We start from the raw sequence: 56999 nt of genomic DNA, 5'->3' as shown, positions 1-56999 counted from the left end.
TGCCCGCGCCCGTCCTGGGCCCCCAGCACGGGGACCCCGACCGGGCCGCGCTGGCGGGCCGCACCGTGGACGTGTGCCGCGCCCTGTTCGGCGACACCGACACCTTCCCGGGCGAGGCGGGCGCCTCCAAGGGGCGGGTGTCGTTCGGCAGCGCGCTGAGCACCGACCCCGGCCCCGACTACCCCGACGGCGCGGTCCTGCGCGTCCAACTGCTCTCGCCCCAGCGGGGCTGCTTCGCCAACTACCTGGTGCAGGGCCCCGACGCGGCCTCGGGGGAGCGGCCCGACATCATCACGTGGTCGCACGAGGGCCGGGTGCGCCTGGGCGGGTACAAGGCGTACCTGCACCGGCACCGCGCCGAACTGGGCAGCCCGGTCCGCTACGACGAGCGCGCCCGGGAGGAACTGGGCCTGGCGGTGCTGCCGCCCGGTGCGCGGGCCGAACCGCCCCGCGACACCCAGCGCGACATCGTCCCCCTCCGCGACGGCCTCACCTTCCGCTCACGCGTCACCTTCACCAACCTGACCGACGGTGAACTCGGCGTGCTGCTGCGCGCCCTGCTGCTCGACAACCCGGTGGACGGGGGAGACCCCGCCGACCCCGAGTACGCCCACAAGGTCGGTATGGGCAAGTCGCTGGGCATGGGCAGCGTGCACCTGAGGCCGGAGCTGTACCTGGTGGACCGGCGTGCCCGCGCCCTGGACCCGGGTCCGGACGCCGGGGTCGTACGCGCCGACGGCCACCGGGTCCAGGGGTTCCTGGACGCGTTCGGCGCCGCGCTGGTGGGCAGGCGGCTGCCGGGTGGGTCCGACCCCCGGCGGTGGCGGCGGGTGGAGCAGGCGGTGGACGTGTGCCTGGCCGGCCGGTGGCGCGGCCGCCTGCCCTGGGAGGAGACCGCGGTGATGTCGCTGCGCGAGTTCGCCGAGTACCCGGTGCTGCCCCCGCTGACCCGGCGGTTCCACGACGCCGGGTGGTCCGGACGGGCGTGAGGGGACCCCCGGGCACGGCTCGGGGCCCGCGGGCGCGGCCGGGGCCTCGGAGGCGGCGGGGAACCCCGGACACGACCGGGCCGACGGGTGGTCCGCCCGGTCGGGGAAGCCGCCGCGCCCCCGGTCAGCCGTCGATGGTCTCGGCCAGCGCCTCCAGCAGGTCCGCACGCGTGTCGGGGTCGTCCTGGGCGCGGGACCACAGGGCGGGAACGGATCCCCCCTCCAGCAGTGCGCACAGCAGGGTGTCCAGCGCGCCCTGCGGGTCGGCCTCGAAGTCCGCACGCGACCCCTGGGCCCGCGCCGTCAGTTCCAGGGCGGCCCGCTCCAGCCACGCGCGCTCCCGCGCGCCCAGCACCTCGCGCCGCCCGGAGTCCTCCTCCACCGGTTCGGGGGCGTCGGGAACGGGGGAGTAGGGGGCGCTGCGGGCCCGGCCGCGCGCCTGCTGGACGAGCCGGAAGTGGTCGGGCATGCTCACCGCCATCCGCCCCAGGACACCGGTGAGCCTGCGGGCGACGTCCTCGCCGCTCATGCCGGGCAGCAGCCCGCGCAGCAGCAGACGGCGCCGCTGGTCGAAGGTGCGGCCCGGGTCGGCGTCGCGCCCCGAGGCCAGTTCCGCCAGCTTGCGCAGCAGGTAGTCGCCGGTGGCGGTGGAGACCATGGGCGGTTCCCTGACGGCGGCCACGGCGCGTCCGCGCAGGTCGGCGACGGGTACGGCGCTGCCGTCCTCGGTGAAGGAGACCGTCTCGCCCGGGTGGATGTCCTCGGGCAGGTCGGCCGCGGGATTGCCCCAGCCCGCGGTGAGCACCAGCATGGCCAGCGCCTCCTGGTCGACCAGGTCCGTGGCGACCCGGGCCACGTCGCGGCGCTGCGCCCAGCGGCGCGGGCGCTCGGAGAAGGCGCAGCGCACCCGTCCGCCGGCGGCGGCCTGGGGGTAGACGCGGCGCAGGTTCTTGTAGGAGCGGTCACGGCGCACGTCGTCCAGGGCGTCGCGCAGCCGGTGGGCGGCGGTGCGGTCGACGCCGGTGTCGCCGGGTGCGGCACGGCGCATGCGCACGGCGACGACGCCGTCGGGATCGCCTCCGTGGACCGGGCACGGGCAGTACTCGGCGCACAGGTCGACGTAGTCGCAGAACTGCTCGGAATGGCCCGAGCAGCCCTGCGCGGTTCCGTCCGCGGAACAGGGCCCGCACCCCAGCACGCGTGTGAAGGCGCGCAGGAAGGAGGCGGAACCGAACAGCTCCCAGGCGGAGCAGTGGTGCGTGCTCACGAACTCTTCTCCCCGGTGGTCCGGGGCCGGGTCGCTTCCCCAGCCCTCCGGGAAAGCGCGTACGAAAGAGACGTGAGACCTCAGGTGGCACCCCCGCGTCAACGGGAGGCCGCGTCCCAAAATAGGTCTGCTGCGGTGGGAATGTCAATGATTGGACTCTCGTACCGAGTTACATAAATGCCCAGAGATGCTAAGGAAATGGACATTGGTAACAACGGCCTCAGTTTTTCTCGGATTCTCGGCGCGGCACGGTGTTCCGACGGGGGCGGCTGTGTCCGAGAGACTGCGGTGAGGATCCGGAACGGGGCACGTCACGGACGGGCGGGGGCGTCCGTCCGGCCGTTCGGAGCGAGAGGAACGGAGGTCGCCGGATGCGGGTGGTCAACCTGACGCCGCATGTGGTGACGGTCGTGGACGAGAGGTCGCGCGTCATCCGGCGCTGGCCGGGAGCCTCCCGCCCCGCCCGGGTGGAGGCCGTGCGCGTTCCCGTGGGGCTGGAGGTGGCCGGGGTGCCGCTGATGGCGGAGAAGCGCACCAGGGCCGACCTCCCCGAGCCGCAGGAGGGGGTGTGGTTCATCGTCTCCTCCGTGGTCGTCTGCGCCCATCCCGAGCGCCGGGACCTGCTCGTGCCCTCCGACCTCGTGCGCGACGGCAGCGGAGTGGTCACCGCCTGCCGCTCCTTCGTGGTCGGCGGCGCCCCGGTACGGGTCGGCGGCCGGCCCCCGGAGGACACGCCGGTGCCTGGAGGGGAGAAGGTGAACGCCTGAGACGGGTGTGAAAGGAGGTGCGGTCACCAGGATCCGGAACCGCCGGGAACAGGGCGTTTCCATGGAAGAACGCCGCGCGGGCACAGTAGCGTGGTCGCCGACCACATCCCCTTTCCGGGAGGGACGCCGTGGACGGTCCCCGTGCCGCCGTCGTGCTCGTCGGGCGCAACCCCACCCCCGCGCTGCTGTCCTCCCTCACCCTCCCCGCCGACCACCTGGTCCTGGTGGCCAGCGACGGGACCCGCCCCCTCGCCCGACGGGTCGCCGCCGCCGTGGAGCGGCTGGCCTCGCCCGAGTCCGTGCGGGTGGTGAGCGTGGGCCCCGACCCCCACGACTTCGGGCCGGTCACCGACACCATGGCCGCCCTGCACCGTGCGGGCGGCGGCGAACCCTGGTTCCTGGACTACACCGGCGGCACCAAGGTGATGAGCGTGGCCGCGGCCCTGCTGCACGAGCGGGTCCTGCCCCCCGAGCGCCACCCCCACGCCCGCCGCTGGCGCCACTACCTCGACGCCGCCCGCGACACCCTGCGCACCGCGGACGGCTCCCACCCCGGGCGTCCCGTGGTCGGCGACGGCGTCGACCTGCGCGTCCTCGCCGGGATCCACGGGGCCCACTGGCTGTGGGACCGCGACCCCGAACCCGTCCGCCTCTTCGTGCAGGGAGGACGGCAGGCCCTCCAGGCGCGCTTTCCCGACCTGTCCCCGGCCGTGCGGCGCGGCGTCGTCGCCGAGGGCCGCGTCCTGTCCCACCTGCTGCGCCACACGCGCCGCCACCCCGAAACCGAGGTCGTCGGAGCCCGCCAGGTCGTCGACCCCCGGCACCCCGACGGCTCCATCGCCGACTTCGACGCCATCGTGCGCTACCGGCACCGGGTGCTGTGCGTGGAGGCCAAGACCCGCCCCGACGACGTCGTGGCCCGCGCCGGGTGGACCGTGGCCAAGGCCCGCAGGGTCTTCGGCGCCGCCGCCCAGGTGCTGTTCGTCCACACCGGCCCCGCCGTTCCCGGGCTGCGCGAGCGCGTCACCGCCTACAACCCCGCCCTGAGCGCCCGCAGCGTGCACGTGTGGAGCCTGGACGACCTGCTGTCGCGGCTGACCTCCTTCGAGGAGATCCGCAGGGCCTTCTTCCCCGGACCGGGCGCTCCGGCCCCGGGGGCCTACACCGGGTCCGACACCGGTCCCGACACCGCTCCCGCACCGTCGGAGCCCCCCGCGCCCGCGCCGCCCGAACACCACCCCGGCCCCGCGGACGGACCCGTCCTGGTCACCTCCCTGGGCGGCAGCCGCCTGGGCACCCTCACCGCCGTCCACGCCCACCGGCCCGCAGGCACGCTGGTCCTGCCCTCACGGCAGAGCGTGCGCGACGGGATGCGCGAGGCCGCCGCCCGCACCCTGCACGCCGCCGAGCACCCCGGCGCGCCGCCCGCCGACGCCGCCCGCCTGAGGGAGGGCGGGTACCGCGACCGGGTCCGCTTCACCCCCGACCCCGTGGACGGCTTCGACGCCGACGCGGTCGCCGCCGTCGCCCGGGACTGGATCACCCGGGAACAGGACACCGACCCACCGCCCCCGGTCATAGCCGACATCACCACCGGGACCAAGGCGATGAGCCTGGGCCTGGCCCTGGCCGCCCGCCGCTCGGGCGCCTGCGCCACCTACCAGCTGGCACGCAGGCGCACCGTGGTCTGCCTGACCCACGGCGCTCTGCCCCTGCGGGGCCGCGCCCGCGTGGACTGGCCGCTGGTCCTGCCCGGGTACACGCCGCTGGCCGGCGACCGGCCGGGGGAGGGCGCCGGGGCCTCGGCCGTGTCCCTGGCCGGGCGGGTGTGCCGCGAGGCCCGCTCCCAGGTGGACACGGGCCTGCTCGACGCCGCCCGCGCCGCCCTGGTACGGGCGGCCAGCGGGCCGGTAGATGTGTGGATGGACGCCTCCCTCACCGACCTCGAGGAGTGCCTGACCGCCCAGGAGCGCCCCAGCCTGGTGCTCACCTTCGACGACCGCGCGGTGGGCCTGACCGCGCCGGGACGGTACCGGCGCCGCACCCCCGGCGGCCGGGCGCACGAGGTCGGCCGGGGCGCGTGGGCGCAGAGCGTGTTCGCCGCCACCGTGCACCTCGGCACGCGCTGCGACGTGGCCGGAACGGTGGTCGCCCTGGCCCGGCCCGGAGGCGACGTCAGCCGCGCGGTCGAGCTGGTGGACTGGATCGCCCACGCCGACCCGGAGCGGGAGCCGGGGCGGATCTCCTTCGGCGAGCCCCTGCGCCCCCTGGTGGCGGTGGCCTCCCCCGACGCGCTGCCCCCGCTGCTGGACACCGACGTCAGCAGGCTCTAGCGCGGCCCTCACCGGATGATCTTGCTCCCAGCGGCACTCTCGACCGTCGACAGTGCCGCTGGGAGCAAGATCACCGCCGTTGGGGAGCCGCCGCCTCGACAAGACCGACTTTTTGCCTGCTCAGCCGCTCGCACCACGGTCCTCGCGGCTCTTTTCCGGTGAGGATGGAAAGGGCAGGCGAAGCGTCGTGGGAACGGAGCCGGAGGTGCGACACGGGGTGCGAGCCCTCGGGCTCGGCGGGCTCATCGCGGTGGTGCTGGCCACGGGATGCCCTCCCGAGGACGCCCCCTTCCACGGGCAGGAGGTCTCCTGGCGGCCCTGCCACGACGGGGAGGAGGACGCGGCCGGCGGGGGAGCCGACACGGAGTGGCTGGAGAGCCTGGAGTGCGGCACGGTCACCGTTCCCCTGGACCACGGCGAGCCCCGCGGAAGGACCCTCGACATCGCGTTGGTCCGCGCGCCCGCCGACGGGCCGAAGGAGGAGCACCTGGGATCCCTGGTCGTCAATCCGGGCGGTCCCGGCGTCTCGGGCGTGCGGGCGCTGGAGTCCCCCCTGTTCGGTGACGGGATCCGCGCCGCCTTCGACCTGGTCTCCTTCGACCCGCGCGGCGTCGGGAAGAGCGGGGGCTTCGCCTGCGGGGACCGGTACGCCCTGGTCGACGCCCGCCAGAGCGTGGCCGGCACCGACCCCGGCGACCTGGGCGCCGCCGAGCTCCGGCCCCTGGCGGACGCGGCCCGCGGGTACGCCCGCGCGTGCGAGGAGAGGGTGGGGGAGGAGTTCCTGGCCCGCGTCGGCACCGTCAACGTCGCCCGCGACCTCGACGTCATCCGCGACGCCCTGGGCGAGGAGCGGCTGAACTTCGTCGGCTACTCCTACGGCGCGTGGATCGGCGCCCTGTACGCCCACATGTACCCGGAGAACATCCGGGCGCTGGTCCTGGACGGCGCCGTGGCGACCCGGATGTCCAACGCCGAGGCGGCCGTCGACCAGGTCGCCGCGTTCCAGCACACCTGGGAGATGTTCCTGGCCGACTGCGTCGCCGAGGTCGACGCGTGCCCGTTCACCGGCGCGGACCGCGGCTCCGGGGGGCCGGGGGCCGCCAGCGAGGCCGACGCCCGGATGGCCGGACTCCTGGAGCGGCTCGACCGGGACCCGGCCCGGGTCGAGGGGATCCCGGTGGACGGCCGGACGCTGCTCACCATGGTCGGCATGGCGCTGTACCAGGAGGGCGCCTGGGACCACCTCGCCGGCGTGCTCACCGCCCTCGCCGAGGGTGACGACCGCGGGGTCGAGCGCCACCTCGGGCGGCTGTACGACGACACCTTCGGCCAGTACGCGAAGGCGGAGTCCGGCGAGAGCGAGCCCGGGACGGGGCACCAGGACGCGGGCGCCGCGTACACGGCCGTGAGGTGCGCCGACCGCGCCGACCCGGAGGACGTGACGGCCTACCGCGACGCCGCCGACGAGGCCGCCGACATCTCCCCGCTGTTCGGCCCGGGCCCGGTGTGGGACCAGTTGCCGTGCGCCTACTGGCCCGGGACCGAGAAGGCGCCCACCGCCCTCACCGCTCCCGAGGCGCCCCCGATCGTGGTCGTCGGCACCGTCGGCGACCCCGCCACCCCCTACCACTGGGTCCGGGAGGCGGCCGAGCGGCTGGAGACCGCCACCCTGGTCACCTACGAGGGCGCGGGGCACACCGTCTACGGATGGGGGCGCAGCCCGTGCGTGGACGGCGCGGTGGACGCCTACCTGCTCACCGGCGAGGTGCCCCGGCCGGGGCTCACCTGCCCTCCGGCCGTCACCTGAACCCGTGCGGCCGGCCCGTGACACCGGGTGGAGGAAAGCCGGAGGCCCCGCGCCCTCCTCTCCGGCTGTCCGGGGTGTCCGTGAGCGAAGCCCTCGGGGCACGGGGGACGACGACCGTGGCCGACCGCCGCGGCCGTGCGTGAACCGGGGAGGTCCGGCGGGTATCCGGTCGGTGTCGGGAAGTCGGAGGCGCCGGAGCCCTCCCAGGGCGTGTACGCGGTACCGCACGGCCGGTCGCCGCCAGGCCCGAGGGCGTCCCCGCGCGACCGGGGAGGTCCCTCCCGGCCCCTTCCGGCACCTCGCGGTCCCTCCCGGCACCTTCCGACCCTCCACGGCCCTCTCCGGACCGCGGCCGTGCGCGTACACTCCAGTCATGGCAGATACGCGCGCGGTGGAGCAGGGTCCGTTCCGGACCGCCCACATCCCGGGCTCGACCACCGCGGGCCCCCCGGCCGTCAGCCGGTCGACCTCCGTCCTCCCGGAGGCACCCCGCACCGGCCTCACGGCCCTGCACGGCCACGGTTAGCGACCTCTCCGCGTGTTCCGGCCGCCCCCCGCGGGCGCCGTCTCCGTGGCCCCGCGACCCGCGGCCCGTCACTCCCCGCGCACGACGCGCGCCTCTCCGCCTTCGGCCGGGCCCCCGCGCGGAGCCCGGACCGGGCCCTCCCATCCAGTCCCGCACCACCCTCCCCGCCAGCCGGCTCCGCCGGCTGCGCCCACGGGTGCGGCCGTGCCCACGAGGCCGGCCGCGCCACTCTCGAAGGGACCCCTCGTGAAGTTGAGCGAGCTGCTGCACGGCCACGACCACCAGGTACTGCACGGAGACCAGGACATCCCGATCACCTCGGGGCCGTGCCTGGACGCCGACCGTGTGACCCCCGGTTCGCTCTACGTCGCCCTGCCAGGACACCCCGAGGGCGGCCCCGAGGCCGTCGGGGAGGCGGTCGCCCGCGGGGCCGTCGCCGTCCTCGTCGAGGGACCGGACCCGTCCGGCCGGCCGGCGGACCCCGGTGTGTGCGTGGTCCGGGTGCCGGACGCGCGGGTCACGACGGCACTCGTCTCGTCGCGCTACCACGGTGAGCCGGGGCGCGCCATGGACGTGGTCGCCGTCACCGGCACCAACGGCAAGACGTCGGTGTCGTCCATATACGAGTCGCTGCTGAGGATCTCCGAGGGCGCCCGGGTGGGGGTCATCGGGACCTCCGGCGCCCGGACCGGCGGCGACCCGATCCTCATGCCGAGGTCGGTGCTGAGCACGCCGGAGGCGCCGGACCTCCAGTACCTGCTGGCGTGCATGCGCGACCGGGGCAGCGCCAGCGTCGTGCTGGAGGCGACGTCGATGGGGCTGCTGAACCACAGGGTGGAGGGCTCCTTCGTCGACGTCGGGGTCTTCACCAACCTGACCCAGGACCACCTGGACGACCACGGCACGATGGAGCGCTACCAGGAGGCGAAGATGCTCCTGTTCCAGGGCATGTGCCGGCGCGCCGTGGTCAACGCCGACGACCCCGTGGGCGCCACGATCCCGGCCATGATGCCCGGCGCCGTGACCACCTACGCCATCGAGGCGGACGCGGACTACCGGGCGACCGACCTGGTCGTGGACGCCTCGGGGACCCGGTTCGTCCTGCACCACGGCGAGCGCAAGTACCCGGCGGCGATCCCCATCCCCGGCCGCTTCTCGGTGTCCAACGCGCTGGCCGCGGTGGCGGCCTGCCACCTCCTGGGGCACGACCTGGAGGGCCTGGTGGACGCCCTCGACCGGATGCCGCAGATCCCGGGGAGGTTCGAGCACTTCGCAACCCCGGACGGGGTCTCCGTCATCGTGGACTACGCCCACTCGCCCGACTCGCTGGACAAGGTCCTGTACACGATCCGCGGGTTCGCCCCGCACCGGGTGCTCACCGTCTTCGGCTGCGGCGGCGACCGGGACACCACCAAGCGCGTCCGGATGGGCGAGATCGCGGGCACCTACTCCGACCTGTGCGTGCTCACCTCGGACAACCCCCGCTACGAGGACCCGGAGGCGATCATGGACCAGGTCGTCCCGGGCATCGAGGCGACCGGCACGCCCTTCGAGCGGGTCGGCGACCGACACGGGGCCATCGCCCTCGCACTGTCCTCGGCCCGTCCCGGGGACGTCGTCCTGGTCGCGGGCAAGGGCAGCGAGTCGTACCAGAGCGTCGGCGACGACCTCCTCCCCTTCGACGACATGACGGCCGTACGCGAGATCTCCCGCGCCTGACGCCGTGCCCCTCCCCTCCACGGGGGAACACCGTTCGGCGGGAGACGGCCGCCGCACACACGACCGCCCCGGCCCCGCGCGGGGCCGGGGCGGTCACCCGCGTCGGGGCCTGCCACGGTGTCGGGGCCGTCTACAGCTTCGAGGCGGCCGCCTCGTCCAGCCAGAACACGGTCCGCTCCGCGCCGCGCGCACCGGCCACGGGGGCCTCGTCCACGCTTCCTCCGGCGAGGCCCAGGCGCACGGCCTCGGCCTTGCCCTCACCCGAGGCCAGCACCCACACCTCGCGGGCGGCCCGGATCGAGGGCATGGTCAGGGAGATCCGCTGCGGCGGCGGCTTGGGCGAGTCGTGCACCGCGGTCACCGACGCCTCCTCCTCGCGCACACCGGGCAGGCCCGGGAACAGCGAGGCCACGTGCGCGTCCGGGCCCACGCCCAGCAGGCACACGTCGAAGGCGGGCACGGGCCCCCGGCCGCGCGCGGCCACCGCCATCTCCCGGCCGTACCGGGTGGCCGCGTGCTCGACGTGGTCGCCGTCCATCCCGTCGGAGGCGGGTATCGGGTGCACGTTGTGCGGCGGGACGGAGACCGCGTCGATCAGCGCCTCGCACGCCTGGGTCTCGTTGCGCTCGGGGTCCTTGTCCGGCAGGAACCGCTCGTCGCCCCACCACAGGTGCACGTGGGACCAACTGATCCCGGCCTCCTTGGCGTGGTCGCGCACCGCCTCCAGGGTGCGGATACCGATCCCGCCCCCGGTCAGCACCAGGTGGAAGTCGCGCTTGTCCGACTCGGCCTGGACGATCATGTTCACCAGCTTCAACGCGACGCTGTCGGCCAGCGCCCCCGCGTCGGAGTGGCGGACGATCTCCGGTTCGCTCATCCTCTTGCTCCGCTTCCGGAGAGCAGCGATCCCAGGTGGTGGGCCGCGCTCTCGTAGATCTCGTCGGGGTCCAGACGGCGCAGCTCCTCGGCCAGGGCCCCCGAGGCGTTGCGCCGTGCCAGCGCCACCGTCTGGTCCGGCTGCCCGAACCGCGACAGTGTGGCCACCTGGCCGTCCACCCGGGAGATCACGATGTCCCCCTGGTCGGTGGTCAGGCGCACCTCGGTCAGGCCGGGGCCGTTGGAGACGTCGCGCTCCACCGGCACCTCCAGCCGGTCCGTCAGCCACGCCGCCATCAGCTCGGCGCTCGGGTAGTGCGACTCGGCGGTCACCCTGGCCGAGGTCACCCACCCGCTCGGCTGGTCCATGGCGCTGGCCAGCAGCGAACGCCACGGCGTCAGCCGGGTCCAGGTCAGGTCCGTGTCGCCCGGACTGTAGTGGGACACCCGCTCCACCAGGTCCCCCAGGGGGTTCCGGGCGCGCAGGGCGTCGGTGATCCGCCGCTGGGCCAGGCGCCCCACCGGGTCGGCGGCCGGATCGGCCGGACCCACGCCCGGCCACCACGTCACCACCGGCGCGTCGGGTACCAGCAGCGGGGTGAGCACCGAGTCGGCGTGCTCGCCCAGCTGCCCGTACAGCCGCAGCAGCACGGCCTCACCGGGGCCGGAGGTGCCCGGACGGCGGATCTCGGCGTCGATGGCCGGCTCGGCCTCGGGGTCGCGCCGGATCAGCGCCACCACGCGTGAGGGGTGCTCGCGGCCCGCCTCGGTGGCGGCGCGCACGGCGTCGTAGTGGTCGGCCTCGTCGGTGACGATGACCAGGGTCAGCACCATGTTCATGGCACCGCCGCCCACGCTGAGCCGCTCGGACATGAGCGCCTCGGTGATCTGCGAGGTGGTGGTGTGCGGCAGGTAGAGCGTCACGGGTTCCTCCCGGCGGTCTGGTGGCTGTTCACGGGCGCCGCCACTGGCGTCCGTCCCTGGAGAGCAGTCGATGGGCCGACTCCGGGCCCCAGGTGCCCGCGCCGTACTGCTCGGGGCGCCCCGCCTTGGCCCAGTACTCCTCGACCGGGTCCAGGATCTGCCAGGACAGCTCGACCTCCTCCTGGCGCGGGAACAGCGGCGGGTCGCCGATGAGCACGTCCAGGATGAGCCGCTCGTAGGCCTCGGGGCTGGCCTCGGTGAAGGACTGCCCGTAGGCGAAGTCCATGCTCACCTCGCGGACCTCCATGCTGGCCCCCGGCACCTTGGAGCCGAACCGCAGCGTCACTCCCTCGTCCGGCTGGATACGCAGGACCAGGGCGTTCTGCCCCAGCTCGCTGACGTCGGAGCGCGGGAACAGCTGCTGGGGCGCGGCCTGGAACACCAGCGCCACCTCCGTCACACGGCGGCCCAGCCGCTTGCCGGTGCGCAGGTAGAACGGCACGCCCGACCAGCGCCGGGTGTCCACCGCCAGCTTCAGCGCCGCGTAGGTCTCGGTCACCGAGTCGGAGGGGATGCCCTCCTCCTCCAGGTAGCCGCGCACCGACGCGCCGCCCTGCCAGCCCGCCGCGTACTGGCCGCGCGCGGTGCCCGTCTCCAGGTCCTCGGGCAGCGACACCGACGCCAGCACCTTCTCCTTCTCCGCGCGGATCGCGTCCGCGTTGTAGGAGATGGGCTCCTCCATGGCCACGAGCGCCAGCAGTTGCAGCAGGTGGTTCTGAATGACGTCGCGGGCCGCGCCGATGCCGTCGTAGTAGCCCGCGCGGCCGCCCACACCGATGTCCTCGGCCATGGTGATCTGCACGTGGTCCACGTAGCTGCGGTTCCACAGGGGCTCGAACAGGGTGTTGGCGAAGCGCAGCGCCAGGATGTTCTGGACCGTCTCCTTGCCCAGGTAGTGGTCGATGCGGAACACCGACGTCGGCGGGAACACGTGGTCCACCACCGAGTTGAGCTCCTGCGCGCTCTCCAGGTCGTGTCCGAACGGCTTCTCGATCACGACCCGCCGCCACGGCCTGACACCGTTCGTCGCCTCCTCCTCACTGGCCTCGGCGAGGCCGCAGCGGTCGAGCTGCCTGACCACGGTCGGGAACAGCTTGGGCGGAAGCGACAGGTAGAACGCGTAGTTGCCGCCGGTGCCGCGCGCGGAGTCCATCTCGTGCACGCAGTGGGCCAGGCGGTCGAAGGCGTCGTCGTCGTCCAGATCGCCCTGGACGAACCGGATCCCCTCGCTCAGCTGGCGCCACACGTCCTCGCGGAAGGGGGTGCGCGCGTGCTCGCGCACCGCCTGGTAGGCCTGCTCGGCGAAGTCCTGGTCCTCCCACTCGCGGCGGGCGAACCCCACCAGGCCGAAGCCCGGAGGCAGCATGCCCCGGTTGGCGAGGTCGTAGACGGCCGGTAGGAGCTTCTTGCGCGCCAGGTCGCCCGTGACGCCGAAGAGCACCAGCACGCTGGGTCCGGCGATGCGGGGCAGTCTGCGGTCCAGGGCGTTGCGGAGCGGGTTGGGTACCGCTCCGGGCATCACCGGTTCTTTCACGGATCCCGTCTTCCTGTCGAGAGTGGCCGGTGGATGGCCGGGTCCGCGCCCGCCCGTCCCGGCGGAGACGGGCGGGCGCGGACCGACCGGGGGAGGGGCCGCGGCTCAGACGGACTCGTCGAGCTTGGCCGACAGCTCGTTCAGCAGGCTCTCCCAGGACTTGACGAACTTGTCCACGCCCTCCTGCTCCAGTACGGCGAACACGTCGGTCAGGTCCACCCCGGCGTTCTCCAGGGCGGCGAAGTCGGCCCGGGCCCGCTCGTAGGTGCCGAGCACGGTGTCGCCGGTGATCTCGCCGTGGTCGGCGGTGGCGTCCAGGGTGGCCTGCGGCATCGTGTTCACGGTGTTGCGGGCCACCAGCTGGCTGACGTAGAGGGTGTCCTCGTAGGAGGGGTCCTTCACGCCGGTGGACGCCCACAGCGGCCGCTGCGGCTTGGCGCCGTGCGCCTCCAGGGCCTTCCACTCGGGGGAGGAGAACACCTCCTCGTAGGCCTGGTAGGCCAGGCGGGCGTTGGCCAGTGCGGCCCGGCCCTTCAGGGACAGCGCCTCGTCGGTGCCGATCGCCTCCAGGCGCTTGTCCACCTCGGTGTCCACGCGGCTGACGAAGAACGAGGCCACCGACTGGATCCGGGACAGGTCGTGGCCGTTGGTGCGGGCGAGCTCCATGCCCTCCAGGAACGCGTTCATCACCTGGCGGTAGCGCTCCAGGGAGAAGATCAGCGTGACGTTGACGCTGATGCCGTGTCCCAGCGCCTGGGTGACCGCGGGCAGGCCCGCGGCCGTCGCCGGGATCTTGACCATCATGTTGGGCCGGTCCACCAGCCACCACAGCGCCTTGGCCTCGGCGACCGTGCGCTCGGTCTCACCGGCCAGACGCGGGTCCACCTCCAGGGAGACCCGTCCGTCCACGCGGTCGGTGGAGTCGTAGACCGGGCGCAGGGTGTCCGCGGCCCAGCGGATGTCGTAGGCGGTGATCATGCGGACCGCCTCCTCCACCGAGACGCCCCGCACGGCCAGTTCGCGGACCTGCTGGTCATAGGCGTCGCCCTCGGCGAGCGCCTTGTCGAAGATGGTGGGGTTGGAGGTGACGCCGACCAGGTGGTGGGTCGACATCAGCTCGGCCAGGTTGCCGCTGCGCAGCCGCTCCCGGCTGAGGTCGTCCAGCCAGACGGACACGCCCGCCTCGGACAGGTCTCGGAGTGCGTTGCTCATGGGTTCTCACGCCTTCCTAGGGGCGGAAGGTGCCGCCCCCGGTCGCACACGTCAAAAGTGGGACGGGCCCCGCCGGGGTGTCCGGCGGGGCCCGCCGGGCTCAGCTTCCGGTCTTGGCGAGGCTCCTGCGGGCGGCCTCGACGACGGCCTCGGAGGTGAATCCGAACTTCTCGTACAGGACCTGGTACGAGGCGGAGGCGCCGTAGTGCTCCAGGCTGACCGACTCGCCGGCGTCACCGACGTACTCGCGCCAGCCCATGGCGATTCCGGCCTCCACCGACACGCGGGCGCGCACCGAGGACGGCAGCACCTGCTCGCGGTACTCCTCGCTCTGGCGCTCGAACCACTCCACGCACGTCATGGACACCACGCGGGTGGGCGTGCCGGCCTCCTGCAGGGCCTTGCGGGCCTCCAGGGCGATCTGCACCTCGCTGCCGGTGGCGATGACGATCACCTCGGGAGCGTCCCCGTCGGCCTCGGCCAGCACGTAGCCGCCCTTGACCGCGCCCTCGGCCGAGGCGTACTCCTCGCGGTCCAGGGTGGGCACGTTCTGCCGGGTCAGCGCCAGCGCGGACGGGCGGTCGCCCCTCTCGATGACCGACCGCCACACCACGGCGGTCTCGTTGGCGTCGGCCGGACGGATCACGTCCAGGCCGTGGATGGCCCGCAGCGCCCACAGGTGCTCGACCGGCTGGTGGGTGGGGCCGTCCTCACCCAGGCCGATGGAGTCGTGCGTCCACACGTAGGTGACCGGCAGCTGCATGATCGCGGCCAGCCGGACGGCGGGTCGCATGTAGTCGCTGAAGACCAGGAACGTGCCGCCGTAGGGGCGGGTGGGGCCGTGCAGGGCCATGCCGTTGAGGATCGTGCCCATGCCGTGCTCGCGCACGCCGAAGTGCAGCACGCGCCCGTAGGGGCTGCCCGGGAACATCTCACTGGCGCGGTCGAAGGGCAGGAAGGAGGGCTCGCCCTTGGGCGTGGTGTTGTTGGACCCGGCCAGGTCGGCCGACCCGCCCCACAGCTCGGGCAGCAGCGGCGCGACGGCCGAGAGGAACTCGCCGCTGGCCTTGCGGGTGGCGATGCCCTTCTCGTCGGGCTCGAAGGAGGGAACCGCCTTCTCCCAGCCCTCGGGGAGCCTGCCCTCGACCAGGCGGTCGAACAGCTCGGCGCGCTCCCCGGCGCTCTCGTGCCAGGCCTTGAACTCGACCTCCCAGGCGGCGCGGGCCTCCCGGCCCCGGTCCACGACGCGGCGGGCGTGCTCGATGACCTCGTCCTCGACCGCGAAGGGCTCGTCGGGCAGGCCCAGGATCTGCTTGGTGGCGGAGACCTCCGCCTCGCCCATGGCCGCGCCGTGGATGGCGCCGCTGTTCTGCTTGTTGGGCGCGGGCCAGCCGATGATGGTGCTCAGGCGGATGAAGGTCGGACGCTCGGTCTCGGCCTTGCCGCGCCGGATCGCCTGGTACAGGGCGTCGACGTCCTCGACGTACTCGCCGCCGGCGGTCCAGTCGACCTCCTCGACGTGCCAGCCGTAGGCGCGGTAGCGCGCTGCGACGTCCTCGGAGTGGGCGATGCGGGTGTCGTCCTCGATGGAGATCCGGTTGTCGTCCCAGATCATGATGAGGTTGCCCAGCTTCTGGGTCCCCGCCAGGGCGCTGGCCTCGTGGCTCACACCCTCCTGGACGTCGCCGTCGGAGCAGAACGCGTAGATGTGGTGGTCGAAGGGGCTGGCGCCCGGACCGGCGTCGGGGTTGAACAGGCCGCGCTCGCGGCGGGCGGCCATGGCCATGCCGACCGCGTTGCCGACGCCCTGGCCGAGCGGTCCGGTGGTGGTCTCCACACCGGGGGTGTGGCTGAACTCGGGGTGGCCGGGAGTACGGCTCTCCCACTGGCGCAGGTTCTTGAGGTCCTCCAGCTCCAGCCCGTATCCGGCGAGGTAGAGCTGGATGTACAGGGTGAGGCTGGAGTGACCGATCGACAGCACGAAGCGGTCCCGGCCCGTCCACTCGGGGTCCGAGGGGTCGTGCCGCATGATCTTCTGGAAGAGCATGTAGGCGGCCGGGGCCAGGCTCATAGCGGTACCGGGGTGTCCGCTACCCGTCTTCTCGACCGCGTCCATCGCCAGCGCCCGAACCGTGTCGACGGCGCGGAGGTCGAGGTCCGACCACTCCAGGGTTTGCGGGGTGTGGGCGTTCACGGACTTTCGTTCTCCTTCTCGGGCCACCCCCTCGCGTCCGGTGGCCGGGGCGCGGGGGTGTGTCGGTTGCGTTGGTCTTCGAACCGCCGCCGGGCGCCCCGCAGCGGCCCGCCGCGTGGCGGAGCCGTGGGGAGCGTGGGGGGTGTGCCCGCACCATGGCGCGGAGCGCGGACGCGTCCCCCTTGTCGTCCCCCGAACGACGGCCGTCGCGGCCTGAGAACCACGACGGGTTCGGCCGGTATCGAGCCTATCGTCCGGCCCCGGGGATGTCGCTGCCCGACACCTCTCATTACCGGCAGGTAGGGAAGTGATGTACGCCCTTTCCAGTTCGTACCGTGATCAACCAGTCGCCGAGGGTGAAGGACGGGGGGTCGTGACCGCTCCCGGGCGGTGCGTGGCAGGCTGGAAGCGTGTCGGGGCGTGTGCGAGCCTGCTGTACACCCGGTGGCCCCGTCGGCACCCGCCTCCCCCCGGGGGATCAGGGAGTCCTTCCGCCGAGGGGGCTGGTCCTCGGTCCCCGCGAGGAAGTACTACAGTATGTCGTTGACGGGGTTTCGGCCGATCCTGACGCTTTGTCGGTCTGCTCGACCCCGCGTGGCGAGCAGTGTCGAAACCCCTAGAGTTGTCGAGGTATCCGCGTGTCTGAAACCGAGCCGGTGCACCCCGTGGGGACGCGAGCGAGCCGTCCGGCCGTGGGGACGCGGCACTGATGGCCCTGACCAACCGCGCTCCGCGAACGAACCCGGACGGTGCCGAGCCCCGGGCCCCCCGCGGTGCCGCCTCACTGGGCGCCCACGTCCGCGCCTACGTCGCGCTCTCCAAGCCCCGTGTCATCGAACTGCTGCTCATCACCACCATCCCGGTGATGTTCGTCGCCGCCGGGGGAGTGCCGCCGCTGTGGACCGCGGTGGCCACCCTGCTCTTCGGCACCATGTCGGCGGCCAGCGCGAACGCGATGAACTGCTACATCGACCGCGACATCGACCGCGAGATGCGCCGCACCCGCCAGCGCCCCGGCGCGATGGACCTGGTGACCCCGCGCGGCGCGCTCGTCTACGGCCTGGTGCTGGCCGTGGGCTCAACCGCCGGGTTCGCCCTGCTGGTGAACCTGCTCTCGGCCGTGCTGTCGGTCTTCGCGATCCTGTTCTACATCTTCGTCTACACGATGCTGCTCAAGCGGCGCACCGCCCAGAACGTGGTGTGGGGCGGTATCGCCGGGTGCATGCCGGTGCTCATCGGCTGGGCGGCCGTGACCAACAGCCTGGACTGGGCGCCGTTCGTGCTGTTCCTGGTGGTGTTCTTCTGGACGCCGCCGCACACCTGGACGCTGGCCATGCGCTACAGGGAGGACTACGCGCAGGCCAAGGTGCCGATGCTGCCCGTGGTCGCCAGCGACCGCCGGGTCCTGCTGGAGTGCGTGCTCTACAGCTGGGCCACCGCGATCGTGTCGGTCGCCTTCTGGCCGGTTGCGGGCACCACCTGGTTCTACGGCGCGGTCGCCGTCGCCCTGGGCGCGCTGCTGGTCTTCCAGGCGCACCGCCTGCTCCACCGCTCCCGCGCCGGTGTGACCGGGGCCCGCCTCAAGACGATGGGCTTCTTCCACCTGTCCAACGCCTACCTGGCGCTGCTGTTCGTGGCGGTCACCGTGGACCCGCTGATCGCGGGCGTCCTGGGCTGACAGGTCCCCGAACCTTTCCGTGGCGGCGCCCCGGTCCCGGGGCGCCGCCACAGTCGTCTCCGGCCGTCGTGTCGCGGGCCGCCGGTACGGCCCCGTCCACGCCGCCGGCCTCCCCGCCCCGACCGCTCCGGGGCGTCAGCGTCCGCGCCAGGCCAGCACGGCCGACCACGCCGCGATCCCCGTCAGGACCAGCGCCAGGGGGACGTGCGCCTGGAGCGGCCCGTAGGTGCCCAGCGCCGCCTGCGCGAAGCCCAGCGCGAAAGCCGCCAGGCTGACCAGCAGGACCGTCCGCGGGATCCCCCCGCCGCGTCCGGACCTTTGCCAGTACAGGGCCGCGGCCAGTGCCTGCGACCCGGCCAGCGCGTGTACTCCGAAGGCGCCGTAGTAGTGCAGCGGCAGCGCGTCCATGTTCAGCGTCACCAACTGTCCGGCGGTCGCGCCCTCCCAGAGGATCGCGGCCAGGTGCAGGAGCACGGCCGCGCGCAGAAGCCGCAGCGGGCCCGCGGTGGCTGGATTCGTGGTCGCCCGGTCCATGCGCGGCTCTTTCCGTTCGGAGATCGGTGGTTTCGCCCGGTTCTGATCCTGCCCCATCCCGTGCCCGGTCCGCACCGCCGGAGCCGGGCGGGAAGGCCCCGTGCCGGTCACGCGGGGGCGGGATCCGCCGCCGTCCCACCTCCCGCTACGATCGGTGCCCATGCCCCGTCTCGACAGCAAGGCCATCCTGCAGGGCCGACGCTCCCGTTACTCGCTGACCCTCATCCTGGGCACCACCGTCAGCGTGCTCTGCATGATCGGAATGCTGGTCTACCTCTGGCTGCTCGCCCTGGCCGGGGGAGCGGCCGCCGGGATCGACGGGGGGCTCGGCTTCGCCGTCAGCCTGGTCACCGCGGTCATCCCGGTGTGCATCCTCGTGCCGCTCATCCTCATGCTCGACCGGATCGAGCCCGAGCCCGGGTGGGTGCTGTTCTTCGCCTTCGCCTGGGGCGCGGGCGTGGCGGTGGTGGCCTCCCTGCTGCTCAACAGCTGGGGCCTGGCCCACGTCACCGTGCCGCTGTTCGGCCGGGACCTGGGCGACTTCCTGGGCACGTCGGCGGTGGCGCCCCTGGTGGAGGAGAGCGCCAAGGGCATGGTGCTGCTCATCCTGCTCTGGCGCCGCCGCAACGAGCTCGACACCTTCACCGACGGGGTCATCTACGCCGGGATGGTCGCCACCGGCTTCGCCTTCACCGAGAACATCCTGTACTTCCTCAGCGCGTTCTTCGACGGCACCCTGGTGGCCACCTTCGCCATCCGCGGCCTGGTCGCCCCGTTCGGACACCCCGTCTACACCGCGATGGTCGGCATCGGCGTGGCCTACGCCGCCATGCACACCGGCCCCGCGCGCCTCCTGGCCCCCGTCGCCGGGTGGGCGGCGGCGGTGCTCCTGCACGGCATGTGGAACGGGTCCACCTACTTCGGCTGGTACGGCCTGGCCGTCGCCTACATGGTGCTGTTCGCCGCGCTCGTGGGCATCCTGGCGCTGGCCGCCCGCGACCGCCACCGGCAGATCGGCGCGATCGCCCGCCACCTGCCGCCCTACGTCTCCACCGGGCTGGTCACCCCGGCCGACATCGCCATGCTCGGCTCCCTGCAGGGGCGCCGCCAGGCACGCGAGTGGGCGGCGCGCAACGCCGGGCGCAAGGGCCGCGAGGCGATGAGGGAGTACCAGCTCGCCGCGACCGAACTGGCGCTGCTGCACCAGAAGCTGGAGGCGGGGCGGCCCCGCGGGGACTGGAAGACGCGCCGGGACTCCTTCCTGGCCCTGATGCACGTGGCCCGGGACACCTTCCTGGGGCGGCTACCCCAGCCGGTCAACCCGGGCTGGGCGGAGAGCCCCACCGACTCGGGCTTCCTGCGCCGTGCCGACTTCGCGCACGTCATCGCCCAGGCGCGGGCCCAACAGGACTACGTCCCGCGTCACGGTCCAGGAGGTCAGCGGGGTCCTCGCTGACCTCCCGGCCCGGAGGCGTCAGGCGCGTGGTGGAGAAGTACAGGCGGCAGACGGCGACCCAGGTCAGGGTCGATCCCAAGACGTGCAGGACCACCAGGGTCTCGGGCAGGCCCAGCGCGTACTGGGTGTAGCCGAGCACGCCCTGGAGGACCACCACGGCCAGGAGGAACGCGCTGCTCCTGCGGACCGGTCGGCGGGCGCCGCCGCGGAAGGCGATCACGGTGGCCAGAAGGGCGCCCGCCAGGGTGAGCCAGGCCAGCGCGGAGTGCAAACGCGTGACCGCGGGCAGGTCGAAGGCCCAGCGGGGGGCGGCCGCGTCACCGCCGTGCGGGCCGGTGCCGGTCACCACGGTCCCGGCGACCAGCAGCATGAAGCCGACCACGACCAGGCCGACGCTGACCGCGTGCAGCATGGGTCCGACGGACACGCGCGGCCTGCCCTCGGGCTCCCGGCAGCGCACGTACAGGGCGACCGTGACGAAGACCACCACCATGGACAGCAGGAAGTGCGCGGCCACCGAGGCGGGGTGCAGGTCGCTCCACACGGTGATGCCGCCGACCACGCCCTGGCCCAGGACGCCGAAGGGCACGACGGCGGCCATCCGGACCAGGTCGCGGCGGCGCGGACTCATCCGCATGACGGCGACGAACGTGATGACGGCGACCGCCAGCACGACGAAGGTGAGCGTCCGGTTGCCGAACTCGATGGCGGCGTTGAGGGCGGCGTGCTCGGTGCCGACGGGCACGAAGCTCTCGGGGGTGCACCTGGGCCACTCCGAGCAGCCCAGCCCGGAGGAGGTGACGCGCACGGTGGCGCCGGTGACGGCGATCCCGGCGTTGACCACGATGTTGCCCAGCGCCCAGGCGCGCAGCGACCTCCGCGTGGGGTGCCAGATGGTGCGCGCCAGGAGTACCAGCGCGAGTACTCCGGCGGTCACGACCGCGATCTGCCAGACCCACAGGGGGGCTCCGAGAAGGGCGATGTCCTCCGCCGCGAGGGGAGGGACCGTGTTCGCGGCCAGCACCGCGGAGGCCGGGGAAACAGACATACGACAGACTGTAGTACATCGCTCCGGAAGCCGTTACCCGGACCCGGCGCGGCCTCCACCTGTGTCGACGCCTCCCCGGGGAGGCGGAAGGGGGCGCCCACGGATGGGCGCCCCCGGACCGACTAGTTGTCGCCGGTCGCGATGCACTGGGCGAGCAGGTTCAGGTCCAGGTTGATCAACCCGAGGGCGTTCTGCTGATCCACGCACGCCTCGTAGTCGCCGCCACCACTGGCGGAGGCGGTGCCGACCCCCATACCGAGCAGGCCGGCGGTGAACAGAGCGGTCATCATCAGTTTGGCGGTGGTGCGCATGGCTCCCCCTTCGAATGCGGTGGTCGAACCGTTTGGCCGACCCACCAGGACAGATAACCATTTGTGCCTGTTCGGAAACACAGAGTGCCCATCCGGGTTTCATCCGTGGTTTCCGGACAGAGCATCCCAGGTCGCCACCGGTGTCGCCGCTCTTCGTGCCGTATGTGGCGGGATGTCCCGCGGGCGCCCGCCTCAGCGGTCGCGGGGGTCCTCGGACGGGGACCGCGCGGAGGCCTCGTCGGCCTCCCGCCCGTCGTCGCCGTGCCCGGCCGAGGTGCGCGTGGAGCCCGCGCTGGCAGCGATCACGCACGCCACCGCGAACCACTGCCACACGGTCAGCAGCTCACCCAGCAGCACCAGGCCCACGAGCGCCGCGGCGGCGGGCTGCAGGCTCATCAACACACCGAACACACGCGGCGGCATGCGGCGCAGGGCGTTCAGCTCCAGCGTGTACGGCACCACCGAGGACAGTACGCCGACCACCAGGCCGAACAGCAGCAGGCGCCAGTCCAGCAGGGCCGCGCCGCCCTGGGCGACGCCCATCGGGGCCATGACCACCACGCCGACCACACTGGCGATCGCCAGTCCGGACGTGCCGCTGAACCGCTGGCCCGTCGCCGCGCTGAGCAGGATGTACCCCGCCCACGCGGCCGCGGCCAGCACAGCGAACACGATGCCGAGCGGGTCCATCGACCCCGACTCCAGCCCCAGCGCGACCACGCCCAGCCCGGCCATGCCCGCCCACAGCAGGTCGATCCGGCGCCGCGAACCCAGGATCGCGATGGCCAGCGGCCCCAGGTACTCGATGGTGACGGCGATCCCCAGCGGAATCCTCGCGAAGGCCTGGTAGATGAGGAAGTTCATCATCGCCAGAGCGGTGCCGTAGCCGATCACCACCAGCCAGTCGGCGCGTGAGCGCGCGCGGAGCACCGGCCGCGCCACCAGGAGCAGGAGCACCGCGGAGGTCAGCAGCCGCAGCCACACGACCGCCGCCGGGGGAAGCGCGTCGAACAGGTTCTTGGCCACCCCCGCGCCGGTCTGCACCGAGACGATGCCGACCAGCACCAGCCAGACCGGGGACACCGCCTCCGCCGCGCGCCGCGGGGACAGGGGAGCCTGGTGGCGGTCCGGGGTGCTCATGGGAAATCATCCTATGTTTTCGTGCGTCCTCTCCGCCTTCCCGCTCCCGCCGACCGCGCCCTCCCCGCCCCGGCCGCTTCCGTCCGCCCCCTGGGTGAGGGCCGCGGCCAGCAGCAGTAGCCAGGCGACCGTCGCCACACCGGGCTGTACCAGTGTCAGGACCAGCCCGTACACCGTCCGCTCCGCCTGGTCGGTGAGGAGTTGCAGTCCGATCCACAGGTACGGCAGGGCCGCGGCGCCCAGGTTCGTCCCCAGCGCGGCCCACACCAGCCCGGGCCGTGCCGGCCGCCGCCACACCAGCAGCGCGCCGCCCACGGCGAGCAGGAGCAGCGGGGGGCCGAGGTGTCGGACCGCCATGAACCACGGGATTCCGATCGCTTCCATGGTCGGACACTACCGAGTCCACTGTGGGCGACAGAGGGTGAGCATGCGCAAAACAGGCCAAGTGGTGTGAAATGGTCCGTGGCCGTGGACGCGGACGTTCCACGCCCCCCACCCCGTAGCCCGCTGGAGTCCCTCACATGTCCCGACGCCGTGCCCCCCGCGCCCACGAACGGTACGTACCCCGTTGGCCTCTCGTCGCCGGAGCCCTGGCGCTGCTCCTGGTCGCCGTCATCGGCGGCTACGCCGGAGGCCTGCTCATGGCCGAGGGCGCGGAGGCCGAGGGGCCGGACATGCGCGTGCAGTCGGGACTCCTCGCCCAGCCGCCCGGTGCTCCCGAAGAGACCGGGACACCGGCCGAGGAGGAGACGGAGGAGCCGGTCGTCCATCCGGCGGGGCTGGACCCCGCACTCGTCTACGCCCTCCAGAGCGTGCACGGCGGCCGGGTCATGGACGTCGTCAACAAGTCCACCGCCAACGGCGCCCCCGTCCACCTCTGGGACCGCCACGACGACACCAACCAGCAGTGGCGGTTCGTCCCCGTCGAGGGGGGCCTCTACGAGATCGAGGGCGTCGGCAGCGGCAAGCTCCTGGAGATCCCCGCCGACCCCGCCGCCCAGCCGGGGGCGGCGCTGCTCACACGCACCGGATCGCCCAACCAGCACTGGACCGCGATCGAGGTCGGCCCGGGCATCGTCCGCCTGGTCAACCGCGCCACCGGCCAGGCCCTGGGGGGACAGGGCGGGGCCCCGGACAACGGCACCCGGGTCGTCCAGGCGCCCGACGGCGGGCACGCCCACCAGCAGTGGCGGCTGCTGCCCGTGGGCTGAGCCCGTCCCGCGCGCTCCGCCGCGGGCGCACCCGGAGCCGGTCGACCGGCTCGGTCGACCGGCTCAGCCCACCAGCAGGGAGCGCACGGTCTTCCAGCACGCCTCGTCGGCGGCGTTGAGCAGTCCGACGGCGCCGTCTCCGGGGCGGTACGCGCTTCCGTCCGGACGCAGGGACACCCCGCCCGCCTCGGCCAGCATCAGCGAGCCGGGGGCGTGGTCCCAGGGCAGGGTCCGGTGGAAGAGCACGAAGTCCAGCTCGCCCTCGACGAGGCGGGGGTAGTCCACCCCGGCGCAGTACGCGCCCGGCCCGACCGAGGCGAACCGGGGCGCCTCCTCCTCCATCCGCCGCCGTGCGTCGGGGCCGAAGAAGCGGGTCAGTACGGCACCGCGCATGTCGGCCGGGGATGCGGGGGCCGGGCTCCGGCGCACACGCACCCCGTCCCGCCAGGTGCCCGAACCCCGCTCCGCGACGTAGACACGCCGGGCGCAGGGCTGCACGATCCACGCGGCGACGGTCTCGCCCCCGCGTACCAGGGCCGCCATCACCGCGTACTCGGGGCGGCCGTTCACGAAGTTCCTCGTGCCGTCCAGCGGATCGACCAGCCAGGCGACGGGCTCCTCGTTCAGCGCGCGCGGCAGCGAGGGGTCGTCCGAGGCGGCCTCCTCGCCCACCACCGGCGCGTCGACGACCGCGCGGAGCCGGCCGCTGATGAGCTCCTCGGCCTCGCGGTCGGCCACGGTGACGATCTCCCCGGGCGACTTCTCCATGACCTGGCCCTCGGCCAGGGCCCGGAAGCGGGGGAGGATCACCTCCTCCACCGCTTCGTGGAGGATGGCGGTCACCGCGTCGACGTCGAACATGGTCCGATGCTAGAACCCGCGCCGCGGGACGGAGGCGGGCGGGGCTCCCCCGGCGAAGAAGGCGTCCGCCCCGGATCCGTGCCCGTGCGCCGGCCCCGCCCCGAAGGCGGGGCCTCTGTTAGCGTGGGCCGCATGTTCCACCCCCGTGCGTAGACAGTGCTGTTCCGGGCCTTCCGCTTCGCTTCGGCCCGTGTCCGAGCGCCCGAAGAACGGGAACCCCCGGCGCCTACGGTGAGACGGCTCGTACCCACGCCGTCGCCCGCCACCGCCCTCGAACGACGGTCGGTGGCCGCGGCGCCTGTCGCCCCGCCTCCAGCGCCTCCAGCGCCCCGTGAGCGCCCGAACACCCGGCCGCCGCCGCGAACCGCGGGCGGCCCCTTCGGTGTCCACGCACGTCCGCGGCGCCCGAGCGCCGCCCCTCCTTTCGGGAACACCCTCATGTCCTCGCCCGTCCGGGCACCGTCCTACCGCGCCGTGCTGCGGGTCCCCGGTGCCCTGCGCTGCTCCTCCTCCGCCCTGCTGGGCCGCCTGTCCTCCGGCGTCGTCTTCCTGGCCCTGGTCCTGGCCGTCGCCGACGCCACCGGCTCCTACGCCTCCGCGGGCGCGGCCATGGCCCTGTTCGGGCTGGCCGTCGCCGTCCTCTCACCGCCGCGCGCCGCGCTCATCGACCGCTTCGGCCTCCGGCGCGCCCTGGTCCCCATGGCGGCCGTGTACGCCCTGTGCCTGGCCTGTCTGGCCGTCGCCACCTGGACGCCCGGTACGGGCCCCGGGCCGCTGGCCGCCCTGGCCATGGCGGCCGGGGCGTGCGCACCGCCGCTCGGACCCGTGATGCGGACCCTGTGGAGCCACATGGTCGCGGACCGGGAGCTGCTCCAGCGCGCCTACAGCCTCGACACCGTCGCCGAGGAGCTGGTCCTCCTCGCCGGCCCGCTGGTCCTCGGCGCACTCCTCGTGGTCGCCCCGCCGGCGCTGGGCCTGGCCGTCGCCGCGGCGCTGGCCCTGTCCGGCACCGTGCTCCTGGCGTTCTCACCGCCCGCGCGCACCCTGCCCACGAGCGCGGGCCGCGCCCCGGCGGCCACCGCGGGGGACGCCCCGGCCCCGCGCACGCCCCACCGCCGGCCGTTCGGCGCCCTCCTCGCCCCGGTCGCCCTCTCCGCCGCCACGGGGCTGGCCCTGGGCGCGGTGGCCCTGCTCAACGTCGCCTTCGCCGAACAGCACGGCGGTGCGGCCCTGGCGGTGTGGGCCGAGACGGCACAGGCCGCGGGCAGTGTCATGGGGGGCCTGGCCTACGGCATGGCCGCCTGGCGGGCACGTCCGCGTGTCAGGCTGCTCCTGCTCGGCGCCGCACTCGGGGCCGGTACGGCGGCGGCCGCCGCGGCGCCCGGGATGGTCGCCCTGTGCGCGGTGCTCCTCGTCGTCGGGACGTGCACCGCTCCACTGCTGACCACGGCGTACCTGGTGGCGGACGAGGCGGTGGAGGCCGACCGCAGGACCCGGGCGGGCACCTGGGTCAACACGGCCTTCAACGCCGGCTCCTCGGCCGGGGGCGCCGCCGCCGGCGCGCTCGTGGCCTGGACGTCCCCGGCCGCCGTCTACCCGGTCGCGGCCGCGCCGCTCCTGGCCGTCGCCGCCCTGCTGGCGGTGGTCAGTCCCAGCGGAAGAGGCGGCTGGCCAGCAGGCCGCCGACGAGGGCCCACACGGCCAGTACCGCGAAGGCGCCCGGGCTCGGAGGGGAGCCCTCGGTCAGGACCGCCCGCAGCCCCGAGCTGAGCGCGGTGACGGGCAGGACCGACGCCGCCTGCTCCAGCGGGCCGGGGAAGCCGCTGGTCGGGAACAGCACCCCGCCCAGGCCCAGCATCAGCACGTACACCAGGTTGGCCCCGGCCAGGGTCGCCTCGGCCCGCAGCGTGCCCGCCATCAGCAGGGCCAGCGAGCTGAACGCGGCGGTCGCCAGCAGCACCAGCGCGACCGCCGCCAGCACGCTCCCCGGAGTCGGCGAGGGCGACCAGCCCAGCGCCAGCGCAACCGTGCACAGCACCACCGCCTGGATCGCCTGTACGCCCAGCACGGCCAGGGTCTTGGCGGCCAGCAGCCCGAAACGGGACAGCGGGGTCGCCCCCAGCCGCTTGAGCACCCCGTAGCGGCGCTCGAAACCGGTGCCGATGGCCAGGCCCGTGAACGACGTGGACATCACCGCCAGCGCCAGCACACCGGGCGTGAGCGCGTCCACCCGGGGCCCCTCGCCCACGTCCAGCACCGAGGTGAGGCTGAACCCCACCAGCAGCAGTACCGGGATCACCATGGTCAGCAGGAACTGCTCGCCGTGGCGCAGCATCACCCGGAGCTCCATGCCGGCCTGCGAGGCCACCATCCGCCACATCGGGGCGGCTCCGGGCGCGGGGGCGAACAGCGAGACGTCGTCGCCTCCGGTCGCGGGCGCGGCGGCCGCCCCGGCGGATGCGGTGAAGGTGTGCTCGGTCATCTGGTGCGTGGGGCGGATACTTCTCGCCTTCAGGCGGGAGAGAAAGCCCCTGCCTCCTTCTGCGTGCTGTAGCCGTAACCGTCCGCCCGCTGGAGCAGACGTAGGTTCTTCCATGAGGTCTTGATGGGCCCGTGTGGGGTTTGCAGGGTGTGGCCGCCACTGCTGCGTACCGCCACCCGGCCCGCGTGCGTTCCCGCGTGCTTGCCAGAAGGCACGACCGCACGGGCCAGGTCCCCGGTCTGGAATCCGAAGAACGCCTTACGCCTGGGGAGGCGCAACCGGGGGAACCCGTACCTGTCGGTGCGTGTGCGAGCGTAGGAGCCACGGCCACTACAGCCGACGACCAAAATCGTGGAGACGGTCGTGGTGATGGCGTCGACCTTGCCGACGGCCAGGGCGTCCAGGGTGTGGGATTTGGGCAACCTGTTGCGGGTGCGGTTCCACTTGGTGCGCCCACCCGAGGCCGCATGGGTCGGCAGGCGCTCATCCAAGGCCCGCCACAGCGCCCACCGGGTGGCGTTGACCGCGGCGGCGTCGCGCAGCGGGGCCTTGGCCTGGGACCGGACTCGGGCCAGGGTCCGAGGGCTGGTCACGAATTCCTCGACGGGCCGGTTGTCCTTGGCCTGGTTGCACGGGATGCAGGCCGGAGCGAGGTTGGCGACCCGGTTCGAGCCGCCTTTGGAGCGGGGGTGGATGTGGTCGATGTTGAGCGGGGTGCCGGCGGCACCGCAGTAGGCGCAGGAGCGCCCCCACTTGGCCAGCAGGTACTCGCGCACCTCGTAGCCGTGCAGGGTGCCGTGCTGGTACTCCACACCCTCCAGCGAACGCCCCGCGCTGAGGGCGTGGGTGTCGAAGGCGACCCGCTCGGCGTGTACCGCACGGACCGGCGCCCAACGGGCCAGACGATCCACCCAGGCCAGGGTGGTGTCCACCCGGTGCCGGAGTGAGGGTGGCAGCCACCCGTCGGGGCGGGTGCGGTTGTCGAACCGGGGAGAGCGGTAGCGCAGGTTGCGAGAGCGGCGTCCCTTTCTGTAGGCGGCGCGTTGGCGCATCCTCCTCGTGATCTGGTCGCCCCGGTGGTCGAGCTGAAGGGCGTAGCGGCTCCGGCGCTGCCCTGCCTGTGCGGTGAACACCGCCAGCCCGGTGTGCTTGGATCCCGGGTCGACGCCGACCTCGATCCCGTCGATCTCGGAGCCCGCCGTGGTGCGGTCCTTGAGTCGGATGACGAACGGAGTGTGCCGGGCCACGACCGCCCGGTCCTTGGCCAGGAGTTTCCTGGCTCGGGCGGGGTGGGTGGGTTGGAGCGGGGTGCCGTGGGCGTCCAGGACGAACACGCACCTGTGCCCTTGACGGGGCGATGTCCCCTTGCGGGGTGGGTGGCCCTCACGGGCCCTCTCCCCGTCCCTTGCGGGAACGGGGGTGACGTGCTCGACGCCAGGTGGGGCGTCGGGCATCTCCCCTCGCACATGTTCCACACCGGGTGCCACGCGAGCGCGGCCTCCGCGTCCCGTTTCGTCCCTGTTCCCAGGGTGGTCTGCTGACGTGGATTCCAGAGCAGGCCGCTGAGGAAGCACGGCCTGGTGGGTCTTCTCACCTGTGTGAAACGTAGCCAACGAGTCACCTCCCTGGTGTTGGCTGGTGCTGGTAACGGCAGGCCCTCAACCACGGTGGGCGAAAGCCCTCGCCTTCAGGCGGGAGAACCCGTTACTGGTCGCGCAGTTCCCGGCCGGTGAGTTGGAGGAAGACGTCTTCGAGGGTACGCCGCCGCACGCGCAGGTCCTCGGCCAGCACCCCGGACGAGGCGCACCAGGCGGTGATCGCCGCCAGGAACTCCGGGTCGAGCGCGTCGGGGTCCTCGGTGGTGACCGTGTACTCGCGGCGGCCGTCGGCGGTGTCCCGCGAGCCGACCCGGCCGCCCCTGGGCAGGGCGGCCTCCAGTCGCGCGGCGTCCACGTCCGCGTCCGTGGAGAAGCACACCTCGCGGCGGCCCCCGGTCAGCTCCGCCGGGGTGCCCTCGGCGGCCACGGCGCCGTGGTCGATGACGACCACGTGGTCGGCCAACCGCTCGGCCTCGTCCATGTGGTGCGTGGTCAGGATCACCGCCACGCCCGCTCCGCGCAGGGCCGTCACCAGGTCCCAGGTGGCCATGCGGGCCTGCGGGTCCAGCCCCGCGGTCGGCTCGTCCAGGAAGACCAGTTCGGGGCGCCCGACCACGGCGCAGGCCAGTGACAGGCGCTGCTGCTGGCCGCCGGACAGGCGGCGGAACGGAGTGGCGGCCACGGAGGTCAGGCCGAGCCGCTCCAGCAGCAGGCGGGGGTCGATCGGCCGCGCGTGGAAGGAGGCCATCAGCCTCAGCCACTCCGCGGCGCGGGCTCCGGTGGGCACCCCGCCGGACTGGGGCATCACCCCCACGCGGGGCTTGAGGGCGGCGGCGTCGGCGACGGGGTCCAGACCCAGTACACGGACCCGCCCGCCGTCGGCGCGGCGGAAGCCCTCGCAGACCTCGATGGTGCTGGTCTTGCCCGCGCCGTTGGGTCCGAGCAGTGCCGTCACCGCGCCCCGGCGCGCGCTGAAGGTGAGGCCGGTGACCGCTGTGGTGGTGCCGTAGCGCTTGACCAGGTCGACGACCTCGACCGCGGCTGTGTCCATGGGGCCTGAGTCTACGTGTGACACGGGGGAGCGGCTCACCGCCCCGGACCGGGCGCCGCCGGGCCGTGGGGAGGGGCGCGCGGTCGGTCCGCATCCCGGTACCGCCGTCCCAGCATGCGGTCACCCGGAATGGTTCGGCCCCGGCCCGGGGTTGCACTCCGAGTGTGCCGCGTGCGTGAATCCGCTGTTAGGCAAGGCTGGCCTTCGTGACAAAAGGCATGAGACGGGGTTTGCCTAGGTGGACTTATTTAGGCCACACTGACGTTGTCAAAACATGAGCCGTGTTTCGAGGAGGGGAGGGGAAGCCCGTGTCCGAAGGTATGCCCCGACCCCTGGCCGGACCGGACCGCGCCGTCGAGACCGGCACCCGCGCCCGGGTCGCCCGGCTCATCCTGGAGAAGGGCCCGATCACCGCCTCCTCCCTGGGGGAGCGCCTCGGGCTCACATCGGCGGCCATCCGCCGCCACCTCGACAACCTGACCAGTGAGGGCATGGTCGAGGCCCGCGACGCGCGACCCCGCGGCGAACGCCGCCGCAGGGGCCGTCCGGCGCGCGTCTTCGCCATCACCGAGGCCGGGCGCGACGCCTTCGTCCACGCCTACGACGACCTCGCCACCAGCGCGCTCCGCTTCCTGGCCGAGACGGCGGGACCCGGGGCCGTCGGCGAGTTCGCCCGCAGTCAGGTAGCAGACCTGGAGCGGCGCTACAAGCCCATGCTGGACGCGGTTCCCGCCGAACAACGCGTCCGGCTGCTGGCCGAGGCCCTCTCCAACGACGGCTACGCCGCCACCGCGGGCCAGGCGCCCGCACCCGGAGGCGGCGACCAACTGTGCCAGCACCACTGCCCCGTCGCGCACGTGGCCGCGGAGTTCCCGCAACTCTGTGAGGCCGAGATCGAGGCCTTCGCGCGGCTTCTGGGCACCCCGGTGCGCAGATTGGCCACCATCGCCCACGGCGACGGTGTGTGCACCACGCACGTCACCCCGCGGGGCGACGTGGCGAGCGGGGAAGACGGCACCCCCGCGTTCAAGGCCGTTCGCCAGGCGGCGGACGGCTCAGTTCACCAGCAGGACGTCTGAGTCCAGGAGGAGTCCGCGCATGACTTCTATCGCGCATCCCGAGCTCGAGGGGATCGGAACATACGAGTACGGCTGGTCCGACTCCGACGTGGCCGGCGCCTCGGCCCGTCGCGGCATCAACGAAGAGGTCGTCCGCGACATCTCCGCCAAGAAGGACGAGCCGGAGTGGATGACCAAGCTCCGCCTCAAGTCCCTCAGGCTCTTCGACAAGAAGCCCATGCCCGACTGGGGCGCGGACCTGTCCAGGATCGACTTCGACAACATCAAGTACTTCGTGCGGTCCACGGAGAAGCAGGCCACCTCCTGGGAGGAACTGCCCGAGGACATCAAGAACACCTATGACAAGCTCGGCATCCCCGAGGCGGAGAAGCAGCGCCTGGTCTCCGGTGTCGCCGCGCAGTACGAGTCCGAGGTCGTGTACCACCAGATCCGTGAGGACCTGGAGGAGCAGGGCGTCATCTTCATGGACACCGACACCGCCCTCAAGGAGCACCCGGAGATCTTCGAGGAGTACTTCGGCTCGGTGATCCCGCCCGGCGACAACAAGTTCGCCGCGCTCAACACCTCCGTGTGGAGCGGCGGGTCCTTCATCTACGTGCCCAAGAACGTGCACGTGGAGATCCCGCTGCAGGCCTACTTCCGGATCAACACCGAGAACATGGGCCAGTTCGAGCGGACCCTGATCATCGTCGACGAGGGCGCCTACGTCCACTACGTCGAGGGCTGCACCGCGCCGATCTACAAGTCGGACTCGCTGCACTCCGCGGTCGTCGAGATCATCGTCAAGAAGAACGCCCGCTGCCGTTACACGACCATCCAGAACTGGTCGAACAACGTCTTCAACCTGGTCACCAAGCGCGCCGTCGCCGAAGAGGGCGCGACCATGGAGTGGATCGACGGCAACATCGGCTCCCAGGTCACCATGAAGTACCCGGCCGTGTACCTGATGGGCGAGCACGCCAAGGGCGAGACCCTGTCCATCGCCTTCGCGGGCGAGGGCCAGCACCAGGACACCGGGTCCAAGATGGTGCACTGCGCGCCCAACACCTCCTCCAACATCATCTCCAAGTCGGTGGCACGCGGCGGGGGCCGCGCCTCCTACCGGGGACTGGTGCAGGTCCAGGAGGGTGCCGACCACGCCAAGTCCTCCGTCAAGTGCGACGCGCTGCTGATCGACACCATCAGCCGCTCGGACACCTACCCCTACAACGACCTGCGCGAGGACGACGCCGAGCTCGCGCACGAGGCGACCGTCTCCAAGGTCAGCGAGGACCAGCTCTTCTACCTGATGAGCCGGGGTATGGACGAGGACGAGGCCATGGCCATGATCGTGCGCGGGTTCGTCGAGCCCATCGCGCGCGAGCTGCCCATGGAGTACGCGCTGGAACTGAACCGGCTGATCGAGCTTCAGATGGAAGGAGCGGTTGGTTAAGTTGACCAGCCCGAGCACCGAACCCAAGGCCCACAGCCACGGCCTCGGGGAGATCCCGTTCTCCAAGTTGGCGACCCACGGGTCCTTCGACGTGAACGACTTCCCCGTTCCCAACGGCCGTGAGGAGGAGTGGCGCTTCACCCCGCTGCGCCGCCTCAAGGGTCTGCACAACGGCAAGGCCGTCGCGGACGGCACCGACAAGGTCGAGGTCGACGCCCCCGAGGGCGTCACCGTCGAGACGGTCGGCCGCGACGACGAGCGGCTCGGCACGGCCGGCTTCCCCGCCGACCGTGTGACCGCCCAGGCCTACAGCTCCTTCGAGCAGGCCACGGTCGTCACCGTCGCGCAGGGCGCCGTCCCCGAGCGGCCGGTGACCATCGACCGGGAGGCCCGGGGCGGCACCCGCTTCGACCAGTTCGTCATCGAGGTCAAGCCGCTGGCCGAGGTGGTCGTCGTCCTCAACCAGACCGGCACGGGCGTGCGCGCGGGCAGCGTGGACGTCCACGTCGGCGAGGGCGCGCGCCTGACCCTGATCAGCCTCCAGGACTGGGACAACGACGCCGTCGACGTCTCCCAGCACAACGCCCAGGTCGCCAAGGACGCCACGTTCAAGTCGATCGTGATCACCCTGGGCGGCGACCTGGTCCGGCTCTCCCCGAAGGTGGCCTACAAGGGGCGCGGCGCCAACGCCGAGCTGCACGGCCTGTACTTCACCGGTGACGGCCAGCACCACGAGCACCGCTCGCTCATCGACCACAACGTCTCCAACACCCGCTCGCGGGTGGAGTACAAGGGCGCGCTGAGCGGCAAGGGCGCCCACGGTGTCTGGATCGGTGACGTGATCATCGGCGAGGGCACCACCGGTACCGACTCCTACGAGCACAACCGCAACCTCCAGCTCACCGACGACACGCGTGTGGACTCGGTGCCCAACCTGGAGATCTTCACCGGTGAGGTGGAGGGCGCCGGGCACGCCTCCGCGAGCGGCCGCCTCGACGACATCCACCTGTTCTACCTGCGCTCCCGGGGCATCCCGGAGGACGAGGCCCGCCGCCTGGTCATCCGCGGCTACTTCCTGGAGCTCGTCGGCCGGATCCCGGTCGAGGGACTGCGCGAGGAGATCATGGCCAAGGTCGAGCGGAAGCTGGCCGAGCATGAGTGAGTCCGGTCGCTGGGTGAAGGTCGCCGAACTCAAGGAGATCCCCGAGGAGGGGGCCCTGGGAGTCGAGACCGACGACGAGACACCCATTGCTCTGATTCGCAGTGAGGGCGAGGTCTACGCCGTGCGGGACGTGTGCTCGCACGCCGAGGTCCGCCTGTCCGAGGGCGAGGTCGAGGACGGCACCATCGAGTGCTGGCTGCACGGCTCGTGCTTCGACCTGGGGTCGGGGGCGCCGATCAACCCGCCCGCGACCCAGCCGGTCCCCACCTACGACGTGAAGATCGAAGGCGACGACGTGCTCGTGTCGCTGGATGAGAAGAATTCCTGAGGCCTGAAATGACGAAATTCGAAATCCGCGGTCTGCGCGCCGACGTCCTCATCGGTGAGGACGGTCGGCAGGAGATCCTCAAGGGCGTCGACCTCACCATCAACTCCGGTGAGACCCACGCCATCATGGGCCCCAACGGCTCGGGCAAGTCCACCCTCGCCTACGCGATCGCGGGCCACCCGCGCTACCAGATCACCGAGGGCGAGGTCCTGGTCGACGGCGAGAACATCCTGGAGATGAGCGTCGACGAGCGTGCCCGCGCCGGGGTGTTCCTGGCCATGCAGTACCCGGTCGAGGTTCCGGGCGTGTCCATGTCCAACTTCCTGCGCAGCTCGGTCACCGCCGTGCGCGGCGAGGCTCCCAAGCTCCGCCAGTTCTCCAAGGAACTGCAGGGCGCGATGAAGAACCTGGCCATCGACTCGGCCTTCGCCGCCCGCGGCGTCAACGAGGGCTTCTCCGGCGGTGAGAAGAAGCGCCACGAGATCCTTCAGCTGGAGCTGCTCAAGCCCAAGGTCGCCATCCTGGACGAGACCGACTCCGGCCTGGACGTCGACGCGCTCAAGATCGTCTCCGAGGGCGTCAACCGCGCCAAGGAGGGTGGCGAGATGGGCGTCATGCTCATCACCCACTACACCCGGATCCTCAACTACGTGAAGCCCGACTTCGTGCACGTCTTCGCGGGCGGCCGCATCGCCGAGTCCGGCGGCGCCGAGCTGGCCGACGTGCTGGAGGCCGAGGGCTACGAGCGTTTCGTGAAGGCGGGCGCGTAAGCCATGACCACAGTCCGCGAGTTCGGCCGGGCCGGGACGGGCCTGCTTGACGTCGCGGCGATCCGGGAGGACTTCCCGATCCTCTCCCGGACCGTCCGCGACGGACGGCCGCTGGTGTACCTCGACTCCGGTGCCACCTCACAGAAGCCCCGTCAGGTGCTCGACGCCGAGCGTGAGTTCTACGAACACCACAACGCGGCGGTGCACCGCGGCGCGCACCAGCTCGCGGAGGAGGCGACCGACGCCTACGAGGCGGCCCGGGAGACCATCGCCCGGTTCATCGGGGCCGACGCCGGAGAGGTGGTGTTCACCAAGAACGCCACCGAGGGCGTCAACCTGGTGGCCTACGCGCTGAGCAACTCAGCGACGGCCGACGAGGAGCTGCGCCGCTTCCAGGTCGGGCCCGGCGACGAGGTCGTGGTGACCGAGATGGAGCACCACGCCAACCTGGTGCCCTGGCAGCAGCTGTGCCAGCGCACGGGTGCGACGCTGCGCTGGTTCCCGGTGACCGAGGAGGGCCGTCTGGACCTCTCCGACATCGGGAACCTGGTCAACGAGCGCACCAAGGTGGTGGCGTTCAGCCACCAGTCCAACGTGCTGGGCACCGTGAACCCGGTCCGGCCCCTGGTCGAGCGGGCCCGCGAGGTCGGTGCGCTGACGGTGCTGGACGCCTGCCAGTCGGTTCCGCACATGCCGGTCGACGTGACCGGGCTGGGCGTGGACTTCCTGGTCTTCTCCGGGCACAAGATGCTCGGTCCCAACGGGATCGGGGTGCTGTGGGGGCGCCGGGAACTGCTGGAGGCCATCCCGCCGTTCATCACCGGCGGCTCCATGATCGGTGTGGTCCACATGGAGTACTCCACGTGGGCCGACCCGCCCCAGCGGTTCGAGGCCGGGGTGCCGATGGCGCCCCAGGCCGTCGGCCTGGCCGCGGCCTGTGACTACCTGTCCGAGGTGGGCATGGACCGGCTGGCCGAGCACGAGCACGCGCTCACCGGGTACGCCCTCGAACGCGTCGGCGCGATCGAGGGCGTGCGGATCGTCGGCCCGACCGAGGCGGTGGACCGCGGCGGCGCGGTCTCCTTCGTGGTGGACGACATCCATCCGCACGACGTGGGCCAGGTGCTCGACGACCAGGGCGTGGAGGTCCGCGTGGGCCACCACTGCGCCTGGCCGCTACACCGCAAGCTGGGTATCGTCGCGACCACGCGTGCGTCCTTCTACCTCTACAACACGCCGGAGGACGTGGACGCGCTCGTGGAGGCCATCAGGGCCGCGCAGAAGTTCTTCGGAACCCGGCCCTAGAGCGAGGACGACCATGCAGTTGGACGCGATGTACCAGGAGATCATCCTGGACCACTACCGCAATCCGCACCACAAGGGCCTTCGGGACCCGCACAACGCCGAGGCCCACCACATCAACCCCACCTGCGGGGACGAGGTGACGCTCCGCGTGACGCTGGCCCCCGCCGAGGGCGCCGACGTCCTCGACGACAAGGCCGTCGTCAGCGACGTCTCCTACGACGGGATGGGCTGCTCGATCAGCCAGGCCAGCACCTCGGTGCTGACCGACCTGCTCATCGGCAGGACCGTCGCCGAGGGTATGACGACCCTGGACGCCTTCACGGAGCTGATGCACTCCAGGGGCAGGGGCGAGCCCGACGAGGACGTGCTGGAGGACGCCGTGGCGTTCGTCGGCGTGTCCAAGTACCCCGCACGGATCAAGTGCGCCCTGCTGGGGTGGATGGCCTGGAAGGACGCGGTGTCCCAGTCGCTGGAGAAGGAGACCGTCTGATGAGCGAGAACGAGACGACAACGACCGAGGCCGCCGAGGCCACTCCCCTCTCCCCGGAGGAGGAGGCGCTGGCCGAGGAGATCGGCGAGGCGCTCAAGGACGTGATCGACCCCGAGCTGGGCGTGAACGTCGTCGACCTGGGTCTGCTGTACGGGGTGAACGCCGACGACACGACCATCACGCTGGACATGACCCTGACCAGCGCGGCGTGCCCCCTGACCGACGTCATCGAGGACCAGGCCAACAGCGCCCTGGACGAGTTCGGGCGCGAAGTCAAGATCAACTGGGTCTGGATGCCGCCGTGGGGTCCGGACAAGATCACCGACGACGGGCGTGACCAGCTGCGCATGCTGGGCTTCAACGTCTGACGCGGTACGCACACGCGGGCGGGCCGGGACTTTTCGAGTCCCGGCCCGCCCGCGTTCCCGGTGGGTCAGATGGTGATCGAGGTGCCGTCGAAGCGGCGCAGGGTGAAGTGGGCGGACTCGTTGCCCAGCCGTACCTGCTCACGCAGGATCCGGATGGCGATCTCCTCGCCCAGCCGCACCGAGGCCGTGTGGTCGGTACGCCAGTGCACGCCCGCCATGTTCCGGCCGAGGGAGATGTTCGCGGCGACCTTGTCCAGCTCCCCGCCCACGGTCAGCGCCGCGTCCCCGGTGTGGGGGACCAGCCGCTTGCCCCTGGCGTCGGGCACCACGGGGTCCTCCAGCACCGCCGAGGTGTCGAACCAGGCCTTGAGGACGGTCACGCAGGCTCCGGCGACCGTGGCGTGGCCCGCGACGTAGGAGGGGTGCGTGGGTGAGCCCTCGGGGAAGGCCTGCGGCAACAGGGACGAACCCCACCGGCGCTGGGTCTCCTCCAGCGCCCGGGACCGGAGGACCTCCTCGTCGATCATGGGGTAGTCCGCCGGCACGGAGTCGTCCAGGTGGGCGTGGACACGGCCGCCGAAGGCCTCCGGGCGCAGCCGGCGGTGCACGTTCCACTTCTGGAACCAGGCGGCCTTGAGGGCGCGGGTGGCGACCTCGGGGACCAGGCTCAGGAGGTGCGGTCCGCCGTAGGTGCCGAGCCCGCTCTGGTTGTCGGAGTGGTGGTAGGGGTTGCCCCCGTCGAAGGGGACCCCGCGGCCGAGCAGGATGAGCGTGGCGTTGAGGTAGGCCTGGTAGAGCGCGTCGTGGTGCACGTAGTGCGCCAGGTCCCGCGGGTTGCGGATGTAGCGGCGGTCGTCGGCGTCGCGGTCCTCCTCCGGCTGCTCCACCCCCCGCTGGACCGCGAGCCAGGTGTCGAAGTCGCACACGTGGTCCACCTCGGCGGGGACCGTGTCATGGCGCTGTTGGACGCGCAGGGTGCCGTAGGGGATGTCCAGGAGCAGGAACTGGGACAGGTACGGCCCGGTGAGGTCCCCGGCGGTGCAGCCGCGGAACAGCGTCGCGGGCGTGACGCGGCCGTCCTCCTTGGGGCCGCGGAAGTCGGAGAAGGATTCGGTCAGGTCGGCCGCGGCCGCCTCCGCCAGGGGATGGGTGTCGAATTCCGTGAAGCCCACGTCCCGGCACAGCGCCATCCAGTAGAGCTCTCCCATTTCCGCGGAATTCTGGGCGCCGTCGATACGCGGGGCCGGGGGAACGGCGATCTGCTGGGCGTCGGGCCCCTCCACGTCGTAGGCGAGTCCGGCCTGCGGGTTGGTCAGCTTCCGCTGCCGGGGGCCGTCGGTCCCCAGGGCTTTGTCGCCGCCCAGCGGAATGCGCTCGAAATCGTCCCAGTCCCCGCTCTGGAGGGCGCGGACCATGAGGTTGTAGGCCTCGGGGTCGACCTCGCCGACCTCGTCGTGCGGGAGCCCCTTGGAGTAGTTGGCGACAAAGGGGTAGTCCGTTTCCTCACCGTTTCCGCCGTGGGTGGGGATGGCTCCGGAGAGGGTCTGTTCGGCGATCTCGGTGCGCTTCTCGACGGCTTCGGCGCGGCGTCCGTGCATGTTCACCTCGTGGTCGGTGTGAGGGATGCGATTCCCCGGATGTATTCGCCCTCACATTAGGGCGCATTTTCGGGAATGTCCGTCGCACACACGCAGGCCGAAATTCGGTCAGGATATAAAAGGGAAAACGGTTCTTCGGCGGTTGACGTCGTGCCCTCGGCCGCGTAGCCGACTACCCGTCTCTCTGGAGCACCACGCGACACAGATGGGGGACGGCGTTCCCGCCGGCGGTGTCTCCGCGCCCCGCAGCGGCCGACCGAATCACGTCCACCTGTGGCCTCGGCCTGGCCACAACCGGCAGTGGAGGATCGGAGCGACCGCCGAACCGGACGGCGCTCGGGCGCGTCACAGGCCGGTTCGCCGGGCCCGCTGCGTGACCACCACGCAGACGAGGACCACGGCCGCGGTGGGCGGGGCGGCGGGGGACAGGTGCTCGCCGAGCAGCAGCGCGGCCCAGGCCAGGGTCAGCAGGGGCTGGGCCAACTGCAACTGGCTGGCCCGCACCACGCCGATCAGGCCCATGCCGCGGTACCAGGCCACGAACCCGCCGAACTGGCTCACCAGGGCCAGGTAGGCCAGGCCCGTCAGCGCCGCCGGTGTCACGTGGACGGGCTCCAGGGCGAGCGCGACGGCTGACAGGGGCAGCGTCAGCGGCAGTGACAGCACCAGTGCCCAGGAGATCACCTGCCAGCCCGGCACGCCGCTCGCGAGCCGCCCGCCCTCGGCGTAGCCGGCCGCCGCCCCGGCCAGCGCCGCGAACAGGTACAGGTCGCCCACGCCGAGCGCGCCGCCGGTCCGCGCGAGGGTGAACGCGATGACGGCGGCGGCCCCCGTGACCGCCGCCGCCCAGAACAGGGGGGAGTGGCGCGTGCCCGTGCGCACGGACGAGTAGGCGGCCGTGGCCAACGGCAGGGCGCCGACCACCACGGCCGCGTTCCCGGCCGACGTCGTCCGCAGGGCCATCGCGGTGAACAGCGGGAAGGCGACCACGCACCCGGACGCCACCACGAGCAGCGCGGGGACCAGGGCCGGGGCCGGTCGGGGGGCGCGGGCCGCGTACAGGCACCCGGCGGCGACCAGCCCGGCCAGTGAACAGCGCAGGGCCGTGGACGTCCAGGGGCCGAAGCCGTCGAGGGACCACAGGGTCGCGGGAAAGGTGAGGGAGAAGGCCAGGACGCCCAGCGCGGCCCACAGGCCTCCGTCGCGCACCGCTACCCGGTCCGTGACGGTAGCGCTATTCTTTGCTCTCATGAAAAAGAATAGCAGCGTCGCAGATCTTCGCGATCGGCTGCGTATGGCGTTCGACCGCTATCCACCCGGAGAGAAGCTGCCCTCCAGCCGGTCCCTGGTGGAGCAATACGGCGTGAGTCCGGTGACGGTCTCCCGTGCCGTCGCCCGGCTCGCCGCGGAGGGCTTCCTCGTCACCCGGCCCGGTGCCGGATCCTTCCGGGCCCGGAACGAACGGCCCGCGCGCGCACCCGAGGACACCTCCTGGCAGGAAGTCGCTCTGAGCGCCGAACCGGCCACCGCACCGGGGGAGGGCCTGCCCCGCTCCGTCGACGACACCGGTGTCCTGGCCACGCTCTCCGTGCCCCTGCCCGGGGTGACCGGCCTCCACGGCGGCTACCTGCACGCGTCGCTTCGGCCCGAACGCGCGCTCGCGAGCGCACTGGCGGGCGCGGCCCGCCGCCCGGGAGTGTGGGCGCAGCCGCCGGTCGAGGGCCTGGAGGAGCTGCGCGGCTGGTTCGCCCGTGAGATCGCCGGCCCCTCCGGCCCCCTCGACGCCGCCGACGTCCTGGTCACCGGCGGGGGCCAGAGCTCTCTGACCACGGCCCTGCGGGCGCTGGCGCCGCCCGGCTCCTCCGCCCTGGTGGAGTCGCCCACCTACCCCGGCCTGCTGGCCGCGGCCCGTGCCTGCGGAGTGCGGCCGGTCCCCGTCCCCGTCGACGCCGACGGGCTGCGTACCGACCTGCTGGAGGACGCCTTCGCGGCCACCGGAGCACGCCTGCTCCTGTGCCAGCCGCTCTTTCACAACCCCACCGGGGCCGTGCTCGCCCCGCACCGGCGCGCGGAGGTCCTGCGCATCGCCCGCGCCGCGAACGCGTTCGTCGTGGAGGACGACTTCGCCCGCCGCCTCGCCCACACCGACGCCGCGCCGCTGCCGCCCACCCTGGCGTCGGAGGACGAGCACGGCACCGTCGTGCACGCGTGCTCACTGACCAAGGTCACCTCCCCGAGCCTGCGGGTGGGGGCGCTCGCCGCCCGGGGACCGGTCCTGCGCCGCCTGCGCGCCATCCAGGTCGTGGACAGCTTCTTCGTTGCGCGCCCGCTCCAGGAGGCCGCCCTGGAACTCGTGGGCTCCCCGGCCTGGCCCCGGCACCTGCGCGCCGTGGCCGCGGGCCTGACCGAGCGGCGCACCGCCATGACCGACGCCCTGGTGCGCGAGCTTCCCCACCTGGAGCAGCCCGTCTCCCGGCGGGGCGGCTACCACCTGTGGCTGCGCCTGCCCGAAGGGAGCGACGAGTCGGAGACCGCGGCGGCGGCGCTGCGCGAGGGTGTGGCCGTGGCTCCGGGGCGGGCCTACTTCCCGGCCGAGCCGACCGCGCCGCACCTGCGGCTCGGCTTCGCCGGAACCTCGGGAGCCCAGGAGGTGACCCTGGGGGTGCGGCGCCTGGCGCGCGCCCTGAGGGCACGGTGACGGGCCCGGACTCCGGGGCCGTGGCCCGAAGCCGGCCTCCCCGCTGAGCGGCCGACGCCCCCGCCCGGCCGCCCCCGCCCGGACCGGGGCGGCTCCGAAACCACTTCACCGGTGCCCGCCCCGTCCACTACGATCGCGGGGTCGTTCCCACTGCCGGGAGCCCATGGGACTCGCGTGCGGCCTTCCCGGCATCCCCCGAACTGAGAGCAGGTTTCGTCCATGGCATGCCGTATCAGTGAACTCGTACTCGGTTGCCGCGACCCCGAGGCGCTGGCGCGGTTCTGGTGCGAGGTCCTGGACTTCGTGGTACTCGACCGCGAGGACGGCGAAATGGTGGAGGTCGGGCCGCGCGAGGGGTTCGGCGGCCCGCAGCCGACGATCATCCTCAGCCGCAGGGACGAGCCGGAACCGGGGAAGACCCGGCTGCACATCGACGTCAACGCCACCGACCGCGACCAGGACGCCGAGCTCGAACGCCTTCTGCGGCTCGGTGCCCGCCCGGCCGACATCGGCCAGACGGGGCAGGAGCAGTGGCACGTCCTGGCCGACCCCGAAGGCAACGAGTTCTGCCTGCTCAAGGCCCGCCTGAACCCACTCTGACGCCCGTCGTCCACGCCCCGGCACAGGGCCCCGGGCCTGCCGCGCAGGCCGGTGTGAGGGGCCCGCCGTGGTCGTGGGGTGAGCGGGGTCCTCCGGTAGGGGGTTCGCCGCGAAGGACCCGAACACCGGCGGACCCCGTGTCCGCCCGGGCGCCGACGGGGTTCCCGTACCTTCGGCGTCCGGGCGCGAGGCGAAGCGCGGCGGAGCCTCAGGGAGACACCGCCTAGTGCGTGGCGAACAGGCCCGAGCGCAGCTCCGCCGCGATGTCGTTGTCACCGCGCAGGGTCAGCAGGTCGATCAGCGACTGCGGATCGGCGAAGGACTCGTCGTCGTTGTCGGTGATGCGGCGGGAGAGGATCCGCAGGGCCTCGTCGGTGGAGGCGGGAGCGGTGTACCCGCTCAGGTGCAGGGCCCGTGCGGCGGGGGAGTAGCGGCTCAGGTCGGTGGCGGGCAGTTTGCGCGCGTCCAGGCGGTCGCCGGCCACCGTGATGAACATGCGGTCGCCGGGCTGTGCGGCCTGGCGGCGCAGCAGGGGGCGCAGGGAGTCGAACGCGGGCTGGTCGCGCCAGACCAGCACCAGCAGGTCGGCCCCCGGCGCGGTCAGGCACAGCAGGCGCCCGGGTTGCAGGCCCAGGTGGGTGGCGTAGCCGTCGGGAACGGCCACGGGGGCGCCGTTGAGGTGGTCGGCGGTGATGTCGACGCGGTGCCACCAGCGTCCGTCGGGTGCGCGGAAGCAGCGGGCCGACATGGCGGAGTCACTCGCACCGGGCCGTGAGGGCGGGGGAGCCGGAGCGGTGTGCGCGGCCGGTACTCCGGGCGGAGCGCCGTGGGCCTGTCCGGGCGCCGGTCCGAGCGGAACGACGTGGTGCGGGTCCAGGGCCGCGGTGCCGAAGGAGGGGCCCTGGTCGTACACGGGTCTTTGCTGGTGGGCCGGCTCGGGCTCGGGGTCGGCCGCGGACGGCTGCTGCCCGTCCATGCGCCGGCGTATCGGCAGTCCGTTCTCGGTGGTGGCCCCCGGATCCTCCGGAGCGGTGTGGCCCGCGTGGCCCGTGGGCACCTCCATGGGAACCGACGGGTCCACGAACACGTGCCCGTCCCTCAGGCTCACCCCGGGGGTGCTCAGCAGCCAGGCGCGCAGCTCCTGCTGGCGGATGCCGATCCGGCCCAGCCGGATACCGGCCTCGGTCACGCTGGGCGTGTCGCCCAGCAGCTCGCGGGTCTGCCAGCGCAACCGGTTGGGGTCGTCGGCGATCAGCCAGCCGTTGTGCATGCGCCGGTCCGTGAACAGGGTGATGATCACCCGCCACAGGGGCGTGTGCAGGGTGGGCACGTCCACCGGGTGGTCGGGGTGGGCGTTGATCAGCCGGTCGATGGTGGTGGCCGAGCCCAGCTGCTCGGACAGCTCGCGCATGTGCTTGGTGATCGCCGCGCCCTCGGGCGCGTTGAGCCAGTGCAGCAGGCGCTCCTCGACCTTGCGCTGGGCGGCGCGGATCTCGGTGACGTCCACCGCGATCTGCTCCGAGAGCACGCGGATGCTGATGGGGTCGGTCGCGAACAGGCGCTCGGCGGCGACGGTGCGCTCCAGTTCGGGCCAGGAGCGGAACATCTCCTCGACCAGGTCCACCAGCGGGTGCTGGCCCAGCGCGGGGGTGGGGGGCCGCTCCTCCACGTGGTCGGGGCGTGTCGCCTTGGGCGGGCCGAAGCTGGGGCGGCGCAGTGTGCGTCCGGGGCCCAGCAGGGAGCTGCGGAACTGCGAACGCAGGTCGCCCGTGCCGTTGGCCTGGGCGCCGTCGCCGCCCACCGCCTCGGAGCTCAGGGCGGAGCTGGGGATCATCGCCGCGGAGCTGACCATGGCGGTGGGGGCCACCGACTGGTCGTCGGCCCCGGTCCCGGGCTCGGACTCCTGGTTCTCGCCACGCCGGGCGCGCAGGGCCCGCAGGGTGCGGATCGCGCGGGTCGCCGGGGTCTGCGGCGGCGTCGGGTCGGACCCGGCGCCCTCGGAGGCCCCCGCGTCGCGGTCGGCGCCCGTGGCGGCGTTGAGGTAGTCCAGCGCGTTGCGCACGTGTTCGGGAGCGGAGTCGGGCAGCCAGTGGGCGATGGTGCGCACGGCCTCCATCATCAGCGCGGGGGAGGGCGTGGGTCCCGAGGGCAGCTCGCAGCAGGGCCGCAGTGAACGCCAGGCCACCGTGCTCACCACGTCCATGGCGCCGCAGCCGGGGAACCGCCACTCGCTGATCTCCTGGGGGCTGGCGGAGATGAGGCGCTCCCAGTCCCCGGCGGTGGCGACGACCGCGCCGCGGACGGGCTCGGAGAGGTCGTCGCAGCTCACCGGCTGTGTGCGCAGGTTCGGCAGGAACTCGGCCAGGGGGACGTGCGCCCACTGCTCCAGCGCCAGGCGGGCGATACCGTGGGCGAGCCAGGGCGGGCCCGCGATGTCCAGGACGCGTGCGACCGGCAGCGAGTGCCACCAGCCGTCGATCAGGCGGTCGTGGTGGAGCAGGGGTGCCACATCCGGCGACTTCGACCACCGCAGCGCGGGCGCGAGGTCGACGAGGCAGATCGGAGAGACGGCGTTCATCCGCTGGGGACCTCGACCTCCTGGTGTCTGCACGTGAATTGGGGAGGAACCGCACGGGCCTTCGGTTCGATGCACCACAGTACGCGCCCCTTCACCCGCGTGGGAGCCGGACGGTGAGCCGTTCCGGTGTGCCGTGGGTGGGCACGGCGAACCAGGGGACAGGGGTGCCGTGAGCACTTCCCCGAAATCGTACGTGCCCGCGGGCTACATGGGTACCCCCGGGTAGGTCCGGCCTGGAGGTGGCGCCGGGCGGACACGCTGCGTGTCCGTCGGGAGCGGGGGAGCTTCGCGCCCGTGACCCGTGCGGGCTTGTGACCTACCTCATATCAGGCTTCGGGATCCTCCCGGGCCCGTCGATCGTCGATGTTCACGACGCCTTCGCATCCGCGCCCCTTCGGGGCAGCACGTGCGTGCCGTACGTCGTGCAGGGTGGAGGGCGGCGCCGGAGTGTGTCGCCGCACCCTGATCCAGGCGGGTCGTCACCGGTGGTGGGTATGCTGGACGGGCACTGTCCTCGCCCGAACGACCTTCGGCCGTGCGGCCGCGTCCGGCGGCCGACAGGGGTCGACGGTGTTCGGACACGGGTCGGTGGCCGGAACGCGGCCCGACACCAGCGATTGCCGTACACGCGCGCCCCCGGCGCTGCTCAGGCGTGGGACGGTCGAGCCGGATGATTGGTTGACGTGACAGACCTTGAGACGAATCCCCCAGCGGCCGCTCGCCTGAACAGACCGGACGCCATCCGGTCGTACGTGGCGATCGGTGACAGCATCACCGAGGGGATGGAAGACGACAGCGGCCCCAACGGCGAGTACCGGGGGTTCGCCGACCGCCTCGCGGAGCACCTGGGCACGGTCACCCCCGACTTCCGCTACGCCAACCTGGGTGTGCGCGGACGCCGGATGCGGCACATCTTCGGTGACCAGCTCGACCAGACGCTCGAATGGAAGCCCGACCTGGTCACCGTCCTCGCCGGAGGCAACGACGTCCTGCGCCCGGGCAACGACCTCGACCGGCTGGCCGAGCACTTCGAGTGGGGCATACGCCGGTTGCGCGACGCCGGTATCCGCGTGGTGATCCTGTCCGGACACGACACCGGCTGGATCCCGGTCCTGCGCTACTACCGGGGCCGTATCGCCGTGTTCAGCATGCACATGCGCGCTGTCGCCGAGCGTACAGGAACCGAGATCGTCGACCTGTGGGCACTCAACGCCCTCACCGACTCCCGGGCCTGGAGCGAGGACCGGTTGCACCTCAACAGCACGGGCCACCAGATCGTCGCCGCGCGCATCGCCGACCTCCTCGGCTTCCCCATGGGGCCGCGCGAGTCCTGGACCGACCCGTGGATCACCCCGCCCCAGCAGTTGCCCCGCATCCTGCGCCGCAGGGAGAACCGCCGCTGGGCCCGCCAGTACGGGGTGCCGTGGGTGCGCCGCCGCGTCATGGGCCGCTCCTCCGGAGACGGCCGTCTGCCCAAGCGCCCCCGGCTGGAGTACCTGCACGACGAGGCCACCCGCGCCGAGATCGCCAGGGCCATCGAAGAGGGCCGGAGCCCCGACGCGGCGCACAGCGGCTACCCCGCGGGAGACGGCCCCGCGCCAACCAGCAGCCCCTCGGGTACCAAGGGTCCCGACCCCGTGGACTGACCCGCTTCCGTGGAGCCCCGCGTCCCCGGCCCCGGGCGGCGGGGCTTCGCCGCGCTCGGGATCAGCTGCGCGACAGCGACTGGATGAGGGCGCTGATGTGCACCACACCCAGGCACTGGCCGTAGGTGTTGGTCGCGATCAGGTCGTCGTAGACCCGCTCGGTGTCCTGGCCGGCCACCCGTAGCGCCGCCAGCGCCGACATCCACGCCGGGACCGTGCGCGGCGACTCCGCCAGCCGCAGCGCCGGGCGCTTGGCGTGCAGGGCGTGCCCGTAGCGGCCGGTCACCGACAGCAGGAACCTGGTGCGGTCGACCACCCCCACCGGCCGCTCCCGGTGGTCGATGAGGATGACGCTGTTCAGCGCGGGGTTCCCGGTGAAGGACTCCAGCACCTGCTCGGAGGTGGCGTCGGCGTCCAGTCCCACCGGCGGCACCATGAACTCGGTGACCCGCGGCCCCGCGTCCTCCTGCCCGTCCTGCCCGGCGGTCGGTTCGGGCACCAGGGCCACCCGCTCACCGGGCCGCCAGGTCTGGTCGGCGAAGAAGGGGCCCGTCCCCACACGGATCCCGCAGCGGCGCAGCCGCACCACGTCCTCGGCCGAGAGCACGCCCGAGGCCAGCGCGTACACCCCGCTGCCCCGTCCGATCCGCGCCAGGCCCTCCACCACCGTGGCGTGCCGCTGGTCCTCGGCCACCCCGGACACGATCCCGGGGTCGATCCGCATGAGGAACGGCGCGGCCTCCACCACCAGGTCGGGGCGCACCATCGCCGTGCCGAACCCGCACCGGAAGCCGGCCGACCGCAGCCGGGCGGTCCCCGACACCACGGTCGCCCTCGCCATCTCGGCCATGTCGGCGCTGAGCATGAGGGTGATGTCGCGCGGGCGGCGGCCCGCACGGCGCAGCCGGCTCTCCATCAGCGACACGAACCCCTCGCCGGCCAGCATCCGCGCGGGCAGCGGCAGCACCAGCGGAAGCAGGCTCTCGGTCGCGGCCGCCTCCTGCACCAGGGCCAGGAGCCACTCGGCCACCGCCGACTCCTCCTGGACGGTCACCTCCGTGTGGGAGCCCCGTACGGCCGGCGGAGCGGCGGCGACCTCGACCGCCACCACGGACCCCGAGTCCAGGTCGACGACGGGTCGGTAGGCGGAGGCGCGAGAGGAGCGGTGGAGGAGCGCACCGGGCTCGTCCCGCCGCGTCGGGGGAGTGTGTTGGGAGTGCAGAGCAGACACAGTCCTCATGGTGACCGGGAATCGGTCCTACCTGAAGGCCTGTTCTCGGCTGTTCAACTCACCTTCATGGCTTGTTCCGCGGTCGTGCCCTCCGCCGGCTCCGGCCCCGCGCACGACGAAGCCCCCGCCGACCGGCGGGGGCTTCGTCGTGCCTTCGGGCCCCGGTCGCACCGGGGTTCCGGCCGTGACGGGACGGTGTCCGCGGTACCGCGCCGGGTCAGGCGCGGCGGAAGACCACCGCGACGTTGTGGCCGCCGAACCCGAAGGACTCGTTGATGGCGGCCACGTCACCGGAGGGCATGTCCCGGGGCTTGTCGCGGACGACGTCCACGACCACGTCCGGGTCGAGCTCCTCGATGTTGATGGTCGGCGGGATGCGCCCGTCGTGCAGGGCCAGGATGGTCGCGATCGACTCCACGGCGCCCGCGCCGCCCAGCAGGTGACCGGTCATGGACTTGGTGGAGGTCACCGCGATCCGGTCGGTGGCGGAGTCGCCCAGGGCCGAGCGGATGGCGCGTGTCTCACCGACGTCCCCGGCCGGGGTGGAGGTGGCGTGTGCGTTGACGTGCACGATGTCGGTGGGCTTGAGGTCGGCGTCGTCCAGGGCGACGGTGATGGCCCGGGCCTGGCCGACGCCCTCCGGGTCGGGCTGGACGATGTCGTAGGCGTCGTTGGTGTATCCCACCCCCGAGGCGTGGGCGTACACGTGGGCGCCGCGCTTGGCGGCGTGCTCGGCCGACTCCAGGATGAGGATGCCCGCGCCCTCGCCCATGACGAAGCCGTCACGGTTCTTGTCCCAGGGGCGGGAGGCCGTCTGCGGGTCGTCGTTGCGCGTGGACAGGGCGCGCATGGAGGCGAACGAGGCGATGTTGAGCGGGTGGATCGCGGCCTCGGTGCCGCCCGCGATCACCACGTCGGCGCGGCCGGAGCGGATCATGTCCACACCGTTGGCGATGGCCTCGGCGCTGGAGGCGCAGGCGCTCACCGGCACGTGCGAACCGGCCCGGGCGGTGTACTCCAGGCTGATCGCGGCCGCGGGGCTGTTGGGCATGAGCATGGGCACGGTGAACGGGGAGACCCGCTTCCAGCCCTTCTCACGGAAGGTGTCGTACTGCTCCAGGATGGTGAGGATGCCACCGATACCGCTGGAGACCACCACGCCCAGGCGGACGGGGTCGACCTCGGGGGACCCGGCGTGCTCCCAGGCCTCCTTCGCGGCGATCAGCGCGAACTGCTGGGTCCGGTCCAGACGGCGCAGACGCGGCCTGGGCAGCTTCTCGGAGGGCTCCTGCGCGATCTGCCCGGCGAAGTGCACCGGCAGCTTCTCGTGCCACTCCTCCGGCAGCGCGGTGATGCCGGAGCGGCCGTCGAGGAGCGCGGACCATGTGGTCGCGACGTCACCCCCGAGGGGGGTGGTGGCGCCGAGGCCGGTGACGACGACATCGGTCTTGGACATGATCCGATCGCCCTTCTCGTGGGTCGTTCCCGGTCACGGTGCCGGGAGGCGTTGGCGAATGTGCAGGCAAGGCCGCGTGTGGCGGCGGGGGCGCCGGGACAGGGTTGTGCCCGGCGCCCCGGACACGCTACTTCTGGATGAAGTTGATGACGTCCTGGACCGTCTTGAGGTCCTTGAGCTGGTCGTCCGGGATCTCCACGCCGAACTTGTCCTGGGCGGCGATGGCGATCTCCACCATGGACAGCGAGTCGATGTCGAGGTCGTCCACGAAGCTCTTCTCCGGGGTGACCTCGGAGGCCTCGGTACCGACGATCTCCTCGATGATCTCGCCGAGGCCTGCCAGAATCTCCTGCTCGCTGTGAGCCATGTCGTGTTTCTCCTTGCTTGGTGGTTCGGTGTCGCTTCAGGGACTCCGTGGGGGCCGCGGATGCGTGGATCCGACCCTCACGGTGTGACCCCTCGGGTTCGGGCGGTGCTCAGGGGATGCGGATCACCTGAGCGGCGTAGACCAGCCCCGCGCCGAAGCCCAGGGTGAGTACGGTGCTCCCCGACGGCAGTTCCCCGCGTCCGATCATCCGCGAGAGCGCGAGAGGGATGGACGCGGAGGATGTGTTGCCAGCGGTGACGATATCGCGGGCCACGAGTGCCTGGGGCGCCCCCAGCTTTTTGGCGATGGACTCCACGATCCGCAGGTTGGCCTGGTGGGGGACGAACGCGGTCAGCTCCGAGGGCTCCACACCCGCCCGCTCCAGGGCGTCCAGGGCGACCCTGTACAGCTCGGTGGTGGTCCACCGGAAGACCGCCTGGCCCTCCTGGTACAGGTACTGGTGGTCGCGCAGGTAGATCTTGTCGGCGCGCTCGCCGGAGGAGCCCCACACCACGGGACCCACGCCCTGCTCCTCGGAGGCCGAGACGATCGCGGCTCCGGCGCCGTCCGCGAAGATCACACAGGTGCCGCGGTCCTCCCAGTCCACCCAGTCGCTGAGCTTCTCCGACCCGATCACCAGCGCGTTGCGGGAGCTGCCGCCGCGGACCATGTCCGAGGCCACTCCCAGCGCGTAGCAAAAGCCCGCGCAGGCGGCGTTGAGGTCGAAGGCGCCGGGGGCGGCGATGCCCAGCCGGGAGGCCACGGTGGCGGCGGTGTTGGGGATCTGGTCCTGCGCGGTGCAGGTGGCCACGATCACCAGGTCGACGTCCTCGGCGGACAGGCCGCTGGCCGCCAGGGCCTTGCCCCCCGCGGCGACGGCCATGCTCGCCACGGTGTCGTCGGGGCCCGCGATGCGCCGCTCCCTGATGCCGACACGGCTCTGGATCCACTCGTCGTTGGTGTCGACGCGGGCTTCCAAGTCGGCGTTGGTGAGGACCTGGGAGGGCTGGTACTCGCCGAAGGCGACGATCGTCGCGCCTCCGGGAGCGCTCGGGGAGCTGAACATGGTTAGCCTTCCTGGTCGGTGGCCGCTGGGGATCCGGCGTGCTCCTTGACGAGGGCACCGGCGCGGTCGAGGTCGTCGGGAGTCTTCACCGCGAGGAGCTCGACACCCCGCAGCGCGCGCTTGGCCAGACCGGTGAGCGTGCCCGCCGGGGCGAGCTCGATCAGCGCGGTCACCCCCAGGTCGGCCAGGGTCCGTGTGCACGCGTCCCAGCGCACCGGGGAGGAGATCTGGGAGACGAGCCGCTCCAGGTACTCGGCGCCGCTGTCGACCACCGCGCCGTCGGCGTTGGAGAGCAGGCGCACGGTGGGGTCGGACGGGGACAGGGCGGCGGAGGCCTCGCGGACCCGCTCCACGGCCGGGGCCATGTGCTCGGTGTGGAAGGCGCCCGCGACCGGAAGGGTGCGCAGCCGGGCCCGCTCGGGCGGGTTCTCGGCGAACGCGGCGAGCTGCTCGGTGGTACCGGCGGCCACGATCTGCCCGGAGCCGTTGTCGTTGGCCGGGGTCAGACCGGCGTCCGCGAGGGCCCGCAGCACCTGTTCGCGGTCGCCGCCGAGCACCGCGGTCATCCCGGTCTCCGTCCGCGCGGCGGCGTCGGCCATGCCCCGGCCGCGTTCGGCGACCAGCGCCAGCGCCTCCTTGGGGGACAGGACGCCGGCGATCGCGGCGGCGGTGAACTCGCCGACGCTGTGGCCGGCGACCGCGTCCACCAGGGAGCGTTCGGCCGGCAGGGCCGGGGAGGGGGAGGCCACGGGGCCGAGCACGGCGGAGGCCGCCACCAGGCCGGCGCTGACCAGCAGGGGCTGGGCGACGGCGGTGTCACGGATCTCCTCCGCGTCCGCGGTGGTGCCGTAGCGCACCAGGTCGAGCCCGGCCACCTCGGACCACGCCTCGACCTGCGCGGAGACACCGGGCAGTTCGAGCCACGGGGAGAGGAAGCCGGGAACCTGGGCACCTTGGCCGGGAGCAACGATAACAAGCACGACATCAACCTTGCCCTGTAGGAGATCCCCAGTCAGAGGGGGAGGGACACGAAGTTACTCGACACCGTTTGTGGGGACTCCACAAAACGGTGCCGGACGCGTGTCCACAAGCCGTGAACACAGGTGGGAGAGATCACCTTCGACGATACGCGGCGCGCGCGTTCGGCCGTGGTGACGGCGAGGCGGCCGCCTCCGGCCACCGCGAACGAGGGACGGGCCGCTGACCGGGGCGCGCGGGGATGCGAACCTGGTGGTGTGAACACCGAACCCCACCAGTCCAAGGACGACCCGGCCGCCCCGGCGGCCCCTGAGGGAAGGGGCGCGGACACGCCGTCTCCGACGGAGCAGGAGCGCGTCCGCGCAGAGACCGTGCGCCGTCTGGAGCGCTCCATGGGAGTGCTCGGCACGGCCGCCGTGTCACGCATGGAGCAGCGCCTGGGCTGGTTCCGCCGTATGTCGGCCGAGGACCGCTCGTGGATCGGCCTGGTAGCCCAGTCCGGTGTGGCCGCCTTCGTCGACTGGTTCCGCAACCCGGAACGCGGACGCCCCGCCATCACCGTCGAGGTCTTCGGCACCGCGCCGCGCGAGCTCACCCGCTCGGTCTCCCTCCAGCAGACCGTCGACATGATCCGCGTGGTCATCGACGTGGTCGAGGGCCAGGTGGAGGAGCTGGCCGCTCCCGGCGGCGCCCAGCAGTTGCGTGAGGCCGTGCTGCGCTACACACGCGAGGTGGCCTTCAGCTCCGCGAAGGTCTACGCGCGCGCCGCGGAGGCCCGCGGTGCCTGGGACGCCCGGCTGGAGGCGCTGATCGTCGACGCCCTGCTGCACGGGGACCACGAGGACGGGCTCCAGACCTGGGGTTCGGCGCTGGGCTGGTCGCACACCCCGGTCGTCGCGGTGGTCGGTGAGGCCGGGGGCGAGGGCGACGGGGGCAAGGTCCTGGACGACCTGCGCGCGGCCGCGCGCCGCCTCGGGCACGACGTGCTGGCCGGGATGCAGGGCCGGCGCGCGGTCGTGGTGGTCGGTGTGGGGGACCGCTACCCGGTGCGGGACCTGCCGGGGGCGGCCGCGGAGCCGCTGACCGGGCTCTTCGGTTCCGGCCCGGTGGTGGTGGGCCCCGCCGTCCCGGACCTGCGGGCCGCGGGGGCGTCGGTACGGGCCGCGGTCAACGGGTTGCGCGCCGCCGTGGCCTGGCCGGACGCGCCGCGGCCGGTGCCGGCCGACGACCTGCTGCCCGAACGCGCGCTGCAGGGCGAGGTCGAGGCCCGGCGGCAGTTGGTGGAGGAGGTGTACGTCCCCCTGCTCGGCGCGGGCTCTCCGCTGCTGGACACGCTGTCGGTGTACCTGGAGCACGCCTCCTCCCTGGAGGCCACCGCGAGGATGCTGTTCGTGCACCCCAACACGGTCCGCTACCGGCTCAGCCGGATCGCCGAACTGACCGGGCGCACCCCCTCCGACGGGCGCGGATCGTTCGTCCTGCGGGTGGCCGTCGCCCTCGGACGGCTCGCCGGGGCGGAGGAGGGCTGAACCCGGGCCGTGGAGCGTTCGAGATCGGCGGACGGCGGGACGCGGGGGCGCTGGAGGGCGTAACCTGATTGTTGTCTGTCATGTCTGTCCACTTATAGAAGTTTCACCATCGCCGGGTATGTCGGTAACCGACCGTGTGCGCCCGGGGACTACATGACGGATAGCGGCTTTGTGGCGGGCGGGTGACCGATGGGACCGTTGAGTCGGTACCACCCTCGGGCGAAGGTCCCCGCGCCGCCTCGTCACGACGTTCTTTGGGGGTCAACGCTGTGGCAGAGCGACCGAGGATGGATTCCCGGTTCTTTCGTCCTGTGATCGATTTCGTTCTTCAGCCCACGCAGGAGGGCGAGCTGCGCAGACGGGCGCTGTTCTGGCTGCCCGCGCCGCTGCCCGTGCTGGGGCTGGTCTACCTCCTGGTCGGCGGGACGCTCTCCGCCTCGGGGTGGACCATACTGCTGGCGTCGAGCGTGGGCGTGGGGACGCTGTTGCTGGCGCTGATCGTGCAGACCACACCCCTCCCCGAGGGGTTGGCGCCGCCGGCGTCCGCACGCCGATCGCTGCACCGCTTCCGCCAGTTCACCGGTCTGCGGATCGCCCTGGCGCTGGTTCCGGTGGTGATCGGCGCCGCCGCCTCGGTGGCGGGAGGCGGCATGTACCCGCTGTTCGCCGCCCTGGCGCTGGCCTGGCCGCAACTGCTGCTGGCCATGCCCACCTTCTTCACCATCACCAGGGCGCGCAGGGCCATGGAGGCGTGGGGCACCACCGCCTACCTGTGGCACGCGCTCTCGCGTCCGGCGAAGGTGACCTGGCCGGTCGTCACACCCCTGGTGAACTCCTGGCGCGCCTGGCAGGCCGAGAACGCCAGGCGGGAGCAGCGCCGGCAGGAGGAGGAGAAGGCCTGGAAGCAGGCCGTGCGCGAGGAGAGCGAGCGTGCGGAGGACGGCGACGCCTCCGCCGCCCCGGCCGCCTCGGAGCACACCGGCCCGTCGTCGGACGGGGGCCGGTCGGGTGGTGAGGCGACCGACGTGATCCCGCACCTGGACTCCGAGCAGGGTGCCGGGGAGGAGGAGCCGACCGAGGTCCTGCCCCACCTGGGTTCCGGCCGGGAGGTCAGGCCGACCCGTGTGCTTCCGCACCTGGGCGGCGCCGAGACGGGCGCCGACGCGAAGGAGCCCGGCGACGGGGCCCGCGGCGCCGGTACCGGCGAGAGGTCCGGTACCGCTGAGAAGTCCGGCACCGGTGGGGGCGAGGACGGCGGCTCCGGTCCCGACACCTCCTCCCGGACCCCCCGAGGCACCGTGAACCGGGCCCGCTCCCTCCTGGAACAGGGCGGCGGCGCGCTCGGCCTGGCGGTGCGCAGGACCCGGCGCGGAGTCCAGTCCACCCGGCGCCCGCCCGCCAACAAGCCCTGACGCGTCAGGAGCGCGGGTGATCCTCCCCCCGGCGTCCGCCGCGGACGGTGGAGGGAGGATCACCCCCGTACCCGGGCGGCCGGGCACGGGCGACCGCTCCGCCGCGCGGGGCCGAGGCCACTCAGATCCTCGTGCGCAGGCGCACCCGGGGCAGGGCGTCGGCGCCGCCCTCGGGGCAGTGGTACCAGGAGGCCCGCGCCTCACGGTCCTCGAAGGAGACCTCTCCGATGGTGTTGCCGAAGTAGGGCGTGCTCTCCATGGTCCAGCGCAGGCCGGACTCGGGGACCCGGGCCAGCCGTGCCAGCGCCCGTCCGACCAGGCGCAGCGGCCAGCTGAGGGACAGGTGGACCATGCGCTGCATACCGGTCGGTGCCTGGTTGCACAGGGGCGAGGACACCAGTTGGGCCGTCCGGGTCCCGTCGCCGTCGCCGGCGGAGTCCCGGTGCTCGGCGCGCGCCAGGTAGGAGAAGTGCACGTCCCCGCTCAGGAACAGCACGGTGGCCGGTGCCGGGCCGCGCTCGCCCCGTGAGACCTCCCCGACCGCGTCGGACAGTCGGCGGAAGGAGTACCGGAACGCGGCCCAGTGCTCCAGGTCGACGTCCTGGCGCAGCTTCTCGGCCAGTTCACGCGGCCATCGGCCCCAGGCGCCCGCGCACACCGCCTCGTTCCAGCTCTCCAGGTCGTGCACCGCGTGGGGCAGCAGGACCGGGACCGTCGAGGCGATCACCACGTGGTCGGGGCCGCCGGTGAGGTGCCCGTCCAGCCAGTCGTGGCCCTGCGGTCCCAGGATCGACCGGGACCCGTCGGAGGGGTCGCCCTCGCCCAGGGCACGGGAGCACCGGGTGTCGGCCACCAGGACCCGCACGGAACCGATGTCGTGGTGGTGGCCCCACTGGTACCCCGACGGCTCGGTGTGCGCCCGCCAGGCGAAGGCGTCGACCGCGTCGGCGGCGTCGCCCTCGCAGGCGCGCACGGCGGTCCACAGGGGGTCCTTCTCCCTGTCCTCGGGGGAGAGGTTTCCCATGTGCTGGTACACCCAGTAGGTGCCCAGGCCGTTGGTGACACGGGTGTGCCACCAGGGGTGCTCGTCCATGGCGCGCCGCCAGGCGGCGGAGGTGTTCCAGTCGTCGCGGATGTCGTGGTCGTCGAAGACCATCAGGGTCGGCACGGTGGACAGCAGCCACCGCACCTGGGGATCGCTCCAGGCCTGCTGGTACAGCTCGGCGTACTCGTCGTAGTGGACGACCTCGTCCACGGGGGTGTCCTCGTCGCCGTCCCGCTCACGGGCGCGGCGCAGGAAGCCGAGCATCGAGTCCTGGACCTCGTCGGCGTAGACCTGGTCGCCGATGAGCAACAGGGCCAGGTTGCCCTCGACCGGCTCGCGGGCCAGCCGCCGCGCGGTGGCGCGCAGCATGTCGTGGCCGTAGCGGACCATGCTCTCGGGAGTGTCGCCCGTGGGGGTGTGGCAGGAGCCGTACAGCAGTCGGGTGGGCGCGTCCGGGTGCACGGTTCGCACGGTGCTGGGCGGGAAGGGACTGTCGGGCTCGGGCCAGACCCGGTCCTCGTCCAGGAAGACCTCGTAGGGCAGGACCGACCCGGAGGGCAGGCCCTCGACGGTGCACACGGCGTAGTGGTGGCCGTGCACGGTGAAGGTCCGTTCGGCCGCCGTCACGTCCCCGTCGACCACGACACGCACCAGGCAGGGGGCGTCCGTCTCCACCCACACCGTGGCCGTGGTCGGCCCCGGATGCCTGAGCAGGGGACCCAGACGTAAAGAAGCAGTCACCGTTTTCCCTCCATTCGACCAGGTTCGCACATGTGATGGACGAGTATGGTCCTTCACGGGGACGTGTGAGACCCACAGCCGGGACCGGGATGGTTGCACGAGCGCCGTGCCTGCGCGAAGGTGGCGCTATGCGGACACAGATCCTTGAGCTGCACACCGGTGGATCGGAGAGCATCACCGACATCACCCGCAAGTGCGCCGACTTCGTCGCGGAGACGGGGGGCGACGGACTGCTCAACGTCTTCGTCCCGCACGCGACGGCGGGCGTGGCGATCATCGAACTCGGGGCGGGGTCCGACGACGACCTCCTCGCCTCCCTGGGCGACCTGTTCCCGGCCGACGACAGGTGGCGGCACGAACACGGTACGCGCGGTCACGGGCGGTCGCACGTGATGCCCGCCTTCGTCGCTCCCCAGACCACCGTCCCGGTGGTCTCGGGCAGACTCGAACTGGGCACGTGGCAGTCCATCGCCGTCGTCGACCTGAACGTGGACAACCCGGACCGGCGGGTACGGCTGTCCTTCCTGTCGTCCTCCTGAGCGGAGGGAACGTGGACAGGTTTGGCGGCGCGTTGACGGAACATGCCGCTAGCGTGTGAACTAGGCCATCAGCGATGGTCGCGGACCCACGTGACGGGCGGCGAAATGGCCCGGCATCGTTGTGACAACTGCTTCGTGCAGGCAAGATTGAGAAAAACCATCTGTGGAGGAGAACTTTCGTGAGCGCGACCGCGGGCCAGGCACAGAGCGAACGTGGCCTGGCTGACCGACTCGGATTCAAGCCGGGTCAGGTGGTGCAGGAATTCGGCTTCGACGATGACGTGGACGAGGGCCTGCGCGCATCCATCACCGAACTCACCGGTGAGGAGCTGGTCGACGAGGACTTCGACGGCGACGTCGACGCGGCACTGTTGTGGTGGCGGTCCGACGAGGAGGAGGACCTCACCGACGCGTTGATGGACACGGTGACCACCATCGCCGACGGCGGGACCATTCTGGTGCTGACCCCGAAGGCGGGACGTGAGCTGCACGTGTCCCCCAACGACGTCGCCGAGGCCGCGACGACGTCGGGTCTGTCGCAGACCAGCGCGGTCAGTGTCGGTTCCGACTGGTCGGGTACGCGCCTGGTCGTCCCCAAGCGGTGAGGGACACCACTCGCGACGGGTGAGACATCCGGTGCCGCGCGTCCCCAGAGACGGGCGCGCGGCGCTGAGCGGTGCCCGCCGACCGGTGGGCCGCCAGTAGACGAAGGTGATCTATGACCGTCCCGGTGGGCGCCGACGCGCCCGACTTCACCCTCCAGGACCAGTACGGCCAGGACACCTCCCTGGCCGCCCTGCGCGGCCGCCCCGTGCTGCTGGTCTTCTACCCGCTGGCCTTCTCCGGCGTGTGCTCCGGGGAGCTCGCCGACCTGGGCAAGCGCCACGGGGAGCTCACCGAGGCCGGCGCCGAGATCCTGGCGGTGTCGGTGGACTCGGTCTTCGCCCTGCGTACCTGGTCCGACCGCGAGGGCTTCCCGTTCGCGCTTCTGTCGGACTTTTGG

49 protein-coding genes and 1 pseudogene (2 of these 50 cut by a window edge) are annotated in these 56999 nt (G+C 72.6%); 26 read left to right on the top strand and 24 right to left on the bottom strand.

Annotation, left to right across the window (positions count from 1 at the left end):
- On the top strand, positions 1–989 hold the 3' portion of the coding sequence (locus NOSIN_RS12970; protein ID WP_077690990.1) for a TIGR03986 family type III CRISPR-associated RAMP protein. Its footprint begins 1243 nt before the window's first position; 989 of the gene's 2232 nt are visible here — the last part of the coding sequence; the start codon falls outside the window, past its left edge; its stop codon occupies positions 987–989.
- A gap of 124 nt (positions 990–1113) precedes the next feature.
- On the opposite strand, the gene NOSIN_RS12965 is transcribed toward NOSIN_RS12970, so the two are convergent.
- Positions 1114–2256 (bottom strand): hypothetical protein, encoded by a 1143-nt coding sequence (locus NOSIN_RS12965; protein WP_077690989.1) that lies wholly within the window; start codon positions 2254–2256, stop codon positions 1114–1116.
- Positions 2257–2627: 371 nt separating this feature from the next.
- Between NOSIN_RS12965 and NOSIN_RS12960 the strand changes: the two genes are divergently transcribed.
- The 5 genes from NOSIN_RS12960 to NOSIN_RS12945 all read left to right on the top strand — a co-directional run bounded on the left by NOSIN_RS12960 (position 2628) and on the right by NOSIN_RS12945 (position 9408).
- Positions 2628–3023 carry a hypothetical protein gene (locus NOSIN_RS12960; protein ID WP_077690988.1) on the top strand — a complete coding sequence of 132 codons (396 nt, stop codon included), beginning with the start codon at positions 2628–2630 and terminating at the stop codon, positions 3021–3023.
- Between the two features lie 128 nt (positions 3024–3151).
- Positions 3152–5356 (top strand): CRISPR-associated protein, encoded by a 2205-nt coding sequence (locus tag NOSIN_RS12955; RefSeq protein ID WP_077690987.1) that lies wholly within the window; start codon positions 3152–3154, stop codon positions 5354–5356.
- 244 nt (positions 5357–5600) lie between these two features.
- Positions 5601–7163 carry an alpha/beta hydrolase gene (locus NOSIN_RS12950; RefSeq protein WP_077693565.1) on the top strand — a complete coding sequence of 521 codons (1563 nt, stop codon included), beginning with the start codon at positions 5601–5603 and terminating at the stop codon, positions 7161–7163.
- A 373-nt stretch (positions 7164–7536) separates the two neighbouring features.
- Positions 7537–7689 (top strand): hypothetical protein, encoded by a 153-nt coding sequence (locus NOSIN_RS27215; protein WP_170293720.1) that lies wholly within the window; start codon positions 7537–7539, stop codon positions 7687–7689.
- A gap of 246 nt (positions 7690–7935) precedes the next feature.
- The gene (locus NOSIN_RS12945) at positions 7936–9408 is read left to right on the top strand and encodes a UDP-N-acetylmuramoyl-L-alanyl-D-glutamate--2,6-diaminopimelate ligase (protein ID WP_077690986.1); all 1473 of its coding nucleotides are present in this window, start codon (positions 7936–7938) and stop codon (positions 9406–9408) included.
- A gap of 130 nt (positions 9409–9538) precedes the next feature.
- Here the strand turns inward: NOSIN_RS12945 and pgl are convergent, their stop codons facing one another.
- From pgl to tkt, 5 genes are all read right to left on the bottom strand, one after another.
- Entirely contained in the window at positions 9539–10285 is a 747-nt protein-coding gene (gene pgl / locus NOSIN_RS12940) for a 6-phosphogluconolactonase (protein ID WP_077690985.1), read from the bottom strand.
- Positions 10282–11208, bottom strand: coding sequence for a glucose-6-phosphate dehydrogenase assembly protein OpcA (locus NOSIN_RS12935; protein WP_077690984.1), 927 nt, complete (start codon positions 11206–11208; stop codon positions 10282–10284). Before NOSIN_RS12935 ends, pgl begins: the two co-directional genes overlap by 4 nt.
- A gap of 28 nt (positions 11209–11236) precedes the next feature.
- The gene (gene zwf, locus NOSIN_RS12930; protein ID WP_077690983.1) at positions 11237–12787 is read right to left on the bottom strand and encodes a glucose-6-phosphate dehydrogenase; all 1551 of its coding nucleotides are present in this window, start codon (positions 12785–12787) and stop codon (positions 11237–11239) included.
- 120 nt (positions 12788–12907) lie between these two features.
- Complete coding sequence (gene tal / locus NOSIN_RS12925; protein ID WP_077690982.1) at positions 12908–14014, bottom strand: transaldolase; 1107 nt, start codon at positions 14012–14014, stop codon at positions 12908–12910.
- A gap of 100 nt (positions 14015–14114) precedes the next feature.
- Positions 14115–16208, bottom strand: coding sequence for a transketolase (gene tkt / locus NOSIN_RS12920; protein ID WP_077690981.1), 2094 nt, complete (start codon positions 16206–16208; stop codon positions 14115–14117).
- Positions 16209–16917: 709 nt separating this feature from the next.
- Between tkt and NOSIN_RS12915 the strand changes: the two genes are divergently transcribed.
- Complete coding sequence (locus NOSIN_RS12915; protein WP_077690980.1) at positions 16918–17886, top strand: heme o synthase; 969 nt, start codon at positions 16918–16920, stop codon at positions 17884–17886.
- Between the two features lie 135 nt (positions 17887–18021).
- Here NOSIN_RS12915 and NOSIN_RS12910 read toward each other — a convergent pair whose 3' ends face one another.
- Positions 18022–18420, bottom strand: coding sequence for a hypothetical protein (locus NOSIN_RS12910; protein WP_077690979.1), 399 nt, complete (start codon positions 18418–18420; stop codon positions 18022–18024).
- A 160-nt stretch (positions 18421–18580) separates the two neighbouring features.
- Here NOSIN_RS12910 and NOSIN_RS12905 point away from each other — a divergent pair, with 160 nt between their 5' ends.
- A complete protein-coding gene (locus NOSIN_RS12905) occupies positions 18581–19876 on the top strand; it encodes a PrsW family intramembrane metalloprotease (protein WP_077690978.1) in 1296 nt (431 codons plus the stop codon).
- Here the strand turns inward: NOSIN_RS12905 and NOSIN_RS12900 are convergent.
- From NOSIN_RS12900 to NOSIN_RS12885, 4 genes are all read right to left on the bottom strand, one after another.
- Complete coding sequence (locus NOSIN_RS12900) at positions 19803–20924, bottom strand: COX15/CtaA family protein (RefSeq protein WP_077690977.1); 1122 nt, start codon at positions 20922–20924, stop codon at positions 19803–19805. The two genes, NOSIN_RS12905 and NOSIN_RS12900, sit on opposite strands and share 74 nt — an antisense overlap.
- Before the next feature lie 122 nt (positions 20925–21046).
- Entirely contained in the window at positions 21047–21235 is a 189-nt protein-coding gene (locus tag NOSIN_RS12895) for a hypothetical protein (protein ID WP_077690976.1), read from the bottom strand.
- Between the two features lie 192 nt (positions 21236–21427).
- Positions 21428–22375: an EamA family transporter gene (locus NOSIN_RS12890; protein ID WP_077690975.1), complete on the bottom strand. Its 948-nt coding sequence runs from the start codon at positions 22373–22375 to the stop codon at positions 21428–21430.
- A 6-nt stretch (positions 22376–22381) separates the two neighbouring features.
- A complete protein-coding gene (locus tag NOSIN_RS12885) occupies positions 22382–22759 on the bottom strand; it encodes a hypothetical protein (RefSeq protein WP_077690974.1) in 378 nt (125 codons plus the stop codon).
- 137 nt (positions 22760–22896) lie between these two features.
- On the opposite strand from NOSIN_RS12885, the gene NOSIN_RS12880 reads away from it, so the two are divergent.
- Positions 22897–23586: an RICIN domain-containing protein gene (locus tag NOSIN_RS12880; protein WP_077690973.1), complete on the top strand. Its 690-nt coding sequence runs from the start codon at positions 22897–22899 to the stop codon at positions 23584–23586.
- A gap of 63 nt (positions 23587–23649) precedes the next feature.
- On the opposite strand, the gene NOSIN_RS12875 is transcribed toward NOSIN_RS12880, so the two are convergent.
- A complete protein-coding gene (locus tag NOSIN_RS12875) occupies positions 23650–24447 on the bottom strand; it encodes an inositol monophosphatase family protein (protein ID WP_077690972.1) in 798 nt (265 codons plus the stop codon).
- A 438-nt stretch (positions 24448–24885) separates the two neighbouring features.
- Here NOSIN_RS12875 and NOSIN_RS12870 point away from each other — a divergent pair.
- Positions 24886–25608, top strand: a pseudogene (locus NOSIN_RS12870) (MFS transporter); the annotation flags it as partial.
- Positions 25609–26092: 484 nt separating this feature from the next.
- Here the strand turns inward: NOSIN_RS12870 and NOSIN_RS12865 are convergent.
- The 3 genes from NOSIN_RS12865 to NOSIN_RS12855 all read right to left on the bottom strand — a co-directional run bounded on the left by NOSIN_RS12865 (position 26093) and on the right by NOSIN_RS12855 (position 29578).
- The gene (locus NOSIN_RS12865; protein WP_077690971.1) at positions 26093–26929 is read right to left on the bottom strand and encodes an ABC transporter permease; all 837 of its coding nucleotides are present in this window, start codon (positions 26927–26929) and stop codon (positions 26093–26095) included.
- Positions 26930–26958: 29 nt separating this feature from the next.
- Positions 26959–28263 (bottom strand): RNA-guided endonuclease IscB, encoded by a 1305-nt coding sequence (gene iscB, locus NOSIN_RS12860; RefSeq protein WP_077690970.1) that lies wholly within the window; start codon positions 28261–28263, stop codon positions 26959–26961.
- Between the two features lie 370 nt (positions 28264–28633).
- The gene (locus NOSIN_RS12855; protein WP_077690969.1) at positions 28634–29578 is read right to left on the bottom strand and encodes an ABC transporter ATP-binding protein; all 945 of its coding nucleotides are present in this window, start codon (positions 29576–29578) and stop codon (positions 28634–28636) included.
- A 320-nt stretch (positions 29579–29898) separates the two neighbouring features.
- On the opposite strand from NOSIN_RS12855, the gene NOSIN_RS12850 reads away from it, so the two are divergent.
- From NOSIN_RS12850 to NOSIN_RS12815, 8 genes are read left to right on the top strand one after another with little or no spacing between them, the layout of a single operon-like run.
- A complete protein-coding gene (locus NOSIN_RS12850) occupies positions 29899–30657 on the top strand; it encodes a helix-turn-helix transcriptional regulator (protein ID WP_171986661.1) in 759 nt (252 codons plus the stop codon).
- A gap of 19 nt (positions 30658–30676) precedes the next feature.
- A complete protein-coding gene (gene sufB / locus NOSIN_RS12845; RefSeq protein ID WP_077690967.1) occupies positions 30677–32089 on the top strand; it encodes a Fe-S cluster assembly protein SufB in 1413 nt (470 codons plus the stop codon).
- Position 32090: 1 nt separating this feature from the next.
- Positions 32091–33251 carry a Fe-S cluster assembly protein SufD gene (gene sufD, locus NOSIN_RS12840; RefSeq protein WP_077690966.1) on the top strand — a complete coding sequence of 387 codons (1161 nt, stop codon included), beginning with the start codon at positions 32091–32093 and terminating at the stop codon, positions 33249–33251.
- Positions 33244–33579: a non-heme iron oxygenase ferredoxin subunit gene (locus tag NOSIN_RS12835; protein WP_077690965.1), complete on the top strand. Its 336-nt coding sequence runs from the start codon at positions 33244–33246 to the stop codon at positions 33577–33579. The genes sufD and NOSIN_RS12835 overlap by 8 nt, the downstream gene beginning before the upstream one ends.
- An 8-nt stretch (positions 33580–33587) precedes the next feature.
- On the top strand, positions 33588–34349 hold the full coding sequence (sufC, locus tag NOSIN_RS12830; protein ID WP_077690964.1) for a Fe-S cluster assembly ATPase SufC: 762 nt from the start codon (positions 33588–33590) through the stop codon (positions 34347–34349).
- A 3-nt stretch (positions 34350–34352) separates the two neighbouring features.
- Complete coding sequence (locus NOSIN_RS12825) at positions 34353–35654, top strand: cysteine desulfurase (protein ID WP_077690963.1); 1302 nt, start codon at positions 34353–34355, stop codon at positions 35652–35654.
- Positions 35655–35667: 13 nt separating this feature from the next.
- Complete coding sequence (sufU, locus tag NOSIN_RS12820) at positions 35668–36144, top strand: Fe-S cluster assembly sulfur transfer protein SufU (RefSeq protein ID WP_077690962.1); 477 nt, start codon at positions 35668–35670, stop codon at positions 36142–36144.
- Entirely contained in the window at positions 36144–36512 is a 369-nt protein-coding gene (locus NOSIN_RS12815) for a metal-sulfur cluster assembly factor (RefSeq protein ID WP_077690961.1), read from the top strand. The genes sufU and NOSIN_RS12815 overlap by 1 nt, the downstream gene beginning before the upstream one ends.
- Before the next feature lie 65 nt (positions 36513–36577).
- On the opposite strand, the gene NOSIN_RS12810 is transcribed toward NOSIN_RS12815, so the two are convergent.
- A complete protein-coding gene (locus NOSIN_RS12810) occupies positions 36578–38110 on the bottom strand; it encodes a vanadium-dependent haloperoxidase (protein WP_216349813.1) in 1533 nt (510 codons plus the stop codon).
- Between the two features lie 345 nt (positions 38111–38455).
- A complete protein-coding gene (locus tag NOSIN_RS12805) occupies positions 38456–39361 on the bottom strand; it encodes a DMT family transporter (protein WP_077690960.1) in 906 nt (301 codons plus the stop codon).
- Between NOSIN_RS12805 and NOSIN_RS12800 the strand changes: the two genes are divergently transcribed.
- Both NOSIN_RS12800 and NOSIN_RS12795 read left to right on the top strand, forming a co-directional pair.
- On the top strand, positions 39360–40808 hold the full coding sequence (locus tag NOSIN_RS12800) for an aminotransferase-like domain-containing protein (RefSeq protein ID WP_077690959.1): 1449 nt from the start codon (positions 39360–39362) through the stop codon (positions 40806–40808). The genes NOSIN_RS12805 and NOSIN_RS12800 overlap by 2 nt on opposite strands.
- 219 nt (positions 40809–41027) lie before the next feature.
- The gene (locus NOSIN_RS12795; RefSeq protein ID WP_077690958.1) at positions 41028–41408 is read left to right on the top strand and encodes a VOC family protein; all 381 of its coding nucleotides are present in this window, start codon (positions 41028–41030) and stop codon (positions 41406–41408) included.
- Between the two features lie 223 nt (positions 41409–41631).
- Here the strand turns inward: NOSIN_RS12795 and NOSIN_RS12790 are convergent, their stop codons facing one another.
- Complete coding sequence (locus NOSIN_RS12790; protein WP_077690957.1) at positions 41632–43986, bottom strand: hypothetical protein; 2355 nt, start codon at positions 43984–43986, stop codon at positions 41632–41634.
- A 752-nt stretch (positions 43987–44738) separates the two neighbouring features.
- Between NOSIN_RS12790 and NOSIN_RS12785 the strand changes: the two genes are divergently transcribed.
- Entirely contained in the window at positions 44739–45632 is an 894-nt protein-coding gene (locus NOSIN_RS12785; protein ID WP_077690956.1) for an SGNH/GDSL hydrolase family protein, read from the top strand.
- A 61-nt stretch (positions 45633–45693) separates the two neighbouring features.
- On the opposite strand, the gene NOSIN_RS12780 is transcribed toward NOSIN_RS12785, so the two are convergent.
- The 5 genes from NOSIN_RS12780 to NOSIN_RS12760 form a co-directional block, all read right to left on the bottom strand.
- Entirely contained in the window at positions 45694–46863 is a 1170-nt protein-coding gene (locus NOSIN_RS12780) for an EAL domain-containing protein (RefSeq protein WP_077690955.1), read from the bottom strand.
- A 217-nt stretch (positions 46864–47080) separates the two neighbouring features.
- The gene (gene fabF, locus NOSIN_RS12775) at positions 47081–48319 is read right to left on the bottom strand and encodes a beta-ketoacyl-ACP synthase II (protein WP_077690954.1); all 1239 of its coding nucleotides are present in this window, start codon (positions 48317–48319) and stop codon (positions 47081–47083) included.
- 127 nt (positions 48320–48446) lie between these two features.
- Complete coding sequence (locus NOSIN_RS12770; protein WP_077690953.1) at positions 48447–48686, bottom strand: acyl carrier protein; 240 nt, start codon at positions 48684–48686, stop codon at positions 48447–48449.
- 109 nt (positions 48687–48795) lie between these two features.
- The gene (locus tag NOSIN_RS12765) at positions 48796–49752 is read right to left on the bottom strand and encodes a beta-ketoacyl-ACP synthase III (protein WP_077690952.1); all 957 of its coding nucleotides are present in this window, start codon (positions 49750–49752) and stop codon (positions 48796–48798) included.
- 2 nt (positions 49753–49754) lie between these two features.
- Complete coding sequence (locus NOSIN_RS12760) at positions 49755–50732, bottom strand: ACP S-malonyltransferase (protein ID WP_077690951.1); 978 nt, start codon at positions 50730–50732, stop codon at positions 49755–49757.
- Between the two features lie 255 nt (positions 50733–50987).
- Here NOSIN_RS12760 and NOSIN_RS12755 point away from each other — a divergent pair, with 255 nt between their 5' ends.
- Positions 50988–52259, top strand: coding sequence for a PucR family transcriptional regulator (locus NOSIN_RS12755; RefSeq protein ID WP_077690950.1), 1272 nt, complete (start codon positions 50988–50990; stop codon positions 52257–52259).
- 311 nt (positions 52260–52570) lie between these two features.
- Positions 52571–53671, top strand: coding sequence for a hypothetical protein (locus NOSIN_RS12750; RefSeq protein WP_077690949.1), 1101 nt, complete (start codon positions 52571–52573; stop codon positions 53669–53671).
- Positions 53672–53792: 121 nt separating this feature from the next.
- Here the strand turns inward: NOSIN_RS12750 and NOSIN_RS12745 are convergent, their stop codons facing one another.
- Positions 53793–55457 (bottom strand): DUF7800 domain-containing protein, encoded by a 1665-nt coding sequence (locus tag NOSIN_RS12745; RefSeq protein ID WP_077690948.1) that lies wholly within the window; start codon positions 55455–55457, stop codon positions 53793–53795.
- 128 nt (positions 55458–55585) lie between these two features.
- Here NOSIN_RS12745 and NOSIN_RS12740 point away from each other — a divergent pair, with 128 nt between their 5' ends.
- The 3 genes from NOSIN_RS12740 to NOSIN_RS12730 all read left to right on the top strand — a co-directional run.
- Positions 55586–55996, top strand: a complete 411-nt coding sequence (locus NOSIN_RS12740) for a secondary thiamine-phosphate synthase enzyme YjbQ (protein ID WP_077690947.1) — start codon at positions 55586–55588, stop codon at positions 55994–55996.
- A gap of 179 nt (positions 55997–56175) precedes the next feature.
- On the top strand, positions 56176–56601 hold the full coding sequence (locus tag NOSIN_RS12735) for a DUF3052 domain-containing protein (RefSeq protein ID WP_077690946.1): 426 nt from the start codon (positions 56176–56178) through the stop codon (positions 56599–56601).
- 113 nt (positions 56602–56714) lie between these two features.
- A protein-coding gene (locus NOSIN_RS12730; RefSeq protein WP_077690945.1) for a peroxiredoxin crosses the window boundary here: on the top strand, positions 56715–56999 show its 5' portion. Its footprint extends 174 nt past the window's final position; 285 of the gene's 459 nt are visible here — the first part of the coding sequence; the start codon lies at positions 56715–56717; its stop codon lies off the right edge, out of view.

Source organism: Nocardiopsis sinuspersici (genome assembly GCF_001998325.1).
Taxonomy (GTDB): Bacteria; Actinomycetota; Actinomycetes; order Streptosporangiales; family Streptosporangiaceae; genus Nocardiopsis; species Nocardiopsis sinuspersici.
The sequence above is the reverse complement of the archived record's forward strand: the minus strand, read 5'-3'. Positions and strand labels throughout refer to the sequence as shown.

What these genes read in the sequence shown, in the direction of transcription:
- NOSIN_RS12960 (WP_077690988.1), top strand. Translation starts at nt 2,628, where the DNA reads ATGCGGGTGGTCAACCTGACGCCGCATGTGGTGACGGTCGTGGACGAG.
- NOSIN_RS27215 (WP_170293720.1), top strand. Translation starts at nt 7,537, where the DNA reads ATGGCAGATACGCGCGCGGTGGAGCAGGGTCCGTTCCGGACCGCCCAC.
- pgl (WP_077690985.1), bottom strand. Translation starts at nt 10,285, where the DNA reads ATGAGCGAACCGGAGATCGTCCGCCACTCCGACGCGGGGGCGCTGGCC.
- zwf (WP_077690983.1), bottom strand. Translation starts at nt 12,787, where the DNA reads ATGCCCGGAGCGGTACCCAACCCGCTCCGCAACGCCCTGGACCGCAGA.
- tal (WP_077690982.1), bottom strand. Translation starts at nt 14,014, where the DNA reads ATGAGCAACGCACTCCGAGACCTGTCCGAGGCGGGCGTGTCCGTCTGG.
- NOSIN_RS12915 (WP_077690980.1), top strand. Translation starts at nt 16,918, where the DNA reads ATGGCCCTGACCAACCGCGCTCCGCGAACGAACCCGGACGGTGCCGAG.
- NOSIN_RS12910 (WP_077690979.1), bottom strand. Translation starts at nt 18,420, where the DNA reads ATGGACCGGGCGACCACGAATCCAGCCACCGCGGGCCCGCTGCGGCTT.
- NOSIN_RS12905 (WP_077690978.1), top strand. Translation starts at nt 18,581, where the DNA reads ATGCCCCGTCTCGACAGCAAGGCCATCCTGCAGGGCCGACGCTCCCGT.
- NOSIN_RS12900 (WP_077690977.1), bottom strand. Translation starts at nt 20,924, where the DNA reads ATGTCTGTTTCCCCGGCCTCCGCGGTGCTGGCCGCGAACACGGTCCCT.
- NOSIN_RS12895 (WP_077690976.1), bottom strand. Translation starts at nt 21,235, where the DNA reads ATGCGCACCACCGCCAAACTGATGATGACCGCTCTGTTCACCGCCGGC.
- NOSIN_RS12890 (WP_077690975.1), bottom strand. Translation starts at nt 22,375, where the DNA reads ATGAGCACCCCGGACCGCCACCAGGCTCCCCTGTCCCCGCGGCGCGCG.
- NOSIN_RS12885 (WP_077690974.1), bottom strand. Translation starts at nt 22,759, where the DNA reads ATGGAAGCGATCGGAATCCCGTGGTTCATGGCGGTCCGACACCTCGGC.
- NOSIN_RS12880 (WP_077690973.1), top strand. Translation starts at nt 22,897, where the DNA reads ATGTCCCGACGCCGTGCCCCCCGCGCCCACGAACGGTACGTACCCCGT.
- NOSIN_RS12875 (WP_077690972.1), bottom strand. Translation starts at nt 24,447, where the DNA reads ATGTTCGACGTCGACGCGGTGACCGCCATCCTCCACGAAGCGGTGGAG.
- NOSIN_RS12865 (WP_077690971.1), bottom strand. Translation starts at nt 26,929, where the DNA reads ATGACCGAGCACACCTTCACCGCATCCGCCGGGGCGGCCGCCGCGCCC.
- NOSIN_RS12855 (WP_077690969.1), bottom strand. Translation starts at nt 29,578, where the DNA reads ATGGACACAGCCGCGGTCGAGGTCGTCGACCTGGTCAAGCGCTACGGC.
- NOSIN_RS12850 (WP_171986661.1), top strand. Translation starts at nt 29,899, where the DNA reads ATGCCCCGACCCCTGGCCGGACCGGACCGCGCCGTCGAGACCGGCACC.
- sufB (WP_077690967.1), top strand. Translation starts at nt 30,677, where the DNA reads ATGACTTCTATCGCGCATCCCGAGCTCGAGGGGATCGGAACATACGAG.
- NOSIN_RS12835 (WP_077690965.1), top strand. Translation starts at nt 33,244, where the DNA reads ATGAGTGAGTCCGGTCGCTGGGTGAAGGTCGCCGAACTCAAGGAGATC.
- sufC (WP_077690964.1), top strand. Translation starts at nt 33,588, where the DNA reads ATGACGAAATTCGAAATCCGCGGTCTGCGCGCCGACGTCCTCATCGGT.
- NOSIN_RS12825 (WP_077690963.1), top strand. Translation starts at nt 34,353, where the DNA reads ATGACCACAGTCCGCGAGTTCGGCCGGGCCGGGACGGGCCTGCTTGAC.
- sufU (WP_077690962.1), top strand. Translation starts at nt 35,668, where the DNA reads ATGCAGTTGGACGCGATGTACCAGGAGATCATCCTGGACCACTACCGC.
- NOSIN_RS12815 (WP_077690961.1), top strand. Translation starts at nt 36,144, where the DNA reads ATGAGCGAGAACGAGACGACAACGACCGAGGCCGCCGAGGCCACTCCC.
- NOSIN_RS12810 (WP_216349813.1), bottom strand. Translation starts at nt 38,110, where the DNA reads ATGCACGGACGCCGCGCCGAAGCCGTCGAGAAGCGCACCGAGATCGCC.
- NOSIN_RS12800 (WP_077690959.1), top strand. Translation starts at nt 39,360, where the DNA reads ATGAAAAAGAATAGCAGCGTCGCAGATCTTCGCGATCGGCTGCGTATG.
- NOSIN_RS12805 (WP_077690960.1), bottom strand. Translation starts at nt 39,361, where the DNA reads ATGAGAGCAAAGAATAGCGCTACCGTCACGGACCGGGTAGCGGTGCGC.
- NOSIN_RS12795 (WP_077690958.1), top strand. Translation starts at nt 41,028, where the DNA reads ATGGCATGCCGTATCAGTGAACTCGTACTCGGTTGCCGCGACCCCGAG.
- NOSIN_RS12790 (WP_077690957.1), bottom strand. Translation starts at nt 43,986, where the DNA reads ATGAACGCCGTCTCTCCGATCTGCCTCGTCGACCTCGCGCCCGCGCTG.
- fabF (WP_077690954.1), bottom strand. Translation starts at nt 48,319, where the DNA reads ATGTCCAAGACCGATGTCGTCGTCACCGGCCTCGGCGCCACCACCCCC.
- NOSIN_RS12770 (WP_077690953.1), bottom strand. Translation starts at nt 48,686, where the DNA reads ATGGCTCACAGCGAGCAGGAGATTCTGGCAGGCCTCGGCGAGATCATC.
- NOSIN_RS12765 (WP_077690952.1), bottom strand. Translation starts at nt 49,752, where the DNA reads ATGTTCAGCTCCCCGAGCGCTCCCGGAGGCGCGACGATCGTCGCCTTC.
- NOSIN_RS12740 (WP_077690947.1), top strand. Translation starts at nt 55,586, where the DNA reads ATGCGGACACAGATCCTTGAGCTGCACACCGGTGGATCGGAGAGCATC.